A 57,671-nucleotide genomic window follows, 5' to 3' on the forward strand; every position below is an offset into this window, starting at 1 on the left:
TCACAAAAAATAAAAATAAATACAAGTGATTGAAAAATAATTTAAATTCACTAGTAATAGTGTTTATGTATGTTAACTTAAACTTATTTTCAAATACCCAAATACAGCTTTTTCAACTCGCTGCTGTAAATGATTTAAATCACTTTCCCCTGCTATACCTGCTGCGTTAATCATTCCTTTGCTTAAAGCAATCACATCTTGTGCGGCAGTTTGTGCATGTGAAATACCAAAACGTATAAACAGATCAGAAATTATGGTTTCAAGCTCGTGTTGAAGCTCACTTTCCTCAATGTCTTTTTCAATAATTTCAGAAGCAAATTCAAGGGTTCGTGCTAACTGCGGACGGCTCAATTGATGCTGCACAGCAGCTTGGATGATGAGTTTTAGTTTTTCTTTTAAGTCTGCGGCTTCATGTTGCTGTATAGCTTCAACAATATGATTTGATAGCTTGGCGCGTTCACGTCGAATTAACTCAACGATTAAAGCATCTTTAGATGGAAAGTATTGATATAAGCTACCAATGCTTACGCCAGCAAGTTCAGCCACGGCATTTGTGTTAAATCCAGCAAAGCCTAAAGACTCTAAAATGCGAGCAGCCGCCTCTAAAATAGCTTCAAAGGTAGCCACTGAACGTGCTTGACGTGGGCGTTTACGTGGGTCTGGGAGGGTTTCTGACATGGGTCGAAATGCGAGTATTTAATGTGAGTAATCACTCATATACTGACTGAGTCATGTTGATATGACAAGCAAATGCTGTCTTTTTCAGTTGAACTACAACTCGCCCAGTCATGGAGTAGTTATGTCTAGAACTTATACTTTTTTTATTCATTTAAGAGCTTTGCCTGCTTGGTTGGCTTTAGCTCGTGAAAAGCGGGCTGAGTTTAGTACACAAAAGCTTGAACCTATTTTTGCGAAGTACCCAACTGTAAAAGTTCGGTGGTATGACGTTGAAGCGTTTAGTACTAAAGCGAGTGATATTGCTGTGTTTGAGACGAAATCTTTGCAAGATTATTATTTTGTGATTGATGCGATTCGAGACTCTGAGTTTTGTACAGTACCCTACTTTGAGTTTGTAGAGATTATTCCTGCAATTGAAGATGGGTATGTGGAATATGAAAGTTCTTTATAAACTCTATTAGTCTAATTAATTAAAAATAGATATTACATATCAATTTCAAACAATTACAATAAATTTTTAAAATTTGTAAGAACATATAAAATTAAATCTACCAAAATAAAAACAATATTAAAAAACAACACCATTACCACTTAAGGGTCATGGTGTTATTACAAATAAATTATTTTATTTAAACCAGTGTAAAATCCACACTTTAATATCATTAAAAACCATAGCAATAGTTTCCCAAGCTTTTTCTATCCATTTAATAATATTTTTAATAAGCTCAGAAATATAAGCAACTATTTTAAGAATCAATTCATTAATAAGTTGATGAATTTGTTGTACCGCAACGAGAATAAGATTCTGAGCCTTCGGAAAAGCTTTACCAATCTCTTTTGCATTAGCTATAATTTTTTTAATATTTTTTGTAGCATCCTCAATAGCAGTGTCACCAATCTTATCAAGTTCATTATCAAATTCAGATTTTGCAGTAGGAGAATTATTATCTTTCAACTTCTTACTCGATTTTTTTAGTTCCTCTTCAATAAGGGAAGCAAGATGAGTAGACGTATCCTGTGCTTTATTTTTTAAAGCCTTCAATTTACTTTGAAATGAATTATCTGTCGCTTCACCGTCATTATTAACATCAGTAACACAGTATTCATTTGTTGCTTCTACCAAGCCCAAAGAATCTTCAACCAAATTAGGATAATATGGTATTGCCATACCTGTATTAATATTATTTATGTAGTGTTCTTCCATTTTGTTTAGAATATCAACGAAGTTTGTCATATATTATTCCTATAATACTTTTTTAATAATTAACAAGATATTTATTATGATTAGAAAATTTTTAAACTTTCTCATTATGATTAGTATAAAATAATCCTCACCACAATATAAAATAGATTAACATAGAAAATTTATAAGTAAATATCCCACTCCATATTAATTACAAATAAAAAAACAATAAAATTATTATTAAATTTAAATTAAAAGTTGTTCAAATTTAATAACAAAAATAGTTAAAAATAATATTTTTTAATTAGTTGTTTTAAATATTAAAACAATCTAAACAATTTTATTAATATTTTAATGGGGCAATCGCCTAAAAATAATCACAAATATAGCTCTCATTATTTTAAAATAGGTTTATCTAATAAATCATTTAATCTTAACAGTATCACCCCCTCCCCCAAAACCTCTCTAACACCACATCCCGTTCATCCACACGATTTGAACTTAAAACCTGTAGCATCAAGCCATCAATTAAGTTTAAAACCATGTTGGCATCGAGTTTGGGTTTGTTGGTTTCCAGACTAAAGACCAGATCAAAAAGCTCTTTTAGTAGCCATTTACGATATTCAACTGCCATGCGGTAAGCCCGTGGATAAAGCAGTTTTAATTCAAAAATGGCTTTAAACAAAAGATGGTAAAGGTTATTTACATCGACATGTAAGCGGACAATTTCTTTAAGTTTATCGGCTGCGCTTGGGTAGCGATGTGAGTAGACAATTGCCAGCACTTCTTCTTTAAGTCGGCTTTTTTGAAAGATTAGACACATTTCAACAAGGCGTTCTTTTGAGTGAAAGTAGTTATAAAACGTGGCTTTTTGAATTTTGGATTTTTTGATAATCAGGTCTACGCCTGCATTATGAAATCCATGCGTGGTAAAGAGTTGGATGGCGGTTTGCACCACCTGTAATTTTTTGGAAGATATTTCTAAAGTTGGCATCGTTTTACCGTTATAAATTCTTGTTGTTTCTAAATGAGATAAAAAGCCTGTGCCCTTTCTGGGAGAAAAAAAAGGCACAGCAAAGCAGTAAGACGGTGCTTGGCACATCTCAAGTTTTGTTTTGCTAAGTTTTAAGTAAAAATGACTTAGAGCCTGAAAACCTTATGGCGTTCAAGCTGCTGTAAATTTTTAAGCTGTGTCGTTATAGCTTTTGGCACTGAGTACCAAGAAATGATGGATATACATAGCCAACTCCTGATTTTGGGAGTTCTGCCAAAGCATTCATTTGGAATTATGGTGGCAGAACGAGCAAGGGTTAGCAGACTGATAGTAAGAAATCAGCACACCCGAAGGTGTCCCTCACTCGTCCTACCGCAACGAGCGAGGGACGATTGAAACACATGAGACTACTCCTCAGAAAAGGAATAATCTGATGCTCTTACTATGCGGTCTGCTAAAACCGGCTGGCAATGTAGGCCAGCACGCAAAGCATAATCGGAGAGTTTAGAGGTGTCAATGTAGCTTTTATGACAAGTATTTAAATTTCTTATTGTTTTTCATTAGATTAACTTAATTATTATTTTATATATTATATTTAATTGTATTTATTCATTTTTTAAAAAGAGTCAGATACGGTAAGCTAAACCTCATAAATTTTACTTTTTGAATTTGAATATTTTTTAGAACTTTACGAGAACATAAATGATAAGATTATCTTCAAAGTCCATTTTAATATTAACCACTGGGTGTTTATTGAATGGTTGTAGCCAAGGCCCTCTTCCATTAGAGATTACACTACATCAAGATTATGTATGTGCCTTTACCAATAAACCTCCAAAAGCATCTTATCCTACTGATAATAGTTTTTTGATTTATATGGGGAAAGTTGACAACAAAAACGCATATAAAAGTTCTTATGAGAAGTTTTACCCAAGCGGTCCGTTACCAATAGAAGAAAAGGATTGTGTAAAAATTCCTTTAAAAGAATTTGAAAAGAATGTGGTTTATGACATTACTTTGGATACATACAAAACTTTCGATACACGTATTTGTGTAGTAGAACATAACAATAAGCTAGAAATTCGAGAGCCTGAACCCGGTGAAACAACTTGTAAATAGGCTTGTTTCTAGGCCCTCATTTCGCTATTGCAGAAACAACTAAACGCGTGAGTTTAGACAATCTCGGTCTGTCCCACTTGGTGATAAGCACGGTTAAAATAAACCAAACTTTGGTCATGTTGGCTTTGTTTAATTGCTACGATTGGACATATAAAAATCGTATGTGTGCCGACTTGTTGAATTTGCTCAATCTCACAATCGAAACTCACCAAAGCATCATCTAATACAGGTGAACCCGTTTCTAACTCAATCCATGCGCCATGTTTAAAGCGCTCTTCTGGTGTGAGTTTAGATGAAAATGCTTTTGAAATATGTTCGTGGTGCGCGCCTAAAACATTCACCGTTAAGATTTTGTTATCTAGGAAATGTGCATGTGAACTCGCAGATTGGTTCATACACACCAATAATGTCGGTGGTGTGTCAGTCACACTACAAACAGCAGAGGCAGTAAATCCAAAACGGCCAGACATGCCTGCCGTGGTCACAACACTAACTGCACTTGTGAGTAAAGACATTGCATTTCTAAAGTCTGTTGCTTGAACCATGACATTATTCCTAAATTGAACCGTACCTTGTCCTGTGTGTTTGCTATACCGCCCAACTCCATCAGGAAGGTACTATCGACATGCGATCTAATTAGAGCGACATGTAGTAAGTAAAATGAGGGTTACTTGTTTGATTATCAACTGCCATCAAAAAAGTAACCCTTTATACCACTTATTGGTAAATATTAAGCAGTAAGATCATAACCAGTCAGTTCTCGGCGAACGATTTCTGCACCTGCACTTAAAGCATTTAACTTGCCGCGTGCCACTTCACGAGAAAGAGGCGCCATACCACAGTTTGTGCAAGGGTAAAGCTTGTCAGAGTCTACAAACTGAAGTGCCTTACGTAGTGTATTGGCTACTTCTTCTGGTGTTTCAATCTGGTTAGATGCAACATCAATTGCGCCGACCATCACTTTTTTACCACGAATGAGTTCGAGTAAATCGATAGGCACATGTGAGTTGTGACATTCTAACGAGATGATATCAATGTTAGACGTTTGAAGTTTCGGGAAAGCTTCTTCGTACTGGCGCCATTCAGAACCAAGTGTCTTTTTCCAGTCAGTGTTGGCTTTAATGCCGTAACCATAGCAAATGTGCACCGCAGTTTCACATTTTAGACCTTCAATTGCGCGCTCTAAAGTCGCGATACCCCAGTCATTTACTTCGTCAAAGAATACGTTAAATGCAGGTTCGTCAAACTGAATAATATCTACACCAGCAGCTTCTAGCTCACGCGCTTCTTGGTTTAAGATTTTGGCAAATTCCCAAGCGAGTTTTTCACGGCTCTTGTAGTGACCATCGTAAAGTGTATCAATCATAGTCATTGGGCCAGGTAATGCCCATTTAATTGGTTGATTGGTTTGCTGACGTAAAAACTTCGCATCTTCAACAAACACAGGCTTTTGACGAGACACCGCGCCTACCACAGATGGCACGCTTGCATCGTAACGGTCACGAATACGAACTGTTTCGCGCTTCTCAAAATCTACGCCATTTAAGTGTTCAATAAACGTGGTCACAAAGTGTTGGCGAGTTTGTTCACCATCGCTCACAATGTCGATGCCTGCAAGTTGTTGTTCATGCAACGCCAAACGTAACGCGTCTTTTTTACCTTCAACTAAGCCTTCGTTTTCAAGTTTCCAAGGCGACCAAAGCTTTTCAGGCTCTGCAAGCCAAGACGGTTTTGGTAAGCTGCCAGCAGTTGAAGTTGGTAATAATTTTTTCATGATAATGACCCGTATGTTGATTAATTAGGAGCGTAATTAGCAGACCACTGCTCAAGAATCGCTTGGTATGGTTTGATAAATTGCTCTTCAACAAACTTCCCCTGCTCAATAGCCAAACGGCTACGTTCTTCACGGTCATACACAATTCGAGTAAGTGAATAATCTTCGTGTTTCAAGCTTGGTTGATAAGATTTTCCAGCCACTGAATTTGCATTGTAAATTTCAGGACGGTAAATCTTTTGGAATGTTTCCATCGTACTAATGGTACTAATCAACTCAAGGTTGGTGTAATCACTCAACAAATCGCCTGTAAAATAGAACGCTAACGGCGCAACGCTATTTGGCGGCATGAAGTAGCGAACTTTTAAGCCCATTTTTTGGAAATATTCATCAGTTAATGAATAGTCTTCTTGCTTGTATTCAACACCTAAAACAGGATGTTCGTTTTCAGTACGGTGATACTCTTTAGTCGTCGAAACGCTTAAGCAAATTACAGGTGCCTTTTTAAAGTTGGCTTTGTAAGTTTCAGAGTTAATAAAGCTCTTAAACAAGTTACCGTGTAATTCACCAAACTTTTCTGGCGTGCTAAAAGTCGACTTGTTTTTGTTGTGATCTAACAACAGCACACTAAAGTCATAGTCACGTACATAAGACGAGAAGTTGTTGCCTACAATACCTTCGATGCGTTCATTGGTTTTCTTATCAACAATATTGGTTTTCAATATTTCGATGAGAGGAAGCCCGCTAGTACGGTTTTCGGCATCAATGTTCATTTCAACTGAAATGATTTCAAGTTCAACGCCATAGCGGTCGCCTTTAGGGTTGTCCCAATGAGCTAAGGCATTGAAACGATTGTCGATCATCTGCAATGTATTGCGCAAATTCTCTTCGCGGCTCATCCCTCTTGCCAAGTTAGCAAAGTTGGTTGTAATACGTGTATTGTCTGCTGGACGATAGTTCTCATCGAAACAAATACTCTTAATCGTAAATGTAAATTCTTTACTCATTGTGATCAGTACCCTAATTTCTGAGATAAAACCTAAATAAAAACCTTTTGCTCTTTTTAAACTTTCCAGACTTGTCAGATTTGTGCCTTATGGTCTTATCAAAGTGAATAACTGGAGCGCTTCAGAGCATGAATAGATTTATACCGCAATCAGAACATGAATAAAAATGATTTAGTCTCATTACAAACTGAGTGAAATTCATGTTTAGGGTTTAATAAATAAGTATGAAGTTAAATATTTTTCATCTTAGGAAATTTTAGTCAGCAAAAATTCAATTTACGGCACTCACATGGTGCCTTAATCATTTCAAATATTTATTATTAGTTTCAAAAGTTTAAAAAGAAAAATTCAATTTAAAAAGAATCAACCTAAAGTAATTTATGCTGACTTTCATTCATCTCTGCTTTTAGCCATTCTAAAAATATGGTTTTACGTGAATCTTCCTCAAAAGCGCTATGAGAAAGTAAAAAATAAGCTGAATTATCTTGCACAACAGGTGAAATTTTTTTCAGTAAGTTCCACTCAAGCTCTTTTTCAATCATATAAATTGAGATGACTGTTGCGCCAAGTCCCGCCAAACAGCCTTCTAAGCATAGATAAAAATGTTCGAGTTCAACTTTGGTGTAGCCTTTTAAACTCTGCTTTAACTCAGCAATGCGACTCGTACTTTTGAAAAAATTTGGTCTAGAGGTCGAAATGAGTATGTCGTTGGTTTCCGATGGCTTAGTTGCTTGAACGAGAGCGATATATTCATCGGCAATTTTTTCGCTATAGATATGCTCTCCCCAATCAAAGTCATTTCTGCGAATCGCGATATCAATATTGTCTTTTTCAAAGTCGACCACTCCGCCTGCTGTAAGTAGCACAACCTCAAAATCATGACCGAGCTTTTTAAATTTTGATAACCGTGGAATGAGCCATTTCATGGAAAGAGTCGGTTCACACGACAAGACCAGCTGTTTGCTTTCAGCTTTAGGCTGGCTTAGTTCTATTAAACATTCATCAAGCTGACCAAAAACTTGATGGCAACAACTCATTAAAATTTCACCCTGCTTAGTCATCACAAGTGTTTTATTTTTACGGTCAAATAAAGTCGTATTTAAAGCTTCTTCCAAATTATAAATCTGTTTACTAACGGCACTTTGCGTCACAAATAATTTCTTTGCAGCTAAAGTCACACTGCCATACTTCGCCACAAAATAGAAAAATTTTAGTGAATTCAGCGATATTCTTTCGATCATTCCAAAAACTCATAAATGTGTAGTCGTTTTTATCGATTTTTATTTTTAGATTCCTGTTCAAAATAAAAATCATCTTTATTAAAACCTATTTTAGATGATGAAAAACATATTAGATATCTATATCCATCTTCACAAATGTAAAGCCCTAACCTTTCTCACGAAAAGAATAACTGCTTTAAGCAAAACAGCTCTCCTCTCGAATGCATTCCAAAAAGTACAGATTAATCCCCTCGTTTTCAGTGAAGGGGCAAAATAATGACAGAGTTCATTGCGGTTATTCTCATCACGATTTTGGCGGTGGTTAGCCCCGGCGCTGACTTCGCGATTGTGACCAAAAATAGTTACTTGTACGGCAGAAAAATAGGTGTGTTCACTTCACTGGGAATATCGCTTGGCGTGTTGGTGCATGTGACCTATACGTTAGTTGCCGTTGCCTTTGTGATGACTTATACGCCACAAATTTTGAATATTGTTAAGTATATTGGCGCGCTTTATCTGATCTATATTGGCTATAAAACTTTTACTCAAAAACCAGTTTTAGACACTGCGGCTTTAACTTCTATAGGTACTTTGCAAGCCATAGAATACGGCTTTTTTACCAACGCCCTCAACCCAAAAACCACGCTATTTGTGATTAGCACCTATACGCAAATTGTGAGTTTAACCACGCCTAAAACCATTCTTTTGGCTTATGGCTTTTTTATGTCATTTGCCCATTTTGTATGGTTTTCACTGGTCGCTGTGCTGTTTTCATCCATGCTACTGAGACAGAAAATGTTAGCCAAGCAAGTACAGATTAATAGGGTCATTGGCTCAATTTTATGTGTATTAGGTGTAATTCTGCTTTTTACTAAGTTTCAGTAAAGCCTTTAATTTTTAAGAAACTGTATGTTGAGTTTATGGTTAATGGACTGAGCGCTTCGTACAGAACTCAGTCCATTTGAGTGAGATAAAAAGCTATGTTTTAACTTTTTGATTCTGATAAATCATTTATGTTCCAACGATTTGCTCTTTTAAAGGTTCCAACATCGTTAAACCGCACTCCCATATCACGCATGACTTTATGGGCAACTGGCGCGGTCATTTGGCGAATGTAGAATGGTTCTTTCACCACAAAATGATGGATGGCATGCGTTGAACCAAAGTTAAAGCAAAACAATTGGAACGGAGTCATCCACCAAGGTTTTAATACCTGAGTTTGTTGAATGACATTACCCAATTCGACATCGCCGTAGTAATGCATATTGCTAGTCACAAAGTGCAAGCAGAAGGTACGCAGTACATTCGGTGCAACCCAAACAACAGTCAAAATATTAACCACATGCATAATATTTAAAGTGGTAGCTGACCAAGCAATCGGTGCATCTGCCCAACTTGAAACAGCATCAACTGCATGAAAACCTAAGAAGATATACCACAGCGACCAGTGAATAATCCCTAGCGGGAAATAGGCCATAAATGCACGTTTAAAAATGACTTTTCTAACCGTCCAATTATTTGCTGAAATAATGCGAAACAGGACCGCCAAGCCGTTATCACCAATCGCGATGAGTCGACGTATGCTCCACTGCTCTCCATTGGTTAAAGCTCTTTCTTCTAAATCAACTTCGGTGCCTGAGTTTTTATGATGGTTAAAATGCAGCTCACGACGTTTCCACGGGTTAATTGTACTTGGTCGAGCTAACCAGACTAAGCCCATCATTAAATGATGTGCCCATGGTTTCTTTCTAAAATACATCCAGTGAATCAGGTCATGCTCTAACTCATGGGTGAGTGATGCAAAAAAAGCAATAATTGGAATTGCAAACCAAGCTGAAAGTTGATGATTTATATAGAGCACGGCAGTCGCTATCATGCCGACCAAAGATATAAATAGAATCATCGCCCCAATGGCATTTTGATGGTTCAAAATAGGATGGCGTTTGCGTAAAGCCACACCTTCTGCTGTTACTACTTTTTTAATATGTTCCGTTTTTTCGCTATCGGTCATTCCGGCAGGATTTTTATAAATATAGGTCATCCGTTATTCCTCAGTTTTTCATGCCCCTACTTTATTTAGATCACCCTAAATGTGCTTAGCTCGAAACGCCAATCTATTGGCTATGGATGCCAAAATAAAAAGATTCAAAACAAACAAAAGATTTTTTAGTTTTGAATCTTTTATACTATTTACAGGAATATGAATCACAAGTTATAGGACATAACATGCCACAGACAGCAACGGCACTGGCTAGCTGGGTGAAAGCGATTCAAAAAGCGCTCGAAAAAGCCGGTGTTGATAGTCAACCTTTATTAGAACAAGCAGGTTTAGATATTCAGGCTCTGAGTAATCCTGATGCACGATATTCATTAAAACAAACAGCAAATTTATGGAAATTAGCAGTTCAGAAAACTCAAGATTCATGTTTTGGCCTTAAAGTTGCCAGCCAAGTCAATCAAAATACTTTTCATGTGTTAGGGCATTCACTGATTACCAGCACTACTCTAAAAGAGATGTTTCTAAGAATTATTCGTTATTTTCGTGTGGTTACGGATATTCCAGAGCTAGAGTTTTATGGGCAAGGAAATAATCATTATTTTGTTATTCATGTTCCCGACGAAGTTCAGCCCGAGTCAATAGATGCATTTATTTCCGTTTTTATTCGCTCAAGTCGTGCTTTACAAGGCTCTGTTTTTTCGCCATTACGCATTGAACTTAGACGTTCAGAACCTGAAGATTTAGAAACATTCCAGAGTATTTTAAAAGCTCCGATTGTTTTTAATGCAGCCAAAGACATGATTGTGTTTGATACAGCAACCATAGAACAACAACTAGAAGGCGCAAATCCTACTCTCACCCAAGAATATGATGAAATTATTAATCGTTATCTGGCACGGTTCGATAAAGAAAATATATTGGCACGTGTGAAAGTAAAATTAATCGAAAAATTATCTACAGGTGATTTCCAACAACAAGACGTTGCGAAAAGTCTGGGCTTAAGCATACGAAGCCTGCAACGCAAACTTTCTGCCGAAAACACCTCTTATAGTGAATTACTCGATCAGACTAGGCATGAACTCGCCTTATCTTATATTAAAAACTCAAGCCATAATATTACTGAGATTGCTTATATTCTTGGCTTTAACGATGTCAGTAGTTTTACCCGCGCGTTTCGCCGCTGGACCGATTTATCACCTATTCATTATCGAGAAAAATATCTGGCTTGCTCTTAACTTTTAAAAACTTAGATAAAAAAGATGCATGTGAATGCATCTTTTTTTATGAGTAACTTACTTTTTAGTAAGCAGTTCTAGCATCGAAACTGTAGTGACTTTAGCACCCACTGGCAAAGCTTTTAAGTCAACAATGTAGTTTGGACTATGTGGAATATAAGGCACAGGTTTGCCTTGTTTGACTGCATTTGCAAACACAACTGGGTCTGCCACACCAATAAACATAAAGTTAAACGGAATGTCTTTTTGGTCGCCTAATAAATGGTGAACATCTTCTGACCCCATAACCGCAGGATACTCAGTTAGAACATGTTTATCGCCTAATAATGCTTTTAAAGGCCCATTTAAACGTGCCGAAAATTCTTTATTGTTAATTACAGGTGTGCTTGAACCTTTAAAAGTAAAGGTCGGCATTTGGTCTTTACCCATCCCCTGCATTTGAGACGCGCCTTCACTCATAGACTTAATGTTATTTAACATGGTTTCACGCACTTTAGGATCAAACCAGCGTAAGTTCATTTTGACCAATGCTGTAGAAGGAATCACGTTATTCGAGTTTCCAGCCTGAATTGAACCTATCGATAATACTGCCGCTTGCTGCGGATCAACTGCGTTACCCATAATGGTTTGATATTGATTTACTGCATTGGCCGCCATGCTAATTGGGTTTTTGGTGAGCATTGGTAGTGAACCATGCCCACCCACACCTTTAAATAAAACATCAAGCTGATCGGTTCCCGCCATACGTGGCCCCGGTGCATTGATGACCACGCCCACAGGTGCAGGTGTGGTATGCACTGCAAAGAAATAATCAGGTTTTGGCAAGTTATATTTTGTCCATAAGCCATCGGTCACCATAGCTTTTGCACCTGTGATCGGTTCTTCGGCAGGTTGCGCGACTAAAATAATCGTTCCGCTCCATTCCTTTTTTAAAGCGACTAAGGTTTTTGCCATGCTGAGCATCCATGTCACATGTGCATCATGACCGCACATGTGTGCTACAGGTGTTTCAGTTCCATCATCAAGTTTTACACGCACTTTACTCGCGTATGGTAAACCAGTCGCTTCTTCAACAGTGTTGGCATCCATATCGGCACGGTACATGACTGTTGGCCCTTCACCATTTTTTAAAATGCCAACCACGCCTGTTTTGGCTATTCCCGTTTTAACGTCAAAACCCAGTGACTTAAGTTCTTTGGCAACAATTGCTGAAGTACGCGTTTCCATAAACCCAAGTTCAGGGTGTTCATGAATGTCTTTATAGACCTTATTTAACCACTCTGTTTGCCTATCAATAATGGTTAACGCTTTTTGCGAAACCGCCGGCAAAGTTGTTGGACTTGCTTCCGCATGAAGGAGAGTTCCATAACCTGCCATGAAAGTCGACAAACCTAAAAATATACCGTTTTTGATCATTTTATTCATGTAATTAAAACCTTATAAATGTCTGATTTAATTTTAAAATTTATATCCAATTTTTAAGCCATAGCTGACTGAGTGGTTATCCTTAAACTCACCTACATAATAGTCACTACCCGCCTGTGCGCCAAGCTGAGCTTTTGCATCGCCTAACCAGTAATACTTCACGCCACCAGAAATAAAGTATTGCGATGTCGGGCTATATTGAGCACCCACGCCCAAGTTGTAATATCCCTTGCTTGGGCCACCCGTTGACACTTTATCACCTGCTCCCGAGTCCCACCCAACCGACACAGAGCCTAACCATTTAGGTGAAAAGCGTTGTCCAACCCCCAAATTTAAAGACCATTGGTCGTCATAATAACGAACCAAATTAAAACCTTCTGGACGGCTTGGCGTTGATAGTCCGCCAATAACTTTTGAGATCTCACCGAAGTGATAAGGTTGCAAAGCAAGATCACTCCAATTTACCCAGCGTAAACCACCAAACAGTAACGTTCCCTGACGAAGTCCGGTCTGGAACTCTAAATTCACTGAATCAGGAGATTTAAATTTTGTTGTACCTGTATCTTCTTGTTCTGGCAAATTGGCAATAATCTGATTTAAGTAAGCTTTCTTTTGTGGAGTCATCTGACCAATAGAAATCATGTAGTCTAGATGCTGATTAACTAAATCACGACCTTGTTGAGTGCTTAACATCTCAATGAGTGGGGCATTTTCAGTCGCGTTTAGTTTGTGAGTAATGGCTGAACGGTAGGTTAATGAGACTTTCACAGCTTTTTCCGGAATCTGGTAGGCAAGCCCTGCTAACCACCCTAAGTCACCTACAGTTTTGGTGTGAAAGTCATAGCCGTTGTAAAGACTAAATACATTACCTCTTAATTCAACCTGACTTTTAAAGGTTTGATAGACTGGCCCCGCATAAAGATTCCAGTTTTTTGTGGGTTGATACCCCAAGATAAAGCTTAAATTTTGTATATCAAATTCTGATTTTGCATTTCCTGTAGGAGCCTGACCAGAAGTAGCACTGGCAAGTCCTGCTGTTGTAATGCCGGGTAACATCACCGTGTCTTTTGGCGTTGCGACAAAGCCATTTAGGCCTGAATATTCTGTGTCGGCACCAAATGGTTGATCGTAAAGCAAGCCAAATGAATACTGCGGTGCTAACTGTAGTTTTAAAGCTGCGGTAGGTCGATAATCGGTGTTGGCTATATCTGAAATTGAATGATGTGACGGGTTTGTGCCCGACTCTACACCACTTAAATCGGCATCTGTGATTCCTAAACTTGCTTCAAAATAGTTACCCGGTTGTAAAAATGCCGCTACAGACTGCCCTGTTTTATCAAATGCAGCCGCATGTAAGGTGCTTGTGCAAATTGAAGTTATTCCTAAGATCAATATTTTTTTATTCACAACAAAATTCATGGATCCATCCTGGATATTTTTTATTTTGATTCCTCACTTTATGTAGATTTGAATGCTTCTGCTTAGCTCCAAACGCCAATGATTTGACCGTAGATGCCATATTGGAAAGTTATGGTTTGTATAACGGTAAGCACAACAAAGTTCTTATATTAAAAAAGCTCTTACTTTTTAGATTTAAAAAACAATTGCAAACTGTATTGATAAAAAAAGCGTGTAGTGAGAATTACGAAAATTAATCTTGAGAGTTGAAAGGAAACGACAATGGGTACTGCGAGTCCGAGAGCTTTAGCCATCAGTGACATTTCTGCGATGCCTCCGGGTGAAAGGCCTAAAATCAAGATTTGTTTTTCTGTATGACTTAAATTAACCAGTAATAACGCAAAGCTAATCGATAACACTAAAGCCAGTAAATTGAATATCAGTGTGATTCCAATAAATTTTTTATTTTTCCTTAAAAAGCTAAATGGAAATTTGCTACCTAATGACCAGCCAATACAGACTTGACCAAAGGCAGTAAACCATTCAGGCAATTTCATCTGAAGTATTCCACAAAATGACAATAACCCAATAATGGCGAGTGGCCCCAAAATCCAAGCATTCAAAAGATTAAAAAATTGAAAAACCTGACCCACAAACAGAGCCAGACAAAACAGCAATACAACCTGAAAAAAGCTAAATTGATCCGATACGGGTATCTTTAAACCAGTCCATTCGACATGAAAATAAAGTTCCATAAAAATTGGGACCAACACAACCAGAATCACAATTCTTAGGCTATGAGCGGCAACGACTTTATCAACTTGAGCTTGGTGTCGCTCTGCAATATTCACCATTTCACTGGCACTGCCAATGGCCGAAGAAAACCATGCTGTTGCCCAATCCAAGGCATTAACTCGATATTGTAATCCAGCCAGCAACGTGCCCAATACAAGTGACCATGCCAAACCTATGAGGATAAAGCCCCAATATGCTGCCACTGCCTGTACCAAAGCTGGTGAAAAGTATAGGCCTAAAGCCATACCAATAATAACTTGCCCTATGCGTCGCCACTGGGGATCACAGGCAAGTGGATGACCAACACTACCGAACAATAAAGCCGTCAATAAAGGTCCAAGCAACCAAGGCAAGGGAATATGCAAATATTTGGCAATTAAAGCTCCGACCAGAGCAATTGCTAATCCTTTGAGATTTGAGCTTATTTTTTCCATAATTCAGAGCAATAATAGCCAACTAATGCTGACTATTATTGCTGTCCTATTAAGCTTGCTGTTTTTTGATAAACAAGTATTTACGAACGATTGGCAAGATCAATAATAATCCTGACATGATCCAAAGTCCTATACTAATGTTACTGCTCCATAAGACATCAAGTTCCCCTTGAGAAATTGAAAGTGCGCGGCGCAGATTCGACTCCATTAATTCGCCAAGTACAAAACCAAGAATCAGTGGAGCTAAAGGAAAATCAAATTTTCTGAGAATATATCCACATACACCTAAGCCCATACATAACAGCAAGTCAAAGATATTGCTATGAATAGCATACACACCAACAAAACTCACACTTGCGATGATCGGGATCAAAATGTAATTAGGAATACTCAGCATGCGGGCAAAGAAGCCTACCAATGGCAAGTTTAATACCAACAGAATGATATTACCCACCATAAGCGATGCAATCAGCGACCACACCAATACAGGTTGCTGAACAAATAACTGCGGACCTGGTGCGATGTTGTACATAAGCAACGCGCCCATCATGACCGCAGTCGTCCCCGAGCCTGGCACACCTAGTGTCAACATGGGTACAAATGAACCACAAGCGGCTGCGTTATTCGCACTTTCTGGTGCAGCAAGCCCACGTAAATCACCTTTACCAAACTTGCTACTATCCTTTGCCATTTTACGTTCAGTGGTATAGGCCATCGCACTTGCAACGGTTGCACCTGCTCCTGGAAGAATCCCCAAGAAGAAACCAATCACTGAACTGCGAATAATAGCAACTAAAGAGAAAAAGAACTCTTTAAGATTAAAAAGAGAACGCTTTCCTTGTTTTAAAGCAACTTGACCAATTGTCGTACGTTCGAGCATTAATAGGATTTCGCTTACACTAAATAGGCCAATAACCAAAGTAGTAAAAGCAATACCGTCACTTAAACCCACACTGTTAAAGGTAAAGCGATATACACCTGTAATTGCATCCATTCCCACAGTTGAAAGTGCTAAGCCCATGAGTGCCATAATTAAGGTTTTAAAAGGCTGCGTACTAACCAGACCAGTTAAACAAACAATTGCAAAGACCATCAGAGCAAAATATTCAGCGGGACCAAACGCAATTGCCCATTTCGCCAATATAGGAGCAAACAGCACAATCCCAATAAAGGCAACAGTACTTCCAACAAAGGAACTGACCGATGACAAAGACAATGCAATTCCTGCCTTACCTTGCTGTGCCAATGGATAACCATCTAACGTGGTCATAATGGCTCCAGCATCTCCGGGTACGTTTAACAGAATCGCTGAAATACGTCCGCCATATTCACAGCCCAAATAAACTGCTGCCAATAAAATCAAGGCACTATCTACGGGTAAACCCAAAGCGTAAGCAAACGGCAATAAAATTGCCACACCATTAATTGGACCTAAACCCGGTAATAAGCCAACAATCGTTCCAATAAATGCGCCAATCAAAGCAATTAAAAGATTCTGTGGTTGTAAAGCAACCTCAAACCCCATCATTAAAAAACTTAATACATCCATATCGGGTCATCCTTAACCAAAAAATCCAAGTGGTAACGGCACATCCAAGAAACGGTCAAACATATAGTAGGTACTCATACTAAGTACCAAACCTGTCACCAAAACCGGTATGGTTTTGCCATGGAAAAGTTTGCCCACTGCAATGGTCATCAACAGGGTTGCAACAATAAAGCCGAGCCATTCAAAAACTAATGCATATAGCGTTAAAGCCACCACACACAACACTAACTTAACGACTAGATGTTTTGTCCATCCCAATTCCACGGGTTCAAACATAATGGCCGGTCGAATAGTGAGATACGCTGCACTCGCTGTAATTAAGCCCATTAATAAAATAGGAAAAGCTTTAGGGCCCACTGGATCGTAGGAAATTGGGGCTTCAAAATTGCTCGCATAAATCAACAAAAATAACCCACAAACCGTAATAATGGCGGTAAGAATCCGTTCAGATTTCATCATCTATCCTCAGAAAAAAACTGAGCTGAAAAATAGCTTCTCAACCCAGCCGATTTGTTATTGTGATAATTTATATTCTTGCGATAACTGCCGCATTTCCGCGGTCTGTTTATAAACATAAGCTTTGAGTTCTTCACCTGTCAGCTGAAATGGGAGTAGATCCTGATTTTCACGGACTGCGTCAAATTTCTGGTTAGCCATCATTTTATCGAAGGCATTTTTCCACCAACCATAAGCTTCATCACTGACCTTTGGCCCCATATAGAAACCACGGATTACCGGCCACTCAATGTCATAGCCTTGCTCTTTTGCAGTAGGTAATTTTGAGAACTTCCCGTCTAAACGCTTGTTAGCAAAAACTGCCAATACCCGAATATCACCAGACTCTAGGTATGAACTGACTTCACTAATATTGCCGACCCCAACTTGAATATGCTGTCCCAGTAATGAAGTCAGCACTTCCCCACCGCCTTCAAGTGCAACAAATCTTAAATCGGCAGGACTAATACCTGCTTTTTTTGCCAACATTGCTGTTTGCATCCAGTCTTGACCACCCACACTTCCGGCACCACCAAAGCTAAGTGCTTTTGGGTTTTCTCGGAGTGCTTTCATCAAGTCATCAAGGTTTTTCAATGGTGAGTCTTTATGTACCGAAACCAAACCATAATCGACGGCGACCCCAGACAACCATTTCACATCTTTTTCAGTGAAGTGTCCGAATTTTCCTTGTGCTAAGTTCAAGAGTGAACCAGTGGAAAATGCAACCACGGCATTATTATTCGCAGGATCACTGTTTACGATTTTGTTATAGGCTACGGCACCTACCCCACCCGGCATATAGGTTACACGTATTGGATCTTTGAGCTGGTCTGTTTGTTTAAAGCCAGATTGAATCAATTTACAGGTCATATCAAACCCACCACCCGGCTTGGCTGGTGCTATACATTCCGGACGTTTTGGCTGCCCCGCCTCTTTAGAAGCATTTCCTGAACCACACCCAGCTATTGTCACACTGACGCATGTTAATGCGAGTAAAGTTAAATTTTTCATGTTACATACATCCTTATAACGTTTTGCTCTATTCATATTTTGATTTTTACCAATCTCCATAATCGACCTCCTTGGCACGATCATGCTTATTGGTTTTTAGTTTTGGTCTTATGTTTTGAAATGCGCTTTTTCACAGCGAATTTCAGTAATGCAGCGTTACTATAAAAATTACGAATCAATCGACTGAAAGAAATAGCTAAGTAGAGGGAAAGTTAGGACAATCACCAGATCTATAATGAGAATTAAAACCTTTGCAGAAATATCTAAAAATGCTTCGGTTAAAGAATACTGATGAATAACAATAAGATAGTAAAAACGTAATCTATTGAGTTGTCTTTTGCATATCCATGCTATGGGTAACGTTAATATTCAAATAAATAAAACTGTTTACCCAATCTTCCCTTCTGATCAAATGAGCTAAATACTCATATATTTTTCCAATAGTTATTTAATCAGTTACTCTTCTTCATAATTTGAAAATCCATCATATTTTTTAATGCATCATGCATTTAATGTGCTCCTTTTTTCATTTGAAAAGATTAAAGCACAGATCAAGAAAACATCGTGATACCAATAAATTAAAGGGGGCATTAGTAAAATTAAATAGTTAAAACTCTAAGAAAAGGGAATGTAAAAGACTGAAAATCTAGCGGTAAATTTATCGTAATAATAAATAAAAGTTAGAGGAGAAATTTTAATATTAAAGTTGAAAAAGATCGTTTTTATTGTTTTTAGAATATCAAATTAAAGATCTTTTTTATGGATTGCTGTTAATATTAAAGTGCATGATAGATTTCCCAATCCTTCATATCTGTACAAATTAAATCAAGGATGATGAGCGAACATATTTATTATGGAAATCAAACAAATAAAGTATTTTTTGACTGTGGTTGAAGCAGGTAGTATTGGTAAAGCTGCCCAAAAACTCGATGTGGGTGCTTCTGCTATTAGCCAGCAAATTAGTAAATTAGAACAAGAGCTAAGCATTCGCCTATTACAGCGTAATGCCTTTGGTGTAACCCCTACTCCAGCAGGTCTCGCCTTTTTAAAACATTCTCAACTTATTTTACGTCAAGTGAACTTCGCGGTAGATGCTGCTCATTCTGCACGACTGTCTGGACATGTCAGCCTTGGCTTTCCACCGACCATTACTGCTTTGATTGGCATCCCTTTAATGAAACTAATGTCTGAACGTTACCCAGATATTCGTTTAGAAATTGTGGAAACGCTATCGGGTAATCTAATTCAATCTATTAACTCGCGTCAGCTCGATATCGCCATTATTTTTACCAATGAAATTGATAAACAGTGGTCAATACAGCCTTTGGTACGCGAGCAAATGTATTTAATGGCACGCAAGAAAGTGCTAGAAGAATATGGTCTTGCCGATTGCATCAAAAGTGGTGTGATTCAGTCTCAACAAATTGGAGACCTTCCTTTAGTATTACCACGCCAGCGCCATAGTTTAAGAAAGTTGCTTGAGCACAAGATTGGTCAGCTTAATGTCGTCTATGAAATTGATGGCCTACACTTACTCATGGACAGTCTAATTCACCTCGACCTTGCCAGTGTCCGCCCAGGTAGCGCTTGTCTACAAGAGTACAAACATAAGCTTCAATTACTCAAGTTAGTAGACCCTGAAGTTGAACGAATCAATTACTTGGTAAGCCTTGCCGAAGAAGAATTATCACCTGCCGCACTTGCCGCAAAGTCAGCCATTAAGGCCTGTGTGAAAGATTTGATTCAAAACCAGATTTGGCCATGTTCTGAAATTATTTTATAAAGAGTCATTAATTTTATTAAATACCTAATTAATTTTGCCCTCTCACTCCCTCCTGCTTTTTGAGATTACATTTTCGTCCGAATGATAAGTGGTTTTCCGCTTATCGAAATATAGATGTGTAGTTTGAACTGGAAACAAGGCATCACATTTTCTGCAAAGGACCTCGCTAAATCTCATCTCCAACCCATTTGCTCTTTAGATTTATTGATTGAATCAATTTAGGTCCAGCCTCGAAAATCGTGAATGTTTCCATTTTGTCAGGCCAAGGAGGTCTCCAATGGATGTCGTGAATAACCGTAGGGCTACTTTTAAAAAAATATTAAATGTAACGAGTGGCAACTTTTTAGAGCAGTACGACTTTTTTCTTTTTGGTTTCTATGCCACTTATATCGCGGCAAAATTTTTCCACTCTGAAAATGAATATGTCTCTTTAATGATGACATTTACCGTATTTGCTGCGGGTTTTCTTATGCGTCCTCTCGGCGCTATTTTCTTGGGCGCTTATGTGGACAGAGTTGGTCGACGTAAGGGTCTTATTGTTACTTTAAGTCTTATGGCCATCGGAACCATCTTAATTACCTTTGTACCAGGTTATGAAACCATAGGTATTATTGCGCCGATTTTGGTGGTGATTGGACGTCTATTACAAGGCTTCTCGGCAGGTGTTGAATCTGGCGGTGTTTCTATTTATCTAGCAGAGATTGCAACGGATAAAAATCGAGGATTTATCACAAGCTGGCAGTCTGGCAGCCAACAAGTTGCTGTTGTGTTTGCCGCATTACTTGGCTACTGGCTCAACACCATCTTAACTACGGCTCAAGTAGGTGAATGGGGCTGGCGTATTCCGTTCTTAATCGGTTGTTTGATTATTCCTTTAATCTTCTTGTTCCGTCGTACTTTAGAGGAAACTGAAGACTTTAAATCGCAAAAGACCCATCCTTCAACAAAAGAAATTTTTAGCACACTGGCGAGTAACTGGCGCATCGTACTTGCAGGCATGATGATGAGTGCAATGACGACCACCACTTTCTACTTTATTACGGTTTACACCACAGTGTATGCAAAACGTACTTTAGAAATGTCAGTAACAGACAGCCTTTTAGCAACCGTGTTTGTTGGTTTGTCTAATTTCTTCTGGTTACCAATGGGTGGTTTGCTTTCAGACAAAATTGGCCGCCGTCCAGTACTAGTCGGCATTACCACACTTGCTCTCTTTACAAGTTATCCAGTTTTAAGTTGGTTAGTGAGCAACATTAGTTTCTCAAACCTTCTAATTACGCTTGCTTACTTCTCGTTCTTCTTTGGTATGTACAACGGAACCATGGTCGCAACCCTTGCAGAAGTGATGCCAAAACGTGTGCGTACAGTTGGTTTCTCTTTAGCGTTCAGCCTTGCAGCCGCTATTTTTGGTGGTATGACACCAATGGCTTGTACCTTCCTTGTCGAAAACACAGGCAACCCAAGTACCCCTGCTTTCTGGCTCATGCTTGCTGCGGTTTGTAGCTTAATCTCAAGCTTGTATCTATGCCGCGGTTCTAAACAGAAAAATACTGACGCGATTGCTGAACCTGCAAAAATTAGCGCTTAAAACAACAACTACTTAACCTGAAATTTTAATGAACAGTACGGCAGATCTTACGTCTCCGTACTGTGTTCTCCTGTCATTAAAGCGAGATACTATGAAAAAGTCACCTATCTTCATGACCATTTGCCTAGCTGGTGCTGGCTTAGGCTCAACTCTTGCTAACGCAGATACTATCGAAGTAATTAGCTCAGGTGGTTTTTATTCATCTATGGAAAAACTCATTCCATTATTTGAAAAACAAACAGGCCATACCGTGCATCTCTCGTCTGGTTCATCGATGGGTGCATCACCGACTGCAATCCCAAACCGCCTTGACCGTGGTGAACGCTTTGATGTAGTGGTCTTGGCTGCTCCTGAACTCAACAAGCTCGCAGAAAAGGGTTATGTAGACCCAAATTCACAAAGTCCTTTAGTAAATTCAAGCATCGGCATGGCTGTGCCTAAAGGTGCACCAAAGCCAGATATTAGTTCTGCAGAAAAATTTGAAAAAGTTTTATTAAATGCCAAACACATCGGCTATTCAGCAAGTGCGAGCGGTACGCATCTTGAAAAAGATGTTTTTCCAAGCTTCCCGCCTGTCGAGTACAAAGTAATTTCGAGTAAGGCAGAAAAAGTAGTTGGTGACCGCGTTGCAAAACGTATCGCCGAAGGCCAGTTTGATATTGGTTTCCAGCAAATTAGTGAAATCAAACCTTTTACTGGCAAATATGGTCAAGTTGAATTAGTTGGTCCAATTCCTGCACCTTATCAAAAAGTCACCGTGTTTGCGGCGGGCATTGGTAAAAACTCTGAACATGAGAAGGTTGCAAAAGAGTTAATTAAATTTGTGAAATCGCCACAAGCAACACAAATTATTGAAGAACAGGGTCTTGAGCAGGTTAAAGAATAAAAGCTCTAAAAGGCAACGTCTTGAGGTGATGTTGCCTTTGCTCTTTTAGTGGTTTACTCAAAGCAATAGAACAAAAACTATAGCGATAAACCAGTGTAGAATTAATCCATAAAGGTTAATGTAGTATTTGCCGTGGAACTGAAACAATTAAAGTATTTTATTGCAGTGATCGAGTCAGGAAGCTTGGGTAAAGCTGCAAAAAATCTCGATATTGGAACTTCTGCATTAAGCCAGCAAATCTCAAAATTAGAAAGCGAGCTTTCTATTCGCCTTTTACAACGTACCGCTTTGGGTACGGTTCCCACCCCAGCGGGTTTAGCTTTTTTTCAACAAGTGCAACTGGCACTTAGACACCTAGATCATGCCGTAGACTCTGCACACTCTTCACGTTTAAGTGGTCATGTCACCGTCGGCTTTTCGCCGAGTGTCGCATCGGTTATTGGCACACACTTTTTAAAACTCATGAGAAATCGTTACCCTGACATTAAAGTCCGCTTAATTGAAGGGTTATCGGGTGACCTCAAAGCCTTGGTGAATGCAAGGCAGCTCGATGTTGCCATCATCTTTAGTGACGATGTCGACCCACAGTGGGCCATACAGCCTTTAGTCAAAGAACAGATGTTTTTAATCTCACCTAAAGAAGTGCTGAGTCAGTACGATCTTGAAAGCTGTATCGACACTCAGACCATTAATCATTCACAGCTTAAAGAACTCCCTCTGATTTTACCAAGTCAACGACATGGACTGCGTTTACTGCTCGAACAGAAAATTCATCAGCTTAAAGTGGCCTATGAAATTGATGGGCTGCATTTGTTAATGGAAAGCATTAGCCAACTCGAAATGGCAACCATCCAACCTGCGGGTGCATCATTAAACTCAAGGCAAGACCTATGTTTACTGCGCGTTGTAGAACCTGCCATTGAACGCATTAACTATTTAATTAGCCTCTCTGAAGAAGAAATCTCGCCTGCCACCTTAGCCACGAAGGTAGTGATTCGTGCCTGTGTAGCAAACTTGATTAATGAAAAACGCTGGCCCGGTGCGGAACTCATAAACACTTAAGCTATTAGTGTTTATTTTTACTAAACACCCATTCAAGCTTAGCCTCTCACTTCATCTTCCCTTTTAAAGCTACATTAGCCCTAGCTGAGAAAGGGAGAAATCCATGCATGATGTGATTGTAATTGGTGGTGGGAATGCCGCACTGTGTGCCGCGCTCACAGCAAAAGAAAGTGGCGCGTCTGTGCTCATTATAGAAGCAGCACCCAAAGAGTGGCGTGGTGGTAACTCACAACACACTCGTAACCTTCGCTGCATGCATGATGCTCCTCAAGATGTATTGGTCGATGCCTATCCCGAAGAAGAATATTGGCAAGACCTACTTAAAGTGACTGCGGGCAAAACCAATGAACATTTAGCTCGTCTAGTGATTCGTAGCACGGCGACTTGCCGCGACTGGATGCGTAAACATGGTGTGAATTTTCAGCCGCCGTTATCGGGTGCTTTGCATGTTGCACGCACCAATGCCTTTTTTATGGGTGGTGGTAAAGCCCTCATTAATGCCTACTACCGTAGTGCCCAAGAACTTGGCATCGAAATTTTATACAACACAAAAATTAAAGATCTAAAGTTAAATCAAGGACATTTTGAAGCTGCAATTGCTGAAGATGGACGTGTATTTAAAGCAAAAAGCTGTGTCTTGGCCGCAGGTGGTTTTGAGTCAAATTTGGAGTGGCTAAGAGAAGCATGGGGACGAAATGAAAACGGCGAATGGCCTGCCGATAACTTCATTATCCGTGGAACCCGCTTTAATCAAGGCAACTTGCTTAAATTTATGATAGATCAAGGTGCCGATATTATTGGTGACCCATCGCAATCGCACTGTGTCGCCGTAGATGCACGTGCACCGTTATATGACGGTGGTATTTGTACTCGTATTGACTGCGTTTCCTTGGGAATTGTGGTCAATAATAAAGCCGAACGTTTTTATGATGAAGGCGAAGACTTCTGGCCAAAACGTTATGCGATTTGGGGCCGTCTTGTTGCTAAACAACCCCAGCAAATTGCTTATTCGATTATTGATTCAAAAGCCATTGGTCGCTTTATGCCCCCTGTATTTGCTGGTGTAAAAGCAAATAGCATTCAAGAGTTAGCCGAAAAAATCGGGCTAGATGCCAAAACCTTGTGCCATACCGTAGAAGAATTTAATCAAGCCTGTGTGCAAGGCACCTTTAACCATACTGTTTTAGATGACTGTACCACCGAAAATATTGTTCCCAATAAAACTCATTGGGCCGTTCCTCTTGACCAGCCACCCTTCTATGCCTATGCCCTTAAACCCGGCATTACCTTTACCTATTTAGGTTTAAAAGTCGAAGACGATGCTGCTGTGCGTTTTAACAATAAAGCCAGCCGTAACCTATTTGTCGCAGGTGAAATGATGGCAGGTAACGTACTTGGTCAGGGTTATACCGCAGGCGTTGGTATGTCGATTGGCACAACCTTTGGACGCATTGCCGGAAAAAATGCAGCCCACTATGCACTTTCACAAGGAGTTGAACATGAATGCTAATAGCAAAGCCCTAATTCCAGTTGTTCAGCTCTCTGACCATGAGCAAGAAGTCCAAAGAGCCCTACAGATTTGTAATGCTTGTCGCTACTGTGAGTCTTTTTGCGCTGTATTTGCGGCCATGACCAAACGCCTTGAGTTTAACCAAGCCGATATTCATTACCTCGCAAACCTCTGCCATAACTGTGGTGCGTGTTTACATGCTTGCCAGTATGCCCCACCTCATGAGTTTGGGGTAAACATTCCTAAAGCGATGGCACAAGTACGTTTAGAAACTTACCAAGAATTTGCGACCCCTCAGCCTTTAGGTCGACTTTATAAGTCTGTAGGTATTCCTTTTGTCTCGGCTTTAACACTTATTTTCTTTTTTTGCATGTTAGCCGTAGTGTGGTACAAAGGCACCGACCTGTTTGCAGGCTATCAAGGTAATTTCTATGCGATTTTCCCGCATAACTTTTTAGCCCTATTGTTTGGAGCAACCTTTACAGTTGCAATTGTTTTACTCGGCATCGGAATTAGCAAATTCTGGCGACAAACCTCTAAAGTCATTCATGGCAAAGTTGAGAAACCAGACCTTGTTCAAGCCACCCAAAATGTTTTAACACTTAAATATTTAGATGGTGGGCATGGTAAAGGCTGTAATGAGCAAGATGACCGTTACACACAAATCCGCCGCGTATTCCATCACCTCACCTTTTATGGCTTTATGCTCTGCTTTGCAGCTACAGGTGTAGCGACTTTATATCACTATTTTCTTGACCTACATGCGCCTTATCCTTACCTAAGTTTGCCTGTGATTTTAGGCACTTTAGGTGGAATTGGCTTAGTTGTCGGGCCTGCTGGCTTACTCTATTTAAATCTTAAACGTCATCCGTTGCATGGTGACCGTGAGCAAAAACCTGTAGATCGAGGCTTTATTTTCCTTCTACTTATCGTTAGTGCTTCAGGGCTAGCACTCATGGCATTTCGCAATACCCCTTACATGGCACTTTTACTGATTTTCCATTTAGCTACGGTCATGACGTTCTTTATTACCATGCCATTTGGAAAGTTCGCACACGGTTTTTACCGCAGTGCTTCTTTACTCAAATTTGCCATCGAAGAACGTATTTCTAATAAGTCATAATTTCATTCAAAAGTATTCACTATCTTGGCGTAGTGAATACTTTCATTATTTTAAGCTCAAAACACTTCATACCTTTCCTACTTTTTACTATTTAAAATTCCTAAGCCATACATCGGCCACTTCGTACTCGCTTTAATATTATTAATGAGCATCGCCACCAAAACCAAAGACACTGCACCAACCAAAACAGGGAAAATTAAGAAACTCCACGCGTAATGTATGCTGCTTGCGGTGAGCAAAATAACCAAAGGATTAGCTCCAGCAGGTGGATGAACGCATTTAAAAACCTGCATGAGCGCAATGGCACAGCCCACGGAAAAAGCAATTGTAAAAATGGAAACGCCGACAAATTTTAGAAAAAACAAACCTACAAAAGCTGAAATAAGATGTCCAAATATAATATTTCTCGGCTGTGCCAAAGGTGACTGCGACACGGTATAGAGCAATACACAGGTCGCACCAAACGGCGCCATGATAAAGATATTGTGTGTGATCTTACTCAACCACAACAGTATAAAAATACTGACCGTCCCCCCAACAAGGCTTCTTAAAATATCAATTTTATTGGGCGATGGTGCTAGTTTTTCTTTGCCATAAAAGATCGAGAACATGATTTTTATTCCTTAGACAGAAGTTGCTTTTTAAAAAGCATATAGATAAAATTTCAAATAGTACAGATCTGTACTATTTTATTTTTTGGAAAAGTTTTATGTCTAAATCAGCCTTAAAAATATTAGATACAGCCGAGAAGTTATTTAATGAAAATAGTTTTGTTGGTGTGGGCGTTGACTTGATTCGCGATGAATCTGGGTGCTCTAAAACCACCATGTACACTTACTATAAAAATAAAAATCAATTGGTTAAATCTGTACTCATTGCACGTGATGAACGCTTTAAGCAAAGTCTTTTGGGCTATGTAGGAGATACAACAGGGTTAGAAGCCATCAATAAGATTCTGGATTGGCACACCAATTGGTTTAGGCAAGATTTTTTTAAAGGCTGTTTATTTGTAAGAGCAGTTGCTGAATCTAACCAAGATGATCAAGACATTATTTCTATTTCTAAAGCCCATAAACAATGGATTAAAGTATTGATTGCACAAAACTGCAATATACCCAATGGTGAAGCTTTATCTGAGCTGATCTATACGGTGATTGAAGGACTCATTAGCCGCTTTTTAGTCGATGGTTTCGATGAAACACTTGCGACAAACATGAAAAACTCTATTAATCAATTATTTAATATTCATAAACATTAGCATGAGAACTTAAAATGGAAGTGGACCATATTTTTATTTGTGTACAATCAGGCGCTCCCGAAGCTGAAACTTTAAAAAAATTCGGTCTAACAGAAGGTTCATCCAACAAGCACCTGGGTCAAGGTACCGAAAACAGACGCTTTTTCTTTAAAAACAGTTTTATTGAGTTAATCTTTTTAAATAATCCAGAAGAAGCCTCAAGCGATCTCACCAAACCAACTCTGCTTTTTGAACGACTCAGTGCTCAAGATAATATCGCATCCCCTTTTGGAATTTGCTTTAGACCTAAAAATAAAGATGATAACGGCGCAAAATTTCCTAATTGGGTTTACAAGCCAAGCTATTTACCAGCCAGCTTAGAAGTAAATGTTGCCAAAGATGCTGTTGTATCTGAACCGATGTGGTTCTTCCTTTCATTTGCTTCACGACCAGATCTTGCTGCAAAAGACAAACAACAACCACTTGTGCATAACAAAGGTTTATCAGAAATCACCGCGATTAAAGTTTCTATTCCAAACCTTGAAGAGCACCCGACTTCATTACTGTTCAATACAGTTGATAATTTTGAAGTGACTAATGGATCGGAGCATTTAATGGAAATTAGTTTTGATCATGAGCCTCAAGGAATAATTCATGATTTCAGACCAGAGCTGCCGCTTATTTTTAAATATTAAGAGTCTTATTTTCTAATGAGAAACTGTGATTTATTGCGAATCACAGTTTTCATTTAAATTGAATCACATTAAAAGCGGCAATAGCTTAAGCAATTTTCCCATCAATAATGCCTTTCTCTTTTAACGTAGCCAGCTCCTCTGCTGTTTTAAATCTCGATAAGATTTGAGCAGTATGTTCACCAAGTTCTGGCGGCGCATGATGATATTCAACTGGAGTATCAGACAGTTTGATGGGTGAGCCAATGGTTTGGAAGTTTTCATTTAAACGATGAGGAATATTCACCACCAAGTTGCGATGTACGATTTGTGGTTCAGCCAAAGCATCTTCAATAGAGTTGATAACACCTACAGGTACTTTTAAAGCATGAATCATCTCAACCCATTCTTTGGCAGTTTTCTGCAAAAAGTGCTCCGACAATAAAGGAATCAGTTCATTTCGATACTTTACGCGGTCCTGATTACGGACAAACTTTTCATTTTCGAGCAGCTCTGAATAACCAATCGCAATACATAAATCTTTAAACTGCTTGTCGTTACCGCAAGCAATAATAAACTCTTTATCTTTAGCCTTAAAAGTTTGATACGGCACAATACTCGGGTGTTGATTACCCATGCGCTGTGGTGCTTTACCCGAAGCTAAATAGTTCATTCCCTGATTTGCCAGTGCCGCGACCTGTACATCAAGGAGTGACATATCAATATACTGACCGCGTCCTGTGTGTGAGCGTGCAATCAGTGCCGCTTGAATGGCAATGGTGGAATACAATCCAGTTTGAATATCTACCACAGCCACACCAACCTTTTGCGCACCACCACCTGCCACATCATCAGGCTCACCAGTAATGCTCATTAAACCAGACATACCCTGAATAATAAAATCATAACCGGGTTCTTCTGCACGTGGGCCATTTTGCCCAAAACCAGTAATCGAGCAATAAACAATGTTCGGGTTCAACTCACTTAATGACGCGTAGTCCAAGCCATATTTAGCCAAAGACCCTGTCTTATAATTTTCAATCACGACATCGGCAGTCTTGGCAATTTCATAAATTAAGGCCTGACCTTCTGATGTGGTAATGTCCACCGCAACCGAATATTTATTGCGGTTGGTACACTGGAAATAACCAGATTCACGAGTCATATTTCCATCTTGATCGGGCATCCATGGTGGCCCCCACATACGGGTGTCATCACCTACTCGAGGACGTTCAATTTTAATCACTTCTGCGCCGAGGTCTGCCAAAATTTGCCCGCACCATGGCCCTGCAAGTACACGACTTAAATCTAAAACCCGAATTCCTTGTAATGCACCCATAACGATACCCTTATCTTTTAGAAGGTACTAAGAGCACCTCCTTGTCATTGTTTATGATTGTTTTTGCGGATCGTACTGACGATCTTTAATAAATAATCCTGGCAATACACCCGCAACAAAATACGCAGCGCCCATCACAATAAAGGCCATGGTAAACGTGCCACCCGATGCCAAGAAACCAATGGTGGCTGGTGCAATCGCAGCCCCAACACGACCAATGTTATAGGCACCACCAATGGCTGTGCCACGTACATCAGTTGAAAAACTTTCAGCCATATAAGTCGCGTTTACACCGTATGGAATGCCATATAAGAAGCCAAAAGTAATTAATAAATACAAAATGTTGTCAGGGGTATTGAAGAAAATAATGATTGGCAAGAACACGGCGCTGGCAATTGTGCCAAACACAAAAACAGCACGGCGGTTAAATTTGTCTGCAAGATAACCCGCTAAAATTTTGCCTAGAATCATTGCGGTATATGAACCCACCATATAACTGGTTAAGTTTTTAAAGTTCATATGCACTTCTGTTTCTAAATAACTTGGCATCCAGTTGTTAATGCCGTAATAACCGAACTGCAAGAAGAATGCTGTGGTCATCCACAACAAAAACATTTTACGGTGCTTAAAGTTATTAAAAATTTGCTTATAAATGCTGCTACTTTTCGGATTTTCAGCCACGACCATTTCTTTAGGTTGTCTGTTGCCTTGTAAGCTTTCAATTTTGGTGAGCTGCCAAGATTTTGGCTCTGGCACAAATCGTTGTAGGAAAATATTAACAAAAGCAGGCACTACGGTCAGGAAGAACAAAACACGCCAGCCATGATCTGGAATAATTGTGCCAGCTAATAAAGTCGCAGCAATATAACCTACGGTTTGACCCGTCTGTAGTGTGCCCAAGACCGTTGTACGGTAAGTGGTTGGCACATATTCAGCCATTAAAGTATTACAAGCCATATAAAGTGCACCAATACCCAAAGCACCAATAAAACGTAAAGCCATAAATTGCTCGAAGCTTTGCGTAAAGCCTAATAAACAGGTCGCTATCGAAAAGAAGGTTACCGAGTTGGCAATGGTTCGTACGCGACCAAACTTGTCACATGCCCAACCACCCAAAATACCGCCAATCCCCATCCCTGCCAAAGAAGCACTACCTAAGGCACCTGCTTGAAAGGTACTTAAACCAAACTCTGCCTTTAAACTGGTCAAGCTATAAGACAACAGCATAATATCTATGCCATCGACTACCATTGCAAAATAGGCAAATAACAAGGCCCATTTCCATGTATTTGGTCCAATCCTTTCATATGTTCCAAGGTTATTTGGAAATGTAGTTCTTAATTCTTTCGATATTACTTGAACGTCATTGTTCATATTTAGTTCCTCATTTTCCCAAATGAGTCATCGGTAGCCTACTTATGTTTTCTGCATGACTTAATCTTCTATATTTTCATCATTTTACATTTGGTTTTAAGTACACAGAGGCACATCTTCACATGAGTATCCTTACGATGAATCTTGTCATTTTCCATAAATTTTTGCGTAAAAATCCCTAAAGGTGCTCTCGAAAGAACACCTCGATCTTTTAAAAATTAATGAGTTAGTTACTAAATGCGGCTATGCCTGTTTGTGCACGACCTAAAATCAAGGCATGAACGTCATGTGTACCTTCATAAGTATTTACGACTTCAAGATTAACCAAATGACGTGCCACGCCAAACTCGTCACTAATGCCATTTCCACCCATCATGTCACGCGCCATACGAGCGATATCAAGCGCCTTTCCACAGTTATTACGCTTAATTAAAGATGTCCCTTCAACTGATGCAATACCTTCATCTTTCATACGGCCAAAACGTAAAGCTGCCTGTAAACCCAAAGCAATTTCAGTTTGCATATCTGCCAGTTTCTTTTGAATTAACTGATTTGCAGCCAATGGACGGCCAAATTGTTTGCGGTCCATGGTGTATTGATGTGCAGTATGCCAGCAGAACTCGGCAGCACCCATTGCACCCCATGCAATACCATAACGGGCGCTATTTAGACAGGTAAATGGGCCTTTTAAACCTCGAATTTCAGGGAATACATTTTCTTCAGGTACAAAAACGTTATCCATTACAATTTCACCTGTAATTGAGGCACGTAAACCGACCTTGCCATGAATGGCAGGTGCAGATAGACCTTCCCAGCCCTTTTCTAAAATAAAGCCGCGAATATCGCCAACATTACCTTCAGCAGAAACTTCTTTTGCCCAAACGACAAATACATCGGCAATTGGACTATTGGTAATCCACATTTTTGCGCCACTTAAACGATAACCACCGTCAACTTTTTTAGCACGTGTAATCATACTGCCCGGATCTGAACCATGGTCAGGTTCGGTCAAACCGAAACAACCAATGTATTCACCCGTAGCTAGTTTAGGTAAATACTTTTGCTTTTGCTCTTCGGTACCAAATTCATGAATCGGAACCATGACCAATGAGCTTTGCACGCTCGCCATAGAGCGGTAACCCGAATCGACATATTCAATTTCACGCGCAACTAAACCATAACTCACATAGTTCAAACCTGCGCCGCCATATTGCTCAGGAATGGTTGGCCCCAGTAAGCCAAGCTCTCCCATTTCACGAAAAATAGATGGATCTGTTGTTTCATGACGGAATTGTTCAAGTACACGGGGTTGCAGGCGTTCTTGGCAATAGGCATGAGCAGTATCACGAATCATGCGCTCATCTTCGGTAAGCTGTTGCTCAATTAAAAATGGGTCTTGCCAGTTAAATTGAACTTTTGCTTTTTTTGTTGTCACCATGTGATTCATCGCATCCTCTGCTTGATTTGATCTTCTTTATTTAACTCGATGTTATGCGTGAAAAATGCAGTAATCAAACGATAAATGTTCATGCAGATATGCGACTTACGCATATTTAAAATAAGATGCATTAAATTTAGATATTTAATTCGTTGTATTTCATTAAAAATGGCTTATTTTTATACTAAACTCTGCTCTCTGCATTTAGGTCATATGCTGTTTTGAAATATGACGACAAATAAAAGGATTTATTTATGCGAAGAAGTATCCCATCCATTCAGGGCCTGATTTGCTTTGAAAGTGCAGCAAAACATCTAAGTTATACCTATGCTGCCCAAGAGTTATGTATTACCCAAAGTGCAGTCTCGCGCCAAATTCAGCAGTTAGAAGATTTCTTGGGCGTTGAACTCTTTATACGTACTCGGCATGGTGTTGAACTCACCATTGCTGGTCAGCAGTATTTTAAAAGTATTAAGCCTTACTTATTAGGCTTAGAGAAATGTACAGCCGATGTGATTTCTCATAAGGGTTTAGGTGGAACATTAAAGTTAGGTGTGGTTCCTACCTTTGCAACGCGATGGTTATTACCCAAGCTCCATCTTTTAAATCAAAAACACCCTGAAATTACAGTACATTTAGAAACCAGTACCAAACCTTTTTTATTTAATGACAATATTTTTGATGCTGCTATTTTTGCAGGTACACAACAGCAAATTGACCACTGGCCCGGCATACAAGCACATTATTTAATGGATGAAGAAATTGTACCTGTATGCTCACCAAGACTCATCGAAAAGTATTTTCCAGATGCTGTGATGATTAATGAAAATACCTATGATTTAAGCTGCGAAGATTTACTAAAAATTCCCCTACTACAACAAACCACTCGGCCTAGCATTTGGCAAGAATGGTTTCTAACCCATCAGATGCAGCACCCGAAACCTTTTGATGGACAACGCCATGAGTTATTTTCAATGCTTGCGGTTGCCGCCAGTCATGACATGGGAATGGCTCTAATTCCACAAATGTTGATTGAGTCTGAACTACAAAAAAAGGAACTGGTGATTGTTTCCAATAAAAAATTAAAAGGCAGCCGAAAGTACTACCTCATTCACTCAAGCCAAGACATCTCACCGACTATTCAAAAATTTGTTGAGTGGATTTACCAAGAACTAGAACAACTAAAGACCAATACGAATTAGCTCAATAGCCTTTATTTATGCCCAATAACGCGAACAATACTCATAAAAAAAGATTGTGATTGATAAGATCACAACCTTTTAGTTAAGCATAAATGACTTTGAAATTAATGACTCATTAATTGAATATCTGAACCGCTACGTTTCGGGTCAATCAAGATTTTGGCATGCTGTTCAGGATCACGTAACGCTTCAAATGCATTAGTTACACCTTCTAGGCCAACAACACCCGTAATCAGTGGTGAACAGTTCACTTTCCCTTCTGCAATCATGTGTAGCGCATCTCTAAACTCAAGCGGTGTATAGCCCAACACAAACTGAATTTCTAGCTCTTTATTAATCGCAAGTGCGGGTTCTATTTTGTCACTTTGCATGCACACGCCCACCCCAACAATTCGGGAAAACAAAGGTGCACCTTCAATAATTTGCTGCAAAACACCCGGTACGCCCACACATTCAAAAATAACAGGACGTTTTGGCAGAGCACCTAACTTATCAATCATGCGCCATCCATGCCACCACGGTAAGCGTGTTGCTTGCAACTTATCAAATAGTCCCATGCCCATGTTAATTGCGTCAGAAACATTGCCAAGCAAACCAAACTCTTTCCAGTTGGCAAATGGCGATGTCTCTTTAGGGTCTACCACAATATCCGCACCACATTGCTCGGCAAGCTTACGGCGGTTTGGTGAAAAGTCACTGGCAACTACAGTTTTAACCCCAGCCGCTTTAAGCATTAATATGACACCTAGCCCAACAGGACCGCAACCAATCACAATAGCGGGTTCACCAGTTTTCACACGGCTACGGCGAACAGCATGCAATGCAACAGCCATAGGTTCAGTCATGGCAGCACTATCTGCATCTAGACCATTGGGTACTTCAAACATCAAACTCGACTGAGCCAATACTTGCTCGGCATAACCACCTGAAGCATTTGGAGAAAGTCCTGTAGACAAGTAACCATGCTGATCTACATTTAAAAGCGGCATTGCACAAACAAGTGTATCTGCTTTAAATTTATGACGTGTTTTTGGACCATAATCCAAAACCTTGCCACAGAACTCATGTCCTAGTACAAACGGATCTGTAGACTTCGCTAAACCATTAAACCCGACACGTGCAGCCAAATCATGCATGTGGTCGCAGTGATGCTGCATATGCAAATCAGAGCCACAGATCCCACATCGCACCACTTCCAATAAAACCTGTCCTTTAGCAGGGGTTAATTTTGGTTGGTCCACCACTTGTAGTTTTGCTTGATGACAAAGTACCGACTTCATTTGAGTGCTTCCTATTTCTTCTTTTTCATTTACTTACCAGAAATAGATTTCTACAGATAAATTAATCGCTTTATCAGTTTGGTCTTTAGCAAGCCTTTATTCATATTTACAAGTAAAAGCCAAAATACCAATGACCATTCTTCAGCCAATCCACTCTTGAAGAGTCAACAAAAAACAGGCTCAGCGAAATTAAAAACAATAAAAATCTTGGTGCTTGTATCTTACACAGACTGCGTTATCTTCTTAGGCCAGAACAATGTCATCAAAATTAAAACTTATACAAATATAGTAAGTTCAAAAAACTCAATTCAACGCTTTTCACAAAAACATAGCAAATCCAAACTTTTATCAGCGTATCTAAACAGGCATGATGAATTAATAGCAACAGATAAGAAGAAGTCTATGATTACAAAAACGCTCCCGCTTACAGATATACACCGCCACCTTGATGGTAACATCCGCATTCAAACCATTTTAGACTTGGGGCAACAATACAATTTAGATTTACCTGCTTACGACATTGAATCTTTACGACCCCACGTACAAGTAATGGATAACCAACCAGACTTATTAAGTTTTTTATCTAAGCTCGATTGGGGTGTAAAAGTATTAGCGAGCCTAGATGCCTGCAAACGTATTGCTTTTGAAAACATGCAGGATGCAGCACAGCAAGGCCTAGACTATGTAGAACTACGTTTTTCACCGGGTTACATGGGTATGACCCATCAACTTCCACTTGAAGGCGTAGTTGAAGCTGTGATTGCTGGAGTAAAAGAAGGCAGCCAAGCGTACGGAGTAAAAGCGAACCTAATTGGGATTATGAGTCGTACTTTTGGCCAAGAAGCTTGCGAAAAAGAATTAAATGCCCTGCTTGCCCATAAAAATGATATTAAAGCGCTGGATCTTGCTGGAGATGAGCTTGGTTTTCCGGGCAATTTATTTATTGACCACTTCAAAAAAGCGCGTGATGCAGGTTGGCATATTACAGTACATGCAGGCGAAGCTGCCGGTCCCGAAAGTATTTGGCAAGCCATTGAAGAATTAGGCGCTGAACGAATTGGACATGGTGTTAAAGCAGTTCAAGATTTAAAACTTTTAGATTATTTGGCAAAACACCAGATTGGTATTGAATCTTGCCTCACCTCAAATATTCAAACCAACACAGTACCCTCACTAGCACAACACCCATTAAAGACTTTTTTAGAACATGGTGTGCTTGCCACCATTAATACAGATGACCCAGCGGTAGAAGGCATTGAGATACAACATGAATATTTAACTGCCGCCCCATTAGCAGGTTTAAGCCCTGAGCAAATTTATACAGCTCAAGAAAACGGCCTAAAAATCGCATTTCTATCAGATCAAGAAAAAGATGAGTTAAGGCAGAAATATCAATAACAGAGAACAGAGAACAGAGAACAGAGAACAGAGCTTATATAAACAAGTTCAAATATTGGAGTGTGTATGAATTAAAATTTAAATATATAAAAACAAAAAAATTCCTTCTACCTGTAAGACTAGAAGAAATTCTTTTCAATATTTGGGATATTTTCAAAGCTTGAACGCTTTTAAATATGGTCGGAGCAGTAGGATTCGAACCTACGACCCCCTGGTCCCAAACCAGGTGCACTACCAGGCTGTGCTATGCTCCGAAATTGGGGTGAATGACGGGATTCGAACCCGCGACAACTGGAATCACAATCCAGGGCTCTACCAACTGAGCTACATCCACCATCAAATAAGTTCTATGTACCAAGCTACCAAATGGCGCGCCTGACAGGATTCGAACCTGTGACCATCCGCTTAGAAGGCGGATGCTCTATCCAACTGAGCTACAGGCGCTTAACCGATGATGCTTATCATGCGATACTTCGCCGATCTTAAAATATTATTTTAAGTGGTCGGAGCAGTAGGATTCGAACCTACGACCCCCTGGTCCCAAACCAGGTGCACTACCAGGCTGTGCTATGCTCCGATCTATCTCAGCTTTTGCTGTATCGCACATCGTGCGGTACGCTGTGCATTCTAGGCGCGACGCCCTCAGACGTCAACACCTATTCTCAAAAAAAGTTAAAAATCCTTATCAAATGTATATTTAACAAGCATTTTGAGGTTTTTTAACGTTTTAACGATGCACTAAAGGCTAACATTCGATCTAAAGGCATTTTGGCACGTTCAGCAAGCGCTGGATCAACGTGTATTTCCTGATCACCTTTTTGTAAAACTTCTAAAATTCCGTCAAGTTCATTCATTGCCATCCAAGGACAGTGGGCACATGAACGACAAGTTGCCCCCTCACCCGCTGTTGGCGCTTCAACTAAAATCTTATTCGGTACAGCTTGCTGCATTTTGTAGAAAATACCGCGGTCTGTTGCCACAATGAGTCTTTCGTTTGGCAAAGTCTGCGCAGCTTTAATGAGTTGAGACGTACTACCTACCGCGTCTGCAATTTCTACAACTGACTCTGGTGACTCAGGATGTACCAATACAGCAGCGTCTGGATACAGTGCTTTCATGTTGGCAATACCACGCGCACGGAATTCTTCATGCACAATACATGCGCCATCCCAAAGCAACATATCTGCACCAGTTTTCTTCTGAATATAGCGACCTAAGTGCTGATCTGGTGCCCAAATAATTTTTTCACCTAAGCTGTCTAGATGCTCAACAATTTCAACCGCACAGCTTGATGTCACGACCCAATCTGCACGTGCTTTAACAGCAGCCGATGTATTAGCATAAACAACTACGGTATGGTCAGGGTGCTGATCACAAAATGCCGTGAACTCATCGACAGGACAGCCCAAATCTAGTGAGCAGGTTGCTTCAAGTGTCGGCATTAAAATTGTTTTTTCAGGAGACAGAATTTTTGCTGTTTCTCCCATAAATTTGACCCCAGCAACAACCAGTGTTGAGGCAGCATGATCTCGTCCGAAACGGGCCATTTCTAAAGAGTCAGAAACGCATCCACCTGTTTTTTCGGCAAGTTCTTGTACTTCAGGGTCGCAATAGTAGTGAGCAACAAGGACAGCATCACGTTTTTTGAGCTCTGCTTCGATCTGTGCAAACTTTTGTTGTTTTGCTTCTTCACTTAAGCGATTGTCTTTTGGCTCACCTAAACGGTCTAAATGCGCTTGTACAATGTTTTTTGCATCGTTGGCAATTAAAGTCGCATCACTCATAAAACGTCTTCTCTATCCTTCATGCTGGCATACCTGCTCGCATATAACGTTACTGCTTAAATGATTTACGGATTGAATCATTTAATATCAAAAGATGGGGCTAATAAAAAAGCCTCTTTGTCGAGGCTTGATTATAACTGATATTTAAGAACGGTAATCAGCATTAATTTTGACATAGTCGTAAGATAAGTCACAGGTATATACCGTGTCTTTGGCCTGACCACGTCCTACATCAACACGAATGGTAATTTCGGTTTGAGCCATAACACGCGCACCCGCTTCTTCGGTATATTCCTCAGCTGCGCCACCGTCTTTACAGATTTGTACATCGTCTAACCACACTTGAATTTTAGACACGTCTAAGTCTTTAACCCCTGCATAGCCAATCGCAGCTAAAATACGTCCCCAGTTCGGGTCCGATGCAAAGAGTGCAGTTTTGACAAGTGGTGAATGCGCAATGCTATATGCAATGTCACAACATTCTTGAGTATTTGCGCCGCCTTCTACAGCAACAGTAATAAATTTCGTCGCACCTTCACCATCACGGACAATTAACTGTGCTAAACGATTCATTACACGAGCAAGAACTTCTAACACTTTAGCGTAGCGTGCATCGCTGTCCGATGTGATTTCAGCGCCACCCGCCTGACCTGTTGCTACGAAAATGCAAGAGTCATTGGTCGAAGTATCGCCATCAATCGTAATACGGTTAAATGAGTGCTCAACTGTAGTCTTTAATAGCTTTTGTACTAAATCACGGCTAATAGGTGCATCTGTTGCTACAAAGCTCAACATGGTTGCCATGTTTGGGCGGATCATTCCAGCGCCTTTACTAATACCTGTCATAGTATAAGTAATGCCATCAAGTTCAAATTGTTCAGATGCGCCTTTAGGTACGGTGTCTGTGGTCATAATGCCAGATGCAGCATCATTCCAAGCAGCATCTTTTACACTATTTAATGCAGGCTGAAGACCAGCAAGTAAACGCTCCATTGGAAGCTGCTCACCAATCACACCCGTAGAAAACGGAAGTACTTCAGAGCTATTTACTCCAGCAAGCTCCGCTAACTTCGCACAAGTATCCTGAGCGTTTTTCAAACCTGTAGGTCCAGTACCCGCATTGGCATTACCCGTATTAATCACTAAATAGCGAGGATTACCTTCGGCAAGATGAGCTTTAGAGACATGAACAGGTGCTGCACAAAATGCATTTTGAGTAAATACACCAGCAACATTTGAGCCTTCTGCAAACTCAAAAATGACTAAATCTCGTCGGTTTTGGTAACGTACATATGCTTCTGTTGAGCCAATTTTTACACCTTTTACCACATACATTTGTGGCATTGTTACGTCACCGACAGCCATTTTTAGAACATCCAAAGTTTGTTATGAATAAGATCAATATTTCAAAAAAGCGATGCAGTGAAGCACTGACCTTATGAAATATCATAGTGGACAGCTTAGTAGAAAAGACTAAAAAAATCGAGCGCAAAAACGGCTCATTGTTGCTCTAGTTTTAATAAAATATCTTTCTTATCAAGACCACCAGCAAAACCAACTAAAGCTCCACCCGCACCAATGACTCGGTGACAAGGTGCAATAATTGAAATCGGGTTTTTGCCATTTGCCGCGCCCACTGCTCTCACCGCTTTTTCATTGCCAATTTGGAGTGCAATATCTTTATAACTTCTTGTTTCCCCATAAGGGATGGTCAGTAAAGCAGACCAGACCAGCTTTTGAAATGCAGTTCCTTCGAAATCTAGTGGCAATGTAAACTCTCGGCGTTTACCTTCAAAATATTCTTGTAATTGTTGTTCGGTCTTTAATAAAACTGGATGTTCAAGTTGTTCGACCAGCTCAGCCAGTCGAACACGTTTTGGATTTTCATTGTCCCAGAGTACTGCCACCAAAGCATTTTCATTCGCAACTAGCTTTAATTGCCCAACAGGCGAATTGATACACTTATAAGACAGCAACATAGTTTTATTCTCTTAAGACGGCGATGAAATTTTCATTAAAACCAAACCTGACACAATTAATACAGCGGCAATCATTCGCATAGCTCCAATAGGCTCATGAAGAAAAAATATACCTACGAGAAATGACCCAATTGCGCCAATTCCTGTCCAAACCGTATAGGCAGTGCCCAGAGGTAAAGTTTTCATTGAAATTGAAAGTAGAACCACACTCAAAATCATAAAAACTACGGTAATAACACTAGGGGTTAAACGTGTAAAACCTTCGGACATTTTCATAGAATATGCCCAAATGATTTCAAATACACCTGCTAAAATTAAAATAGCCCAAGCCATAACATTCACTAATTTTTATAGCGTCAGGTCGTCCCGACATGATGACCCATTATGGGGGAGGTCGTTCCTCCTTTATGTGAGGACTCAGTTTACTTTAAAATAAAAAATGAAGGCAAACCCTGACACAAACTTGCGTCTATCAGAAAAATATTATTCATTTTTTAACTGTAAAATTTTTCGTGCACCATTTAAAACAAACAAAACAATAATCAATCCAATCATTAAATCAGGATAACGCGAACCTGTAATGGCAACCAATATTCCCGCGACAATGACACCCAAGTTGACGATGACATCATTTGCAGAGAAGATATAACTCGCCTTCATGTGTGCCCCGCTCTCCTTATGGTCTCTCATTAAATAAAGGCAACTAATATTGGCCGCAAGCGCTAATCCGCCAATTAAAATCATGAGAATTGAAACAGGTTCACTGCCATAAATAAAACGGCGCAACACATCAACTAACACAATCATGGCTAAGCCAAACTGCAACCACCCCGAAAGATGTGCAGCCCTTAATTGCGCATTTAGATTTTTATCCACCACAAATAAAGCAATGCCATAAATTGCAGCATCGGCAAACATATCGAGCGAATCAGCGATTAACCCTGTCGATGAAGCAATAATGCCTGCCATCAACTCAATAACAAACATGACCCCATTAATCAGTAACAACCATTGTAAAACTTGTTTTTGTGTTGCATTGGTTGAAGAACTAGCTCGAACCTTTTTAGGTTTTTCAACAGGTTCATAATGTGGCTGCGTTTGTTGTAACTCGGCCCCTAGTCCCAGACGCTGTAAACTTTGAGTAATCATTTCAGCCTGAACACTATGATAAATCGCCAAATGACGCGCTGGTAAGTCAAAATAAAGTTCTTGAATATCGTCATTGTAAGAGGCCAAAGCCATCCGTACCATTTGCTCTTCGGCTGCACAGTCCATTCGGGGGATATGGTAATAACTTACCCATTGACTCTTTTTAGCCACAGGTTCACTAGGCGTGAAACACTCCTGAGACGACATGCTTGAGCATTCGCAGTTAGAGCTATTTTTACTTAAATGTATTTGATTCTCTTGTTTTTCTAAAGCCATCTTTGCACCATAACTGACACAAAAAAACAATGCCATTAGTATAAACCAATGGCATATGTTTAAGCTTACTTTTTGTTCGGCAATTAGAATTTTAGTGTTAACCCAGCTCCATAATACCAACCATGTTCGGAGTCGGTTCCAGTTTGCCAAGCAGTTTGTTTTAAACCTTTCTCATAGCCATAACCGACATCAACAAATGGCATGACCTTTTTGTTGAGTTCATAACGGGTTTGGAAACCAGCTTGTAAACTTGATAAACCTGTTTTACTTGCATAGCGAGATTCATCTTGCAAAACGACATCTGCTTTTAAATAAGGTTTACCAATTAACTTTTGGGTAAAGAGCAAGTCCCTTTCCGTTTCTAAACTTAACTTCCATAGCTGGTCTTCACCTGCATAAAGATATGCATCTGTTTCAAAAAAGTAAGGTGCCATGCCATGTAAACCCACGACACCTGCCCAACGATCTTGCTTTTCATCTTCGCGTTGCAAACGTTCGTAGTTTACCCCGGCCTGTACATCCCAATAGTCAGCTACATTTCGACTATAAAGTACTGAACTGCCGTAATTAGCATCTTCTGACTCTGCTTTATCCACATGGGCTTTAATGAACAATTTATTTTCATCCGTTCCCACCCAAGTTTCTAATTCAGAAGAAAAACTACCTTCTCCTTCTTCATTTTGAGTCCAGCTAGTATCAATTTTTGTTGCTTGATAAACCTGTCCGCCATGTTCACGTAAATGATCATGAGTTAAAGGCTCTTGAGCAAAAGTAAATACTGATATGCTCGAGAAAGCACCGCAATATAACATTTGAGAAAATAACTTAGTGATGCGCATGACTAGCTCCTTTCTCATTTTCAAATTGAACAGGTGATTGAGCTTGAGCAGGTTCTTGTCCATCATTCACTTGAGCCACAATCAACTTATTCATCATTCCAGCACTCATGTGATAAAGCAGATGGCAATGAATCGCCCATTCACCTAAGGCATCAGCTGTCAATAACGCAGTAACGGTTTTTCCTGGTGGAACAATGAGAGTATGTTTATTTGGTAAGTTTTCAGCTTGTTGGCCATTTTCTAATTGCATAAACATCCCATGTAAATGCATTGGGTGGGCCATCATGCTGTCATTCACAAACTTCAAGCGAATACGTTCGCCATACTTAACTTGTAATGGCTCAGCTTCGCTAAATTTTTTGCCATTAATGGTCCAGATATAACGCTCCATGTTGCCACCTAAACGAATAACTAATTCACGTTCTGGTGCACGCGTGTCTGGCTGAGGTGTTAAAGATTGCAAATCACTATATTGCAGTGCTTTCATACCCGCTGGTGTCGAAGCATTTGCCCAGCCATAAACGGGTTCATCCTTTTTAGGCTTATTCTCAGATTGCGCAGGCATCTCATGATTCATATTCATCATAGCGTGGTCATGCTCGCTAGCTGACATTGCCTGCATATCATGCTTCATTTCAGGCATCGCTGACATGTCATGCTTCATTTGCATCATGGAATGATCATGTTCGCTAGATGACTTATTTTTCATGTCATGATCCATATTCATCATTGTAGAATCATGATTAGCATGGCTCGCTTCTTTTTTCATTTCAGGCATAGCCGACATGTCATGTTGCATGTTCATTTGATGGCCAGCATGTTCATCACTTGCCCCATTGCCATGACTCATGCCCATATCTTCCATGGTTAACAAAGCACGTGGACGCGGCTGCGGCATTTGAATTGGCCCTACAGCTTGCGTATTTTCATTGTGCAAAGTCCCAATGGCAAAACCACTGCGGTCAATAGACTCTGCTTCAATCTGATAATTTGATTGCGTAGGTTCTACAATGACATCGTAGGTTTCGGCTGTACCGATACGAAACTCGTCAATTGCAACTGGTTTAACTGGCTGCCCGTCTGCACTCACAACAGTCATTTTCAAATTTGGAATTCTGACATCAAAAAATGACATCGCTGATGCATTAATAAATCGTAATCGAACCTTATCACCAGCTTTAAAGTTAGCTGTCCAGTTTTGTTGCGGTGTTTTGCCGTTGACTAAGAAGGTATAGCCCGTCACATCAGACATATCGGTTTTTAACATCCGCATCTGATTCCACATCGAACGATCTTGCCAAGTTGCTTTTAAGCCTTGTGTTTTAACTTGCTTCAAAACATCAGATAGGGTTTCACGGCGGTTTTGATAATACTCAGCAGATTTCTTCAAATTCTTCATAATGCTATCGCTAGAAGAATTATGAAAATCTGAAAGCATCACCACATAATCACGATCCGTTTTCTCATGAGCAGCAACAGGTATTTTTCTTTTTGGATAAATCACGAGCGGGCCATATAAACCATCTTGCTCTTGGCCTTTACTATGGGCGTGATACCAATAGGTGCCATTTTGTTTCACCTTAAAGCGGTAAACAAAATCTCCGTTTGGCGCAATTCCTTTGAAATTATTAAAACCAGGTACGCCATCCATTAACCCTGGTAGTAACAATCCATGCCAATGCAAAGACGTATCTTGATTCTTTAATTGATTATGAACATGAATAACAGCGTCATCCCCCTCCTCAAACTCAAGGAGTGGTGCTGTAAACTTGCCATTTACGGTAATTCGTTTTAAAGGTTGGCCCGTAACATTGACCTGTTGTTCATTAATATTAAGGTGATATTCCTTAATTGCTGCGAGTGACCATGGTGAAACCAATAGCCCAAATACAGCGACTAAGCTGCTAATTGTTTTATGAGACATTGCTGTAATCCTTTTTAATTAAAAAAATAAGTAAATAAGGATCAAGCTTTAGGAGGACGTAAAATCTCTTGCCAGTATCCGGCTAAATGTTGAGCCTGATAAATACTGCTAAATTGATATGAAATAGGAATAAGTGGGGATTCAACGTCAGGTACAGCTTGCTGCAGAGCCAAATTTACCATTTGGCAATGGACTGGGTTACAGTCCTGACAATGCTCACCATGCGAATGAAGAGACTGAGTCATCTTTTGATGACATACGGTCTGATCATTTGCTTGAGTATGCATATTGTTATGCGAAAATTTTTCGCTATGACACGGCATAGTATGAAGATCATGTTGCATAGGCGTCTGTGCAATAGACAAACCACTCCACCCAATGACGAAAGCCATTAGGAACACAAACCAAGCATACTTGCGTAAGTGTTGTAGAGCCATTGTGATTTATCGCCTAGAGCCGATGAGTGATCTTAATGCCATTAGCATAACGAAGTTTTAAAAGAGATACAATTTTCTATCTTAACTGCTTGTTATAGAGCAATTAAGCAAATGGGGGTTGATGCTGAAGTACTAAATCAATCACCTCTAATGCACCTTCTTGCTCATTACTTACAGTGGCATAAGGCGCCACTGCTTTTAATGCTTCTACTGCATTTTCAACTGCAAACCCATAACCCACAGCTTTAATCATCTGCATATCATTGTTGTTATCACCAATCGCAACCACTTGATTAGGTTCAACCTGCCATTTTTGTAGTAACAGCTTCAAACCATGTGCTTTATGCTGGTCGGGAAGAATCAAATCGATAAAATTAAAACCACTTGAAACAGGTACCAAAACTTTATCTGCTACAAAACTTTGCTTCTGAAAATGTTCAAAAATCGCAAAGCTTTCGTTTTCCTGAGCGGTAAAAGTAATTTTGCACACCAAGTCATCTAGTGCATAAAAGTCATCTACAACTGTCAGTTTTTCAAAATATCGGGCAACTTTGGCATAGTCTTCTGCGTTCATGCTGCTATGCACATAAGCACTCTGTTTCCCACAGATCACCATGGTTGAGATATATGAAGAGTCAATCGCTTTTAAAATCTCAACGTATTGTTGCTGACTTAAATGAGCAAAAGCTATTTCTTGCCCTGCATCTACAACATGTGCGCCATTTTCTGCAATAAAAGCAATCTCATGATTAATTTCTGGAAAATAGGTAACAAGTTTTGCAAGTTGATTACCACTGGCTACCACAAAATGAATATTATTTTGTTTTAGTTGTTCGTATTGTTTTAAAAAACGTGCTTTGTTGTACTGCTTTTTGGAATTAAGAAAAGTCCCATCCATATCTACTGCTAAAATTTTTACTGTCATTAATGATCAAGGTCTCTTACTAAAAACTTATTAAACCAAATTTAGCTTTATTTTTCATGACACTTTTACAGTTTTATACGTATCTATGCACAAAAAGTTTTACACAGAGCTACATCGTTTTTTGCACAGGTTATTTTTTAGCAAAGCTTAATAAAAAACCAGCTAATAAATTATTCAACACGCATAAAAAAAGAACGCCAAAACGTTCTTTTTTCATAGTTTTTGTCTATAGAATAAACGGTTGATCTAATTTTGTTTATTTTACCAACATCTTATCCATACGGTTATCAACACAGTTATCCATACAGTTATAAACAAAGTTATCCACAAGTTTATTTTAGATTAACTCTATCTTTTTAAGCATCAACACTGCCTACTTTCGCAAGCTCTGCACGCATTTGGTCAATCACAACTTTATAATCGGGTTGACCAAAAATTGCTGAACCGGCAACAAACATATCTGCACCAGCTTCTGCAATTTCACGGATATTTGCAGGGCCAACACCACCATCAACTTCTAAACGGATATCACGGCCACTTGCATCGATAATTTTGCGCGCTTCACGTAATTTTTCTAAAGTCATTGGAATGAACTTTTGTCCACCAAAACCAGGGTTTACACTCATTAATAAAATTTGATCAACTTTATCAAGTACATAATCTAAATAATGCAATGGCGTTGCTGGGTTAAAAACTAAACCTGCTTTAGCACCACCAGATTTAATAAGCTGTAATGAACGGTCAATGTGGTGAGATGCTTCTGGGTGGAACGTAATAATATCTGCACCTGCTTCTAGGAAATCACCAATAATACGATCAACTGGAGACACCATTAGATGTACATCAACAGGAGCTGTAATCCCATAGTTTTTTAAAGCCTTACATACACCTGCACCAAAAGTTAAATTTGGAACATAGTGATTATCCATAACGTCAAAATGCACTAAATCTGCACCTGCGGCTAACACTTTGTCTACATCTTCGCCTAAACGAGCAAAATCGGCAGATAAAATAGAAGGAGCAATCAAATAAGGCTTGGACATAGGTGGATGACCTGGCTAGAAGTTTAAGGAGAGGCTAAAAATTATAACAAAAAAGAACCTACTTGGCCCGCCCTTACTTGCTTAAATGACAACATTTCAAACTTGAAACGTAACGTTGCAACAATAGAATGCTAACGGCGAAACGAATTTGTTAAGGTACATTAAACCAATGTGAGGATTGATAATGAAAAGCACAACTCATCTATTAACAAACGATGGAAAACGCATTGCAAAACGTCTAGTTAATCATTGGAAGCACAAATTTGAAGTACAAGAAACTGAACAAGATTTTAAAATCTTAATGCCTACCGCAACAATTACGCTTGCACCAGAAACAGAGCAGTTAAACGTTGCTATTGATAGTCAGTTAGATGACCACAACCACTTAGAAAAAGTGGTGCTTGATCATCTAAACCGTATGGCTCAACAAGAATTTCAAGTTGAATGGCAACACTAAACTAATTAGCCAGATACTTTTTCTAACTGGATTGCATGAAACTGTAAGTGCTCATCCATAAAGGTTTGAATAAAATAATAACCATGATCATAGCCAGCATGTTGTCTTAAAGTTAAAGGCTGTCCTGCTTTTAAACATGCTTGCTTAAATTTTTCAGGGTGAAGCTGTTCATAAAATTGGTCATCTAACCCCTGATCCACCAAAATTTCGCTAAATATTGCACCATTCTTTGAGACTAAAGCGGTGGCATCATGAGCCAACCAGCTAGCGCGGTCTGCACCTAAATAATGACTAAAGGCTTTGTCACCCCATGCACACTCTGTTGGTGCACAGATCGGAGCAAAAGCAGATACCGACTTAAACTTTTCAGGATATTTAAACGCTAAAGTTAATGCACCGTGGCCACCCATTGAGTGTCCAAAGATACCAACTTGTTGAGCGTTTACAGGAAAGCTTTTTAAAATGAGTGGATATAACTCATCAATTAAATAGCTTTCCATTTGATAATGCTCAGACCATGGCGCTTGCGTAGCATTAATATAAAAGCCCGCACCTTGACCTAAATCCCAGTTATCCCCTGCTGCAACTTGTTCTCCACGAGGAGAAGTGTCTGGGGTAATCAATATTAAGCTGAGTTGTGCTGCCATATGTTGCGCATGTGCTTTAATGGCAAAGGTTTCTTCAGTACACGTTAACCCAGCTAAGTAAAACAAAGTTGAGCATGCTTTACCTTCTAAAGCTGCTGGTGGTAAATAAACACCAAACTTCGCTGGTCCTTTTAAATAAGAAGATTCAAATTGGTATATACGCTGCTCGCCCTCAAAGCAGCGGTTTTTTTGCAGGAGTTGCATCGTTTTTAGCCTCTGTTTTTGTTTGAGCAATATCTACACTACCCGTATTTTGCTGAGGAAATAGATACTTTTCCAATTGAGGTAGCATGAGTTCCATATTTTTACCAATCATCCACTGAGGCTCGGAAGGTTCAACACCTTGAGCCACTTCCCATTTGGTTACTGTTTGCTTAGCTGTGTTAAATGAGTCTTTCATCGACGATTGCTCTCGCATAGCTAAATCAAAGAAAGCCCGACCGAAATAGGTATAATCAGCTTCGTTATTACATCCAAAAGAAGTTTTATCAGCAGCAGATGCGGTAATGATTAAGGTATCAGGAGACTGTAAAGCAGGAATAAAGCTTCCTGAATAACAGGCTGAGATCACAATTACACGCCAGCGTATACCGGATTTGTCCAGTGTTTCTCGCAACCATTTCGGGTCCACTTGCCCTAAATCTAATGGCGCATTTTCAATTTCAAAGTGATTTTGTTCACCGTGTGAAGTCATATATAGAAATAAGACATCACTATCACGGTTCATTTGCTGCCCCATACGGCGTAGAGCTAACTCGATACTGGTTTTAGAAGCAATTGGAATCTCTGTACGGGTATCTGGATTATTGACCAGCATCATTGAGCGACCAATCGTTCCGAAACGTGTATCAAACTGTTCTTTAATACGGACCACTTCCGATTTAAAAACATCTTGATAACTATCGCCAGCAACACCTAGAAAATACCAATGGCTTTTGGCGAGCTCACCATATTGAACTTGCTCTAAAGAATCATTTAAAAGTTTACTTTGCGCATAAAAAGCATCTTCAGCAAACGTTGGTGCAGACTCTTCTACTTTCCAAATCGGTTGATCTTTTACAGAAAGTTGCCAAACCACCATCGTTGCAATAGTCGCAACCATAACCAGTGCACGTTCCCACCATGGCCACTTAAGCTCACGTGAGAAAACCCAAATTACGGCTAAACTTTGCCACACGAATAAAGCTACAAATAAACTCGGTAAAATTCCGTTATAAATAGCATCGGGAATAAAGTTGAGATAACCGTTAGACCCCAAATACTGGATTAAACATTGAATTAATAAGATATTTGTATCTAGAACCAGCCAAAGTAAAGCAGGAACTAGCATTAAGCGAGGTTGGTTGGTTCGCTGAGATAAGAAAATACCAACAATTAAAGCAATGAATGGCCAAAGCGCATAACCAATTAAACCTTGTGAATTAAAATCACCGATTTGACCAGCTACAAGCCAGCTGTAAAGAGAGTTAGTACACCCCCCTAAAATTCCCCAAACAATAAGTTGAAGAATAGATGGATGTACAATCTGTAAAGAACGTCTTGACCCCAAAAACAGCCACATTCCGGCAATTTGGTTGCTTTTAAAATCATGCCAAAAGTTAATGGAGGGTTTAAGATCAATCATAAAAGGTTTTCAAAAATTTCGTTTTTGACAGGCATCTTAAGTGTATGCCTGCTAAGAATTTTAGCAATCATGCTTTTGAACTATATCACATATATTTGTGCATTATTCAAGCAATAAAACCTAACCTTACATAAGCCTACTGAAAATACGCATCAAAACGACAAGCATCCCCTTGCCATTGATGAGCTGGCTCTTGATTTGCCAAGAAAATAGCATGGCGTGGTCGCTTAACGACTACACGTTTAGCAACTCTCTGTGCCAAAACTAGCAAATTATCCCCCAAATCCATCTCACCATCTTCAGGTAAAAGAAGATGTAAAAGCTGCATTTGCTTTTTGACTTGAGCTTGTTTTTTAATTGCTTGTTGATTCTGGTCGCGCTGTGGGAACATCGGGTCAAGGTAGACTACATCAACCGTTTTTGCTTCTTGATGTAATTGCTGTAAATAGCTTCCAGAGTCAGCAAAGATCAGTTGAATACGATCCATAAATTGACTTAAAAATGGATCACGTTCCGCCAGAGCTTTTGAATCTTCAAGTAAAGTAAATAAAATCGGATGGCGCTCAACAAGCTGGATTTGGGCACCTAGATAAGCCATAAGTAAGCTGTCATGGCCTAAACCCGCTGTTGCATCAACCAGTACTGGCTTTTCACCTAACTGACAAGCACGGGCAATCATTTCCGATTTAAGACTTGCACGTTTTAAACGTGGAATTTCAGCTTTCCAGTCGGGTTGCATTTTCATGCCATTAGCAGATAACCAAAGTCCGTTTTCATCTACACAAAGGGCAATTTCAGGATTGAAGCGTAAAAACCGTGCATTCAGCCTTTCAATTGGCTGTAAATCGACAGTCACACCTCTAGAATAAAGCACAGCTTGGTAGTGCTGTGCTTGTTCTTGAAAATCTTCTTCAAAATATATATGCATGAGTACTGCCTTTATTTTGCTTTACCCTGATCCGCTATCTTTTTCCATGCATCATCACGTAAATAAACTGGCAAAGCATGTTCGGCATCAACCCACTGCTTTTGCACTGCATAAACACGTGCAATAGAAGCAATATCTTGTGCAGTTGCGGTGATTGTTTGATGCTCTGCATCAGCTTGAAGTAGCTTGGCTCCCGAACCAATTAAGCAATGTTTTGCATAAGCTGCTGCTGGCTCATAGCTCATTAATTTTTCTTCATCAATACACTGCATAATTCCTTGTTCATCTAGAACAAAACTTGCAATGTAAACTTCATTCATACGTGCATCGAGTACCGCAGTCACCTGCTCCAAACCTTCAAGTCGGTATGCCGCTTGTGCTAAAGCTTGCAATGTAGAAACTGGAACCACAGGTAAATCTTGTGACCAAGCTAAAGCTTGGGCAACAGCAGCATTAATTCGAACACCACTAAAAGAACCCGGCCCACGACTAAAGGCAATCGCATCCAAACCAGCAACTTCAAGACCTGTTTGTTGTAGCCCTTGCTCAATCATAGGCAAAATGGTCTGGGTTTGTGCTTTCGCCCGCGTATCGAGTTGAAAAAACAGTTCTTGGGTTTCATCGACTAATGAAATAGAACACTGCTCATTTGCAGTTTCCAACGCCAGCAATTTCATGCACAACCTTAGTATTAAATCAGATTAAAAACGAGGGTTATGATACCCCACTCGGCTCTGATAGGCGAGTTGTTCTCTTTCTAAATAAAAATGCCAAGCTTGTGCTTGGCATAGAAAATAACTTATTAAAAGATTTTAAAAGTGAAACTCTTTTAAATCTGCATAGCTCTTAAAGTGTTCAGCATAATGTAATGCGCTCAAACGTATTTTCGCTGCCCCATCTTCATCTAAAGTTTTGACAATTTTGCCTGGTGAACCCATCACCACTGAATTATCTGGAATCACCTTCCCTTCAGGAATTAAAGCATTAGCACCGATAATACAATTTTTACCAATCACCGCCCGATTTAAAATTACGGCGTTCATACCAATCAAACTATTATCACCAATCGTACAACCATGCAACATGACTTTATGACCGACTGTAACGTATTCACCAATATTTAGCTCAAGTCCAGCATCGGTATGTAAGACAGAGTTTTCTTGAATATTAGAGAAATCACCAATCCGAACGACACAGTTATCAGCACGAACTACTGCACCAAACCAAATGCTGACTTGACGCCCTAACTCTACTTGTCCAATTAGCGTTGCAGTTGGAGCAACCCAACCATCCCATGGCTCATGTAATGCTTTTGGGTGCTGTCCTTGATAGCTATACATCATAATTTATCAATCCTGATCATTTATTCTTATGAGAAAACTTTGGCATTCCAAAGGTTGGTGAGTTGAGTAAAAATGGCCAATCTTTTTGATAACCCAATCCATATTTAAACAGAGCAACTAACATTCGAGCAGTTAAACCCCAAATAATTTCATTATCAATCTGTAAGCTTGGAAAATATAAAGACTGATGAGCATATCGAACTTCATAGGGTGTTGGCCGCGTCTCGATAAGTTGCTGTAACGGGACAAAGAAAATTCGATCAATTTCGGTAGGCTGAGGTATTAAAGTCACCTCTGGAGGAATAAGTCCAACGATCGGTTTTACAGACAAACCACTTCTTGCACGCTGCATCGGCAAATCACCGAGCAACTGCACATCAAAGGGGTTTAAAGCTGTCTCTTCCTGAGCTTCTCTTAACGCTACAACAATATTACTAGTATCACTAGGATCACGCTTTCCACCCGGAAAAGAAACTTCCCCCGCATGGTTGTTCATATGTATTGAACGGCGTGTAAGCAGTACCTTCGGATCATTTTCATTAGTAATTGCTATCAGTACTGCTGCTTGTGCTTCTTGTATGCGGGTGGAAAAGCGCAATCTTTGCTGTAACTTTTGTGTTAGCAAGTGCTCTTCCATACCTTTCACCTATTATTCTGTCTCTCTTTTCATCATATCTGAAAATAAAACTTAGGGAATAGAGTTGATGCGTAAGTCTAAAAATTCAGTTATGCTGAGTCATCTCTATACTCGATGATAATTATGAGTTTCTGTGTAGCGTGTGGGCATAAAACCGAACAAAAAATTCCTTTAGGTGATCATAAAGTACGCCGTGTTTGTACTCATTGTGGAAATATTCACTATGAAAATCCCAAAGTAATCTGCGGTGCCTTAGCGTTATGGGAAGATAAAGTATTACTCTGTCGTCGTGCGATTGAGCCTCGTTATGGCTTGTGGACTTTGCCTGCTGGCTATATGGAATTATTTGAAACCATGGAACAAGGTGCAGCACGCGAAACTCGTGAAGAAGCAGAAGCCGAAATAGAAATAGAACAACTTTATTGCATGTACAATATTCCACGTATTGGTCAAATTTATGTTCTTTTCAAAGCACAGCTGAAAGATGGAATTTTTGGTGCTGGTGAAGAAAGCATCGAAAGTCGGTTGTTTGAAGAGCATGAAATTCCATGGGCAGAACTAGCCTTCCCTAGTGTCGAACATACATTAAGACATTATTTTGAAGATCGTAAGAAACAAGTTTTTCCAACACATCTTGAAACTTTGGGGACTCGTTTAGACCATACAGGTTAATCACTTGAATCATAAAAAAGACCGCATAGCGGTCTTTTTATTTTGTTTAATTAAGATTTAATTTTGATTGCTTTACATGCTGGAATAGACTGATCTGCTAATTTGATTGTTACTGTACCAACAATACGTTGTGCTAATGCTTTCTCTTCATCAGTTGGTGCTGGAATTACTTTATCAATTGCATTATAACTCGCTTGTGCAGCTGCATGAGCGTTATACCAACTAGCCAGCCCTTTTGCTCCATTATTAAGATTAATACTATTATTATCTACTTTATTTGCCAGTAAATTAAATAAATTCAGTTTTGCAGTTCCTGCTGATGGTCCAATGAAAGTCAATCCAATCATCGCACCATCAATATTCGAAAATTTTGGATTTGCTAACATCATACGAATATAAACTGAGCGATCAGAGTTTGTCGGATCATTTAGTGTCGCAGCAGTCGTACCAATACGGTATTGCTGTACACCCAAACTATCAATTAAATTGTTGCCTGTAACTGTGGCACATTGCCCTGACATATCAGTAATTGTGGCATTTGGTTTAATATCAGTTCGGATATCGCCATGTTCATCAATAACAATACCTAAATTTACAGGCTGTGCCGCTGTTTGCGCAAAATTAAAAGTTAAATTTGCATAGAGTGGAAAAATATAATTTTCTCCAGTTTTAACATTCCCAGCAGTTTTAAAAACACTACTTTCTAAAAAACTAATCTTATTTCCTTTATAAATATCTACTCCCCCATTATAGTTTTCTCCACCCAGAGTTTGCCGCCAACGGCCATAATGTTGAGGATTTCCAGTATTCAGATTCGTCAAGGTTTTATATACAAATTCATTTCCTGCAATAGCATAATCATTAAATAATTTGCCTTGATAAATTTGTATGTCTTCATTTGGATTATCCGATAGACTTAAACGAAGAGGTGTAGTTGATTGAATTTCTCTGCTGATTGGATGAAGCCAAGTATTTTGGGCATTAACATTCATTTTGACTGGTTTAACTTTTCGTACAAGATTTAAAGGATCTGTTAAATCCTTTCTAACACCATTCCATTGTAAGCCATAACCGAATGTATAACCTTGACGGTCTGTCACTAAGTACATTGAATTTACACTATCACGCAAGGCAGTAGAGGAATTTTTTTCACACTCTTCATATGAGTTAAGATTACATCCTCTAAATAGGAAAACATCGAGAATATCTGTAGCTTCATAAGTTCCCGCATTACTTAAATTAGTTGTTTGCACTACTAATTTATATGCTTCATCATCTGAGATTGGACTGACATCTAGCCAAGGTTTTAAAAGACTCGCATACGCCCCACTTTGAAAATCTGCTGCTGTTACGCTTTGAGAGAGCTTAGTAAGTAGATCCTTTTTCTCATCTGTAATTTCTATAGGCTGTATATCTCCAATCAGATTATCACCTTTTTCAAAACCAATACTTTGGAATATTTTTACCAAAGCAATTGCAACTTTAATTGTTTCATCATTTTTATCTAAAGTCGCAGGTGTTTTACCTGTTATCCCACTTGCTAAATCTAATAGTCTTAAATACACAGGTAATGATGTTTTTTGACTTCCATTATTCACAAAAGCAGTATATTTTCCTATTGTATCAAGCTTCACACTACCTAAGAAAATCTGTTTATCGCTCTTACCTTGTAAATAGAAACGTGCAGTATCACCAACTTTACATGTACCCGTCACGGTCCCCTGTGAAAGGGTAGTGACAAAATGCTGCCCGAGGGCCGTACTACAATCAAAATTAATTCCTTCAACTGGATAATCCAATGCAAACTCAAAGCAATTTGAATCTCTAGTCGAGTTACCACTTACACTTGGTTTGCAACTACCAGAAGTTAGGTTTCCATTATTACCACCTGAATTCGGATCTTCATTAATATTGGAACCACCACCACCACAACCATTTAACATCAGTGCTAGAGTAGTCAGTGCAAAAGGCCAGAAAACTTTTTTATTCATTAGCTATCCTACTTATTTTTTAACGTAATACCGAAATTTGAATTTGTCCCTGATTTGTTAACTCTTTTTCTTCAACATCTACCGCAGAGGATAAAGGTGTCATCATGATATATTTTGCTGAAGGAGGTACTTTTAAAACACCTTGAATTGATGCATGCTGTAATATCGTAGAAGGATAAGATCTGCTTTTGAATCCACTTACACCCTCTAAGATACAGCCTTTATCATCCAAAAAGATGACTAAAGGCCAGTAATATAGGGGATTTTCATTACTAGCAGCAAATGATAGAAACTTTAAATTTTGAACAGAAGGATCTAGTTTGACGACCTCGTATTCAAATTTTTCTTTTAATGGCTTCCGCGGCCACAAATTTACTTCTTTATTTATACTAAGGGTCTTAATTAATTTAGTATAACCTTTAACAAAACATTTATCTTGTTCAAAAGCCCTCTCTAATTCTTCTGAGGATAAGCGCATATATGTTGAAGCTAATACAACAGCGCTTTGCTCATCTTGAGAGTGTCGATTAAAAAGCTGATCTAATGTTGACCGACTAACACCTTTTTTCCGTTCTATTGATTCAGTTCGCCCTAGGCCATCCGGCATAAGATAAAACCGTTTTTTACCCTCTATATTGAATTCCTGATCTTCAAGATACTCATTATTTACATATTCAACATTATCAATCATTGTAAACTTAGACTTATCTTTTAAAGAGTCTGACGAGGATGGAGCTTGAGAAGAACTTTTTATTGGTGGTGGAACTAAAGTGAGCTTTTTCTTCCATTCATCATTAGGAACTGATTGGGATTTTTCTGTTTCAAGAGATTTAGGTTTCGTCACAGGGATACTTAATTCGCTAACACTTATAGCACTTTCGCTAGTATCTTTGGGTGCAGTCGGTGCAGTCGGTGCAGTCGGTGCAGTCGGTGCAGTCGGTGCAGTCGGTGCAGTCGGTGCAGTCGGTGCAGTCGGTGCAGTATTTAATTTCTTTTGTTTTTGCTGTTCTATTTTTTTCGGTAAATCTCTGTACTCTTTCTCTTTAATAATTATTGGATCTGGGATAATCACAGCCTCATTAAGTGAATTTTGAGGATTTATTTCTATTTTAGAAATAGACTCTTTTTTTTGCTCAATATTTTTACTAGGCACGATCATAGGACGACCATCTGGACCTATAATCGTATAAAAACCATCTGCATAAGATAAAGAAATACTTGCCATCACAATACTTAATATTGAGACAGCAAGTTTAGGGCGAAACATCCATTTATATTGTCTTACCATTTTGTTCTATAACTCAAACCAAGCACTGTAACTTTAGTATTTGTTTTAACATCTAAACCGGCATAAGGGTTTAATAAGATATTATCGACACCGCATTTATTAGATAAAGTACTTGTACAGGCTGGTATGTTGTCTCGACTGCGTAAGAAACCAACTGAAAGATCTAAATCCGTATCGGTATCGAAACGATATCCAACTCCCAGACCAAACAATTGTGCATTATTAATCGGGACCATTGTATTACGTTTGTCATCAGGGATAGCACTAGCACGTGGTTCATAACCAGCACGCAATTTCAACCGATCTGTAGCAGAATACTCTAGCCCAATCCCCCAACTCCAAGGTGAAGTAAACTTTAATGGCAATGCTAAAGATTCTGGAGTTACCTCATTAGATAGAATTCTCGCCACTTGAAGTAGTGAAATCTGACGGTCAAATTCAAATTTAAATTTATCCCATGCGGAATAGTCTGTCCAACCTACATCAAAATTCACTTGTAAATCTGGCAGTAATTTATATTTAATCCCTGCTTGAAAATGGGCAGGGTATTCCAAATCCATTGCTACTAAACCAGATTCTATATTTGGGATATATCCAGGTAACTGTAAGACTCCTGAGGCAACACTACCAGTAGTTGATGAATTAAGTGCAGCAATAAGCTGCTGTGGAGCTTTTGCATTATCTATTAGGTACTTACCTTTCAATCGCATTTTAGCTGAACTTTGATAGACCATACCGAAACTAAAATCATCAGTTGGTTCCCAAAGCAATCCCAAGTTATAGCTAGGACTCAATGATTGCTCTAATGAAACCTGTAATGCACCCATTTTGTTAAATGGATTCATTCCTTCTTGAGTATTACAAATACCTAATAATATTAGATCGGTAAAAAATTCCTTATTATTTTTAAATGGTCTACAAACTACTTCATCAACCATCCTTAGTACACCAATCATTTCATTGGGGAAACGTAGATCAGTGTTTAGGGCTATCGCGTTGTAGGACATACCCACTGAAGCACCAATTGATAAATGGTCATTTACCTGATAACCAAAAGACGGAGATAAATATGTAATACGCTCTACAGCAACTTGTTGCCCCATATAATTACTTGGGTTACCATTTTCCGCACCAAAACCTGCAACTAATGGTGCATACATTGCTGTTGCATAGGTGACTTTCGAGCCTGGTGGTTTATAAGCTATACCAGCTGTAGGAGCAACTAATGGATAACCAGCACCTAAATCAACCATTTTTTTAAGAATGGGTACATATAAGCTGGCATATTCCACATCACCGCGTACAGGTCCTTTGAAATCGGTACAGATACCAACGGAAACCTCCGGTCTATCATTACATACAATAGGGTCATCTGAATAACCGAAAACGTTATATCCAGGTGGTGCAGAGTATTCTCTTTGAATATCAAAGTTCGCTAAAATTCCTTGTACATCTGTCTGCAAGCCGTCAATTTTAGCTAAAGCTGCTGGGTTAAAGTGAACTGCACTAATGCCAGGAGGA

53 protein-coding genes, 4 tRNA genes and 1 pseudogene (1 of these 58 only partly in view) are annotated in these 57,671 nt (G+C 39.3%); 16 read left to right on the forward strand and 42 right to left on the reverse strand.

All coding sequences use genetic code 11. The annotated features are described in order from the left end of the window. Positions 1–72: 72 nt before the first annotated feature. Positions 73–678, reverse strand: coding sequence for a TetR/AcrR family transcriptional regulator (locus JGE69_RS15880; protein WP_199114238.1), 606 nt, complete (start codon positions 676–678; stop codon positions 73–75). A gap of 121 nt (positions 679–799) precedes the next feature. On the opposite strand from JGE69_RS15880, the gene JGE69_RS15885 reads away from it, so the two are divergent. Next, positions 800–1,129, forward strand: coding sequence for a darcynin family protein (locus JGE69_RS15885; protein ID WP_032004306.1), 330 nt, complete (start codon positions 800–802; stop codon positions 1,127–1,129). Between the two features lie 174 nt (positions 1,130–1,303). Here JGE69_RS15885 and JGE69_RS15890 read toward each other — a convergent pair whose 3' ends face one another. Further along, the gene (locus tag JGE69_RS15890; RefSeq protein WP_032004307.1) at positions 1,304–1,912 is read right to left on the reverse strand and encodes a hypothetical protein; all 609 of its coding nucleotides are present in this window, start codon (positions 1,910–1,912) and stop codon (positions 1,304–1,306) included. Between the two features lie 391 nt (positions 1,913–2,303). Then, positions 2,304–2,855, reverse strand: coding sequence for a TetR/AcrR family transcriptional regulator (locus JGE69_RS15895; RefSeq protein WP_199114236.1), 552 nt, complete (start codon positions 2,853–2,855; stop codon positions 2,304–2,306). 702 nt (positions 2,856–3,557) lie between these two features. Here JGE69_RS15895 and JGE69_RS15900 point away from each other — a divergent pair. Continuing rightward, positions 3,558–3,974 (forward strand): NF045616 family extracytoplasmic (lipo)protein, encoded by a 417-nt coding sequence (locus JGE69_RS15900; protein WP_199114234.1) that lies wholly within the window; start codon positions 3,558–3,560, stop codon positions 3,972–3,974. A 53-nt stretch (positions 3,975–4,027) separates the two neighbouring features. On the opposite strand, the gene JGE69_RS15905 is transcribed toward JGE69_RS15900, so the two are convergent. The 4 genes from JGE69_RS15905 to JGE69_RS15920 form a co-directional block, all read right to left on the reverse strand. Next, on the reverse strand, positions 4,028–4,519 hold the full coding sequence (locus JGE69_RS15905) for a flavin reductase (protein WP_000249487.1): 492 nt from the start codon (positions 4,517–4,519) through the stop codon (positions 4,028–4,030). Between the two features lie 185 nt (positions 4,520–4,704). After that, positions 4,705–5,748 carry a methionine synthase gene (locus tag JGE69_RS15910; protein WP_000735359.1) on the reverse strand — a complete coding sequence of 348 codons (1,044 nt, stop codon included), beginning with the start codon at positions 5,746–5,748 and terminating at the stop codon, positions 4,705–4,707. A gap of 20 nt (positions 5,749–5,768) precedes the next feature. Then, positions 5,769–6,755 (reverse strand): DUF1852 domain-containing protein, encoded by a 987-nt coding sequence (locus tag JGE69_RS15915; RefSeq protein ID WP_000031350.1) that lies wholly within the window; start codon positions 6,753–6,755, stop codon positions 5,769–5,771. A gap of 368 nt (positions 6,756–7,123) precedes the next feature. After that, positions 7,124–7,996 carry a LysR family transcriptional regulator gene (locus JGE69_RS15920; protein ID WP_199114232.1) on the reverse strand — a complete coding sequence of 291 codons (873 nt, stop codon included), beginning with the start codon at positions 7,994–7,996 and terminating at the stop codon, positions 7,124–7,126. Between the two features lie 255 nt (positions 7,997–8,251). Between JGE69_RS15920 and JGE69_RS15925 the strand changes: the two genes are divergently transcribed. After that, the gene (locus tag JGE69_RS15925) at positions 8,252–8,860 is read left to right on the forward strand and encodes a LysE family translocator (RefSeq protein WP_199114230.1); all 609 of its coding nucleotides are present in this window, start codon (positions 8,252–8,254) and stop codon (positions 8,858–8,860) included. Positions 8,861–8,960: 100 nt separating this feature from the next. On the opposite strand, the gene JGE69_RS15930 is transcribed toward JGE69_RS15925, so the two are convergent. After that, positions 8,961–9,986: a fatty acid desaturase gene (locus JGE69_RS15930; RefSeq protein ID WP_199114240.1), complete on the reverse strand. Its 1,026-nt coding sequence runs from the start codon at positions 9,984–9,986 to the stop codon at positions 8,961–8,963. Positions 9,987–10,201: 215 nt separating this feature from the next. Between JGE69_RS15930 and JGE69_RS15935 the strand changes: the two genes are divergently transcribed. After that, complete coding sequence (locus JGE69_RS15935) at positions 10,202–11,209, forward strand: AraC family transcriptional regulator (protein ID WP_075383811.1); 1,008 nt, start codon at positions 10,202–10,204, stop codon at positions 11,207–11,209. A gap of 57 nt (positions 11,210–11,266) precedes the next feature. Here the strand turns inward: JGE69_RS15935 and JGE69_RS15940 are convergent, their stop codons facing one another. The 6 genes from JGE69_RS15940 to JGE69_RS15965 form a co-directional block, all read right to left on the reverse strand. Beyond that, complete coding sequence (locus JGE69_RS15940) at positions 11,267–12,634, reverse strand: amidohydrolase (protein WP_032004316.1); 1,368 nt, start codon at positions 12,632–12,634, stop codon at positions 11,267–11,269. Positions 12,635–12,667: 33 nt separating this feature from the next. Next, positions 12,668–14,053, reverse strand: coding sequence for an outer membrane protein transport protein (locus JGE69_RS15945; RefSeq protein WP_174723451.1), 1,386 nt, complete (start codon positions 14,051–14,053; stop codon positions 12,668–12,670). A 161-nt stretch (positions 14,054–14,214) separates the two neighbouring features. Further along, positions 14,215–15,261: an AbrB family transcriptional regulator gene (locus tag JGE69_RS15950; protein WP_199114228.1), complete on the reverse strand. Its 1,047-nt coding sequence runs from the start codon at positions 15,259–15,261 to the stop codon at positions 14,215–14,217. Between the two features lie 49 nt (positions 15,262–15,310). Beyond that, positions 15,311–16,810 (reverse strand): tripartite tricarboxylate transporter permease, encoded by a 1,500-nt coding sequence (locus JGE69_RS15955; protein WP_000382837.1) that lies wholly within the window; start codon positions 16,808–16,810, stop codon positions 15,311–15,313. 12 nt (positions 16,811–16,822) lie between these two features. Further along, positions 16,823–17,269: a tripartite tricarboxylate transporter TctB family protein gene (locus JGE69_RS15960; protein ID WP_078224226.1), complete on the reverse strand. Its 447-nt coding sequence runs from the start codon at positions 17,267–17,269 to the stop codon at positions 16,823–16,825. 54 nt (positions 17,270–17,323) lie between these two features. Further along, positions 17,324–18,376, reverse strand: coding sequence for a Bug family tripartite tricarboxylate transporter substrate binding protein (locus tag JGE69_RS15965; protein ID WP_017387502.1), 1,053 nt, complete (start codon positions 18,374–18,376; stop codon positions 17,324–17,326). A gap of 793 nt (positions 18,377–19,169) precedes the next feature. Here JGE69_RS15965 and JGE69_RS15970 point away from each other — a divergent pair. From JGE69_RS15970 to tcuB, 6 genes are all read left to right on the forward strand, one after another. Continuing rightward, on the forward strand, positions 19,170–20,099 hold the full coding sequence (locus tag JGE69_RS15970) for a LysR family transcriptional regulator (RefSeq protein ID WP_199114226.1): 930 nt from the start codon (positions 19,170–19,172) through the stop codon (positions 20,097–20,099). A 277-nt stretch (positions 20,100–20,376) separates the two neighbouring features. Beyond that, positions 20,377–21,687 carry an MFS transporter gene (locus tag JGE69_RS15975; protein WP_017387501.1) on the forward strand — a complete coding sequence of 437 codons (1,311 nt, stop codon included), beginning with the start codon at positions 20,377–20,379 and terminating at the stop codon, positions 21,685–21,687. 91 nt (positions 21,688–21,778) lie between these two features. Beyond that, on the forward strand, positions 21,779–22,573 hold the full coding sequence (locus JGE69_RS15980) for a substrate-binding domain-containing protein (RefSeq protein WP_199114224.1): 795 nt from the start codon (positions 21,779–21,781) through the stop codon (positions 22,571–22,573). A gap of 132 nt (positions 22,574–22,705) precedes the next feature. After that, complete coding sequence (locus JGE69_RS15985) at positions 22,706–23,635, forward strand: LysR family transcriptional regulator (protein WP_199114220.1); 930 nt, start codon at positions 22,706–22,708, stop codon at positions 23,633–23,635. A gap of 103 nt (positions 23,636–23,738) precedes the next feature. Continuing rightward, positions 23,739–25,145 (forward strand): FAD-dependent tricarballylate dehydrogenase TcuA, encoded by a 1,407-nt coding sequence (tcuA, locus tag JGE69_RS15990; RefSeq protein ID WP_199114219.1) that lies wholly within the window; start codon positions 23,739–23,741, stop codon positions 25,143–25,145. Next, complete coding sequence (gene tcuB, locus JGE69_RS15995; RefSeq protein ID WP_199114218.1) at positions 25,135–26,268, forward strand: tricarballylate utilization 4Fe-4S protein TcuB; 1,134 nt, start codon at positions 25,135–25,137, stop codon at positions 26,266–26,268. Before tcuA ends, tcuB begins: the two co-directional genes overlap by 11 nt. Positions 26,269–26,345: 77 nt before the next feature. Here the strand turns inward: tcuB and JGE69_RS16000 are convergent, their stop codons facing one another. Next, positions 26,346–26,879 carry an HPP family protein gene (locus JGE69_RS16000; RefSeq protein WP_199114217.1) on the reverse strand — a complete coding sequence of 178 codons (534 nt, stop codon included), beginning with the start codon at positions 26,877–26,879 and terminating at the stop codon, positions 26,346–26,348. 98 nt (positions 26,880–26,977) lie between these two features. Here JGE69_RS16000 and JGE69_RS16005 point away from each other — a divergent pair, with 98 nt between their 5' ends. Both JGE69_RS16005 and JGE69_RS16010 read left to right on the forward strand, forming a co-directional pair. Then, a complete protein-coding gene (locus JGE69_RS16005) occupies positions 26,978–27,526 on the forward strand; it encodes a TetR/AcrR family transcriptional regulator (protein ID WP_199114216.1) in 549 nt (182 codons plus the stop codon). 14 nt (positions 27,527–27,540) lie between these two features. Further along, complete coding sequence (locus JGE69_RS16010) at positions 27,541–28,200, forward strand: VOC family protein (protein WP_199114215.1); 660 nt, start codon at positions 27,541–27,543, stop codon at positions 28,198–28,200. A gap of 85 nt (positions 28,201–28,285) precedes the next feature. On the opposite strand, the gene JGE69_RS16015 is transcribed toward JGE69_RS16010, so the two are convergent. From JGE69_RS16015 to JGE69_RS16025, 3 genes are all read right to left on the reverse strand, one after another. After that, on the reverse strand, positions 28,286–29,515 hold the full coding sequence (locus tag JGE69_RS16015) for a CaiB/BaiF CoA transferase family protein (RefSeq protein ID WP_199114214.1): 1,230 nt from the start codon (positions 29,513–29,515) through the stop codon (positions 28,286–28,288). 51 nt (positions 29,516–29,566) lie between these two features. Next, positions 29,567–30,889: an MFS transporter gene (locus tag JGE69_RS16020; RefSeq protein ID WP_199114213.1), complete on the reverse strand. Its 1,323-nt coding sequence runs from the start codon at positions 30,887–30,889 to the stop codon at positions 29,567–29,569. Between the two features lie 226 nt (positions 30,890–31,115). Then, a complete protein-coding gene (locus tag JGE69_RS16025; protein WP_199114212.1) occupies positions 31,116–32,336 on the reverse strand; it encodes an acyl-CoA dehydrogenase in 1,221 nt (406 codons plus the stop codon). Between the two features lie 245 nt (positions 32,337–32,581). On the opposite strand from JGE69_RS16025, the gene JGE69_RS16030 reads away from it, so the two are divergent. Then, entirely contained in the window at positions 32,582–33,529 is a 948-nt protein-coding gene (locus JGE69_RS16030) for a LysR substrate-binding domain-containing protein (RefSeq protein ID WP_199114211.1), read from the forward strand. 104 nt (positions 33,530–33,633) lie between these two features. Here JGE69_RS16030 and JGE69_RS16035 read toward each other — a convergent pair whose 3' ends face one another. Beyond that, positions 33,634–34,809 carry a zinc-binding dehydrogenase gene (locus JGE69_RS16035; protein ID WP_033848162.1) on the reverse strand — a complete coding sequence of 392 codons (1,176 nt, stop codon included), beginning with the start codon at positions 34,807–34,809 and terminating at the stop codon, positions 33,634–33,636. A gap of 402 nt (positions 34,810–35,211) precedes the next feature. Here JGE69_RS16035 and add point away from each other — a divergent pair, with 402 nt between their 5' ends. Further along, positions 35,212–36,207 (forward strand): adenosine deaminase, encoded by a 996-nt coding sequence (gene add, locus JGE69_RS16040; protein WP_199114210.1) that lies wholly within the window; start codon positions 35,212–35,214, stop codon positions 36,205–36,207. Between the two features lie 177 nt (positions 36,208–36,384). Here add and JGE69_RS16045 read toward each other — a convergent pair. From JGE69_RS16045 to rpe, 14 genes and pseudogenes are all read right to left on the reverse strand, one after another. Then, positions 36,385–36,461 (reverse strand) — tRNA-Pro (locus JGE69_RS16045). 4 nt (positions 36,462–36,465) lie between these two features. Next, positions 36,466–36,541: transfer RNA gene (locus JGE69_RS16050), tRNA-His, on the reverse strand. Between the two features lie 33 nt (positions 36,542–36,574). Then, positions 36,575–36,651: transfer RNA gene (locus JGE69_RS16055), tRNA-Arg, on the reverse strand. 56 nt (positions 36,652–36,707) lie between these two features. Continuing rightward, positions 36,708–36,784, reverse strand: a tRNA-Pro gene (locus JGE69_RS16060). A 142-nt stretch (positions 36,785–36,926) separates the two neighbouring features. After that, positions 36,927–37,991 carry a quinolinate synthase NadA gene (nadA, locus tag JGE69_RS16065; RefSeq protein ID WP_002115913.1) on the reverse strand — a complete coding sequence of 355 codons (1,065 nt, stop codon included), beginning with the start codon at positions 37,989–37,991 and terminating at the stop codon, positions 36,927–36,929. A 144-nt stretch (positions 37,992–38,135) separates the two neighbouring features. Continuing rightward, the gene (argJ, locus tag JGE69_RS16070) at positions 38,136–39,356 is read right to left on the reverse strand and encodes a bifunctional glutamate N-acetyltransferase/amino-acid acetyltransferase ArgJ (protein WP_199114209.1); all 1,221 of its coding nucleotides are present in this window, start codon (positions 39,354–39,356) and stop codon (positions 38,136–38,138) included. 134 nt (positions 39,357–39,490) lie between these two features. After that, positions 39,491–39,970, reverse strand: coding sequence for a methylated-DNA--[protein]-cysteine S-methyltransferase (locus JGE69_RS16075; RefSeq protein WP_039767144.1), 480 nt, complete (start codon positions 39,968–39,970; stop codon positions 39,491–39,493). A 12-nt stretch (positions 39,971–39,982) separates the two neighbouring features. Then, the gene (locus tag JGE69_RS16080; RefSeq protein WP_002115842.1) at positions 39,983–40,303 is read right to left on the reverse strand and encodes a DMT family transporter; all 321 of its coding nucleotides are present in this window, start codon (positions 40,301–40,303) and stop codon (positions 39,983–39,985) included. A 150-nt stretch (positions 40,304–40,453) separates the two neighbouring features. Beyond that, a pseudogene (locus JGE69_RS16085) lies at positions 40,454–41,450 on the reverse strand (cation transporter). Positions 41,451–41,478: 28 nt separating this feature from the next. Next, the gene (locus JGE69_RS16090) at positions 41,479–42,234 is read right to left on the reverse strand and encodes a copper resistance protein B (protein WP_199114208.1); all 756 of its coding nucleotides are present in this window, start codon (positions 42,232–42,234) and stop codon (positions 41,479–41,481) included. Then, entirely contained in the window at positions 42,221–44,158 is a 1,938-nt protein-coding gene (locus tag JGE69_RS16095; RefSeq protein WP_199114207.1) for a copper resistance system multicopper oxidase, read from the reverse strand. The genes JGE69_RS16090 and JGE69_RS16095 overlap by 14 nt, the downstream gene beginning before the upstream one ends. Before the next feature lie 41 nt (positions 44,159–44,199). Beyond that, positions 44,200–44,595, reverse strand: coding sequence for a hypothetical protein (locus JGE69_RS16100; protein WP_130174065.1), 396 nt, complete (start codon positions 44,593–44,595; stop codon positions 44,200–44,202). 103 nt (positions 44,596–44,698) lie between these two features. Further along, positions 44,699–45,520, reverse strand: coding sequence for a Cof-type HAD-IIB family hydrolase (locus tag JGE69_RS16105; RefSeq protein WP_199114206.1), 822 nt, complete (start codon positions 45,518–45,520; stop codon positions 44,699–44,701). Between the two features lie 356 nt (positions 45,521–45,876). Continuing rightward, positions 45,877–46,563 carry a ribulose-phosphate 3-epimerase gene (rpe, locus tag JGE69_RS16110; RefSeq protein ID WP_199114205.1) on the reverse strand — a complete coding sequence of 229 codons (687 nt, stop codon included), beginning with the start codon at positions 46,561–46,563 and terminating at the stop codon, positions 45,877–45,879. Positions 46,564–46,747: 184 nt separating this feature from the next. Between rpe and JGE69_RS16115 the strand changes: the two genes are divergently transcribed. Next, positions 46,748–47,020: a DUF2218 domain-containing protein gene (locus tag JGE69_RS16115; RefSeq protein ID WP_000843456.1), complete on the forward strand. Its 273-nt coding sequence runs from the start codon at positions 46,748–46,750 to the stop codon at positions 47,018–47,020. 5 nt (positions 47,021–47,025) lie between these two features. On the opposite strand, the gene fghA is transcribed toward JGE69_RS16115, so the two are convergent. The 6 genes from fghA to JGE69_RS16145 all read right to left on the reverse strand — a co-directional run bounded on the left by fghA (position 47,026) and on the right by JGE69_RS16145 (position 52,208). Next, entirely contained in the window at positions 47,026–47,871 is an 846-nt protein-coding gene (fghA, locus tag JGE69_RS16120) for an S-formylglutathione hydrolase (RefSeq protein ID WP_002115889.1), read from the reverse strand. Further along, the gene (locus JGE69_RS16125; RefSeq protein WP_016144399.1) at positions 47,840–49,291 is read right to left on the reverse strand and encodes a C13 family peptidase; all 1,452 of its coding nucleotides are present in this window, start codon (positions 49,289–49,291) and stop codon (positions 47,840–47,842) included. Before JGE69_RS16125 ends, fghA begins: the two co-directional genes overlap by 32 nt. Before the next feature lie 136 nt (positions 49,292–49,427). Beyond that, entirely contained in the window at positions 49,428–50,219 is a 792-nt protein-coding gene (locus JGE69_RS16130) for a class I SAM-dependent methyltransferase (protein WP_199114204.1), read from the reverse strand. An 11-nt stretch (positions 50,220–50,230) separates the two neighbouring features. Then, positions 50,231–50,896, reverse strand: a complete 666-nt coding sequence (gene tsaB / locus JGE69_RS16135; RefSeq protein ID WP_017387477.1) for a tRNA (adenosine(37)-N6)-threonylcarbamoyltransferase complex dimerization subunit type 1 TsaB — start codon at positions 50,894–50,896, stop codon at positions 50,231–50,233. A gap of 135 nt (positions 50,897–51,031) precedes the next feature. Further along, entirely contained in the window at positions 51,032–51,559 is a 528-nt protein-coding gene (locus JGE69_RS16140; protein ID WP_078210186.1) for a gamma carbonic anhydrase family protein, read from the reverse strand. Positions 51,560–51,578: 19 nt separating this feature from the next. Then, positions 51,579–52,208 (reverse strand): CoA pyrophosphatase, encoded by a 630-nt coding sequence (locus JGE69_RS16145; RefSeq protein ID WP_199114203.1) that lies wholly within the window; start codon positions 52,206–52,208, stop codon positions 51,579–51,581. A gap of 114 nt (positions 52,209–52,322) precedes the next feature. Here JGE69_RS16145 and JGE69_RS16150 point away from each other — a divergent pair, with 114 nt between their 5' ends. Next, entirely contained in the window at positions 52,323–52,871 is a 549-nt protein-coding gene (locus JGE69_RS16150) for an NUDIX hydrolase (RefSeq protein ID WP_014208430.1), read from the forward strand. Between the two features lie 50 nt (positions 52,872–52,921). Here JGE69_RS16150 and JGE69_RS16155 read toward each other — a convergent pair whose 3' ends face one another. The 3 genes in view from JGE69_RS16155 to JGE69_RS16165 are tightly spaced (at most 19 nt apart) and all read right to left on the reverse strand, a layout consistent with a single transcriptional unit that may run on beyond the window. Next, entirely contained in the window at positions 52,922–54,862 is a 1,941-nt protein-coding gene (locus JGE69_RS16155; protein WP_199114202.1) for a protein FilF, read from the reverse strand. Between the two features lie 19 nt (positions 54,863–54,881). After that, entirely contained in the window at positions 54,882–56,150 is a 1,269-nt protein-coding gene (gene filE, locus JGE69_RS16160) for a putative pilus assembly protein FilE (RefSeq protein ID WP_199114201.1), read from the reverse strand. Then, positions 56,144–57,671: the 3' portion of an OmpP1/FadL family transporter gene (locus JGE69_RS16165; RefSeq protein ID WP_069124124.1), read on the reverse strand. Its footprint extends 137 nt past the window's final position; the window shows 1,528 of its 1,665 coding nt (coding positions 138–1,665); its start codon lies beyond the right edge, outside the window; the stop codon is at positions 56,144–56,146. The genes filE and JGE69_RS16165 overlap by 7 nt, the downstream gene beginning before the upstream one ends.

The sequence above is a fragment of the Acinetobacter sp. C13 genome (assembly GCF_016809775.1).
Classification (GTDB): Bacteria; Pseudomonadota; Gammaproteobacteria; order Pseudomonadales; family Moraxellaceae; genus Acinetobacter; species Acinetobacter pittii.

Excerpts from the sequence above, each read along its gene's own strand:
- JGE69_RS15880 (WP_199114238.1), bottom strand. The coding sequence starts at position 678 with ATGTCAGAAACCCTCCCAGACCCACGTAAACGCCCACGTCAAGCACGT.
- JGE69_RS15885 (WP_032004306.1), top strand. The coding sequence starts at position 800 with ATGTCTAGAACTTATACTTTTTTTATTCATTTAAGAGCTTTGCCTGCT.
- JGE69_RS15890 (WP_032004307.1), bottom strand. The coding sequence starts at position 1,912 with ATGACAAACTTCGTTGATATTCTAAACAAAATGGAAGAACACTACATA.
- JGE69_RS15895 (WP_199114236.1), bottom strand. The coding sequence starts at position 2,855 with ATGCCAACTTTAGAAATATCTTCCAAAAAATTACAGGTGGTGCAAACC.
- JGE69_RS15900 (WP_199114234.1), top strand. The coding sequence starts at position 3,558 with ATGATAAGATTATCTTCAAAGTCCATTTTAATATTAACCACTGGGTGT.
- JGE69_RS15905 (WP_000249487.1), bottom strand. The coding sequence starts at position 4,519 with ATGGTTCAAGCAACAGACTTTAGAAATGCAATGTCTTTACTCACAAGT.
- JGE69_RS15910 (WP_000735359.1), bottom strand. The coding sequence starts at position 5,748 with ATGAAAAAATTATTACCAACTTCAACTGCTGGCAGCTTACCAAAACCG.
- JGE69_RS15915 (WP_000031350.1), bottom strand. The coding sequence starts at position 6,755 with ATGAGTAAAGAATTTACATTTACGATTAAGAGTATTTGTTTCGATGAG.
- JGE69_RS15920 (WP_199114232.1), bottom strand. The coding sequence starts at position 7,996 with ATGATCGAAAGAATATCGCTGAATTCACTAAAATTTTTCTATTTTGTG.
- JGE69_RS15925 (WP_199114230.1), top strand. The coding sequence starts at position 8,252 with ATGACAGAGTTCATTGCGGTTATTCTCATCACGATTTTGGCGGTGGTT.
- JGE69_RS15930 (WP_199114240.1), bottom strand. The coding sequence starts at position 9,986 with ATGACCGATAGCGAAAAAACGGAACATATTAAAAAAGTAGTAACAGCA.
- JGE69_RS15935 (WP_075383811.1), top strand. The coding sequence starts at position 10,202 with ATGCCACAGACAGCAACGGCACTGGCTAGCTGGGTGAAAGCGATTCAA.
- JGE69_RS15940 (WP_032004316.1), bottom strand. The coding sequence starts at position 12,634 with ATGAATAAAATGATCAAAAACGGTATATTTTTAGGTTTGTCGACTTTC.
- JGE69_RS15945 (WP_174723451.1), bottom strand. The coding sequence starts at position 14,053 with ATGAATTTTGTTGTGAATAAAAAAATATTGATCTTAGGAATAACTTCA.
- JGE69_RS15950 (WP_199114228.1), bottom strand. The coding sequence starts at position 15,261 with ATGGAAAAAATAAGCTCAAATCTCAAAGGATTAGCAATTGCTCTGGTC.
- JGE69_RS15955 (WP_000382837.1), bottom strand. The coding sequence starts at position 16,810 with ATGGATGTATTAAGTTTTTTAATGATGGGGTTTGAGGTTGCTTTACAA.
- JGE69_RS15960 (WP_078224226.1), bottom strand. The coding sequence starts at position 17,269 with ATGATGAAATCTGAACGGATTCTTACCGCCATTATTACGGTTTGTGGG.
- JGE69_RS15965 (WP_017387502.1), bottom strand. The coding sequence starts at position 18,376 with ATGGAGATTGGTAAAAATCAAAATATGAATAGAGCAAAACGTTATAAG.
- JGE69_RS15970 (WP_199114226.1), top strand. The coding sequence starts at position 19,170 with ATGGAAATCAAACAAATAAAGTATTTTTTGACTGTGGTTGAAGCAGGT.
- JGE69_RS15975 (WP_017387501.1), top strand. The coding sequence starts at position 20,377 with ATGGATGTCGTGAATAACCGTAGGGCTACTTTTAAAAAAATATTAAAT.
- JGE69_RS15980 (WP_199114224.1), top strand. The coding sequence starts at position 21,779 with ATGAAAAAGTCACCTATCTTCATGACCATTTGCCTAGCTGGTGCTGGC.
- tcuA (WP_199114219.1), top strand. The coding sequence starts at position 23,739 with ATGCATGATGTGATTGTAATTGGTGGTGGGAATGCCGCACTGTGTGCC.
- tcuB (WP_199114218.1), top strand. The coding sequence starts at position 25,135 with ATGAATGCTAATAGCAAAGCCCTAATTCCAGTTGTTCAGCTCTCTGAC.
- JGE69_RS16000 (WP_199114217.1), bottom strand. The coding sequence starts at position 26,879 with ATGTTCTCGATCTTTTATGGCAAAGAAAAACTAGCACCATCGCCCAAT.
- JGE69_RS16005 (WP_199114216.1), top strand. The coding sequence starts at position 26,978 with ATGTCTAAATCAGCCTTAAAAATATTAGATACAGCCGAGAAGTTATTT.
- JGE69_RS16010 (WP_199114215.1), top strand. The coding sequence starts at position 27,541 with ATGGAAGTGGACCATATTTTTATTTGTGTACAATCAGGCGCTCCCGAA.
- JGE69_RS16015 (WP_199114214.1), bottom strand. The coding sequence starts at position 29,515 with ATGGGTGCATTACAAGGAATTCGGGTTTTAGATTTAAGTCGTGTACTT.
- JGE69_RS16020 (WP_199114213.1), bottom strand. The coding sequence starts at position 30,889 with ATGAACAATGACGTTCAAGTAATATCGAAAGAATTAAGAACTACATTT.
- JGE69_RS16025 (WP_199114212.1), bottom strand. The coding sequence starts at position 32,336 with ATGAATCACATGGTGACAACAAAAAAAGCAAAAGTTCAATTTAACTGG.
- JGE69_RS16030 (WP_199114211.1), top strand. The coding sequence starts at position 32,582 with ATGCGAAGAAGTATCCCATCCATTCAGGGCCTGATTTGCTTTGAAAGT.
- JGE69_RS16035 (WP_033848162.1), bottom strand. The coding sequence starts at position 34,809 with ATGAAGTCGGTACTTTGTCATCAAGCAAAACTACAAGTGGTGGACCAA.
- add (WP_199114210.1), top strand. The coding sequence starts at position 35,212 with ATGATTACAAAAACGCTCCCGCTTACAGATATACACCGCCACCTTGAT.
- nadA (WP_002115913.1), bottom strand. The coding sequence starts at position 37,991 with ATGAGTGATGCGACTTTAATTGCCAACGATGCAAAAAACATTGTACAA.
- argJ (WP_199114209.1), bottom strand. The coding sequence starts at position 39,356 with ATGGCTGTCGGTGACGTAACAATGCCACAAATGTATGTGGTAAAAGGT.
- JGE69_RS16075 (WP_039767144.1), bottom strand. The coding sequence starts at position 39,970 with ATGTTGCTGTCTTATAAGTGTATCAATTCGCCTGTTGGGCAATTAAAG.
- JGE69_RS16080 (WP_002115842.1), bottom strand. The coding sequence starts at position 40,303 with ATGGCTTGGGCTATTTTAATTTTAGCAGGTGTATTTGAAATCATTTGG.
- JGE69_RS16090 (WP_199114208.1), bottom strand. The coding sequence starts at position 42,234 with ATGCGCATCACTAAGTTATTTTCTCAAATGTTATATTGCGGTGCTTTC.
- JGE69_RS16095 (WP_199114207.1), bottom strand. The coding sequence starts at position 44,158 with ATGTCTCATAAAACAATTAGCAGCTTAGTCGCTGTATTTGGGCTATTG.
- JGE69_RS16100 (WP_130174065.1), bottom strand. The coding sequence starts at position 44,595 with ATGGCTCTACAACACTTACGCAAGTATGCTTGGTTTGTGTTCCTAATG.
- JGE69_RS16105 (WP_199114206.1), bottom strand. The coding sequence starts at position 45,520 with ATGACAGTAAAAATTTTAGCAGTAGATATGGATGGGACTTTTCTTAAT.
- rpe (WP_199114205.1), bottom strand. The coding sequence starts at position 46,563 with ATGTCCAAGCCTTATTTGATTGCTCCTTCTATTTTATCTGCCGATTTT.
- JGE69_RS16115 (WP_000843456.1), top strand. The coding sequence starts at position 46,748 with ATGAAAAGCACAACTCATCTATTAACAAACGATGGAAAACGCATTGCA.
- fghA (WP_002115889.1), bottom strand. The coding sequence starts at position 47,871 with ATGCAACTCCTGCAAAAAAACCGCTGCTTTGAGGGCGAGCAGCGTATA.
- JGE69_RS16125 (WP_016144399.1), bottom strand. The coding sequence starts at position 49,291 with ATGATTGATCTTAAACCCTCCATTAACTTTTGGCATGATTTTAAAAGC.
- JGE69_RS16130 (WP_199114204.1), bottom strand. The coding sequence starts at position 50,219 with ATGCATATATATTTTGAAGAAGATTTTCAAGAACAAGCACAGCACTAC.
- tsaB (WP_017387477.1), bottom strand. The coding sequence starts at position 50,896 with ATGAAATTGCTGGCGTTGGAAACTGCAAATGAGCAGTGTTCTATTTCA.
- JGE69_RS16140 (WP_078210186.1), bottom strand. The coding sequence starts at position 51,559 with ATGTATAGCTATCAAGGACAGCACCCAAAAGCATTACATGAGCCATGG.
- JGE69_RS16150 (WP_014208430.1), top strand. The coding sequence starts at position 52,323 with ATGAGTTTCTGTGTAGCGTGTGGGCATAAAACCGAACAAAAAATTCCT.
- JGE69_RS16155 (WP_199114202.1), bottom strand. The coding sequence starts at position 54,862 with ATGAATAAAAAAGTTTTCTGGCCTTTTGCACTGACTACTCTAGCACTG.
- filE (WP_199114201.1), bottom strand. The coding sequence starts at position 56,150 with ATGGTAAGACAATATAAATGGATGTTTCGCCCTAAACTTGCTGTCTCA.